The following is a 54,314-nucleotide window of genomic DNA, read 5'->3' as shown; positions in this document are numbered from 1 at the left end:
CCGCGCTGAAAGAAATCGCGAATAACGAGGATCTTCCGATGGAAGAGCGCTTCAAGGCTCGCCTGAAGCTGGCCAAGCTGCCGCGCAATTCCTCGGCCACCCGCCTGCACAACCGTTGCCAGGTCTCGGGCCGTCCGAAGGCTTACTATCGTAAGCTGAAGATGAGCCGGATCGCGCTCCGGGACCTTGCCTCCGAAGGCAAGATCCCCGGCATGGTCAAGTCGAGCTGGTAAGGAGGAGATGACATGAACGATCCTCTTGGTGATATGCTGACCCGCATCCGCAACGCCCAGTTGCGCGGCAAGTCCACCGTCCGCACGCCGGCCTCCAAGCTTCGCGCCTGGGTGCTCGACGTTCTGGCCGACGAGGGCTACATCCGCGGCTACGAAAGCGTGGCCGATGCCGAGCACCCCGAAATCGAGATCAGCCTCAAGTATTTCGACGGCACCCCGGTCATTCGCGAACTCAAGCGCGTTTCCAAGCCCGGCCGCCGCGTCTACATGAGCGTCAACGACATCCCCTCGGTCCGCCAGGGCCTGGGTGTCTCCATCGTCTCCACGTCCAAGGGCGTGATGTCGGATGCAGCGGCTCGCTCCAACAATGTTGGTGGCGAAGTTCTCTGCACCGTATTCTAGGGAGGTCTGACTATGTCTCGTATTGGTAAGCAACCGGTCGAGCTGCCGTCGGGCGTCTCCGCGTCCCTCTCCGGCCAGACCATCGAGGTGAAGGGGCCGAAAGGCACCCTGAGCTTCACCGCCACCGACGATGTGACCATCACCATCGACGGCAATACCATTGCGGTCGAGCCGCGCGGCAAGTCCAAGCGTGCGCGCCAGCAGTGGGGCATGTCCCGCACGATGGTCGCGAACCTCGTGACCGGCGTGACCACGGGCTTCAAGAAGGAGCTGGAGATCCAGGGCGTCGGCTACCGCGCCCAGATGGCCGGCAACGCTCTGAAGCTGAACCTCGGCCTCTCCCATGACGTCGAGTTCCCGATCCCGGACGGCATCACGGTGACCTGCCCCAAGCAGACCGAGATCGTCGTCGAGGGCATCGACCCGCAGCAGGTCGGCCAGGTGGCCTCCAACATCCGCGAATGGCGCGCGCCGGAGCCCTACAAGGGCAAGGGCATCCGTTACAAGGGTGAGTTCATCTTCCGCAAGGAAGGCAAGAAGAAGTAAGGACGAGAGAGATGGCAAACAGCAAACGGACCCTGTTCCTGAAGCGCCGCCTGCGCGTCCGGAACAAACTTCGCAGATCGAACCCGGGCAAGCTGCGCCTCAGCGTGCACCGCTCGGGCAAGAACATCAGCGCCCAGGTGATCGACGACGTGAAGGGCGCGACGCTCGCCGCGGCCTCCAGCCTCGAGAAGGATCTGGGCGTGGTCGGCAAGAACAACGTGGAAGCCGCCGCCAAGGTGGGCACCGCGCTGGCCGAGCGCGCCAAGAAGGCCGGCATCGAGGAATGCTACTTCGACCGTGGCGGCTTCCTGTTCCACGGCAAGGTGAAGGCGCTCGCCGACGCCGCCCGTGAAGGCGGCCTGAAGTTCTGAGAGTGTGGGCGGCCTCCGGGCCGCCCCGATGATCCGGGAACCCGCCGGGCTCACCGGGATCGAGTATGGCACGGGCGCCGCACGCCCATGAAAGAGGAATTGCCGCATGGCAGAACGTGACAACCGCCGGGGCAACCGCCGCGACCGCGACGAAACCCCGGAATTCGCCGATCGCCTCGTCGCGATCAACCGCGTCAGCAAGACCGTCAAGGGCGGCAAGCGCTTCGGCTTCGCCGCGCTCGTGGTCGTTGGCGACCAGAAGGGCCGTGTCGGCTTCGGCAAGGGCAAGGCCAAGGAGGTCCCCGAGGCGATCCGCAAGGCCACCGAGCAGGCCAAGCGCCAGATCGTCCGCGTGCCGCTGCGCGAGGGCCGGACGCTGCACCACGACGTCGAGGGCCGCCACGGCGCGGGCCGCGTCGTCATGCGCACTGCCCCGCAGGGCACCGGGATCATCGCCGGCGGCCCGATGCGCGCCGTGTTCGAGATGCTGGGCGTTCATGACGTCGTTGCCAAGTCGGTCGGCTCGCAGAACCCCTACAACATGATCCGCGCCACGCTCGACGGGCTTCAGAAGGAATCCTCCCCCCGGATGGTCGCGCAGCGCCGCGGCAAGAAGGTTGCGGACATCCTGCCGAAGCGGGACGAGAGCCCCGCCGAGAGCGTGCAGACGGTCGAAGAGGCCGCCCCGGCCGCAGCTGACGCGTAAGGAGACGGAAACATGGCCAAGACCATCGTCGTCAAGCAGATCGGCTCGCCGATCCGTCGCCCCGAGATCCAGCGCAAGACGCTGATCGGCCTCGGGCTCAACAAGATGCACAAGACCCGCGAGCTTGAGGACACGCCCTCGGTCCGCGGCATGATCAACAAGATCCCGCATCTGGTGGAGATCGTCGAAGAGCGCGGCTGAGCGCAGCGACCTCTTCGTGGAAATCAGAACGCCCCGGACCGATGGTCCGGGGCGTTTCTTTTGGGCGACGCAATTCGTGTGGGTCGAGCCTGCCTAAGAAACCGCCATTCGCTCTGGCGCTGCCCTTTCTTGATTTCAAAGGGCTGTGCGGGAAGAGTGTTCGCACGCCAACGAGAGAGGGGCCACTCCATGCGTGAATTCTGTATTGGTCTATGGTTGCTTGTGGCAACCAGTGTACCTGCGGCGGCGCAGGACGCGGTGTATCTGATCCGGCATTGCGAGAAAGAATTGTCGGAGGACGATCCTGCGTTGACACCGGAGGGGCGGCAACGCGCAGCGAATTGGGCCGAGATGCTCCAGCATGTTGGCCTCGATGCCGTCATCACGTCGAATGCCCTTCGGACCCGGGAAACGGGAGGAATAATCGCGGACGCTCTCGGTCTTGACGTCACCGCATTGCCCGGAGGTGACACTGCCGGTTTGCTGGACGTTCTCGAATTCGATCACGAAGAAGACAGTGTGCTGATCGTCGCGCATGCCGAGACCATCCCGGGAATTCTGGAGAGCCTTGGGGTGATGGAAGACGTCACCATCGATCAGAGCGAATTCGACAACCTGTTTGCCGTTCTGGGACCCTCGTCGGATGCCCCTGCCTACGTCCGTTTGCTGATGCCATAGCGTCATGGCCGATGCCTGCAATCGGCTCGGAGCGATCGCTCGACGCAGAATTCACCGGCGGCACATCCGGGCAGTTCAGTGTCGACCGATTTCGTGCTCCTCTAGCGAGGCGCGGCATCTGCCTGAACGTCCGGTGCGCGCAGGTTCCGAACGAGACGCTACAAGAGAGCGTGATCAGTCGCGTTGGTTTGTGCACTCGAAGCCGGGCGTGACGCTGACGTAGCTGACATCGAGCAATGCCAGAGAACCAGCCTGGATCAGAGTTCCGTCAGGCAGCATCGTGAAGGTCATCAGACTCAAGCCGTTCTCGCCGTATTGCTCCCGCCTGTGACACGCAGTTGAGCCGCCTTGCTGCCCGTTGCATGTCAGCGACCATGACCGCTCTATCCCGTGGTCATTCCAGGTGTAGTCACCGTGGTCACCGGCAACAGTGTAACTGTGGTTTGGGTCATCGGGACGTTCGCAGCGCATCACCGAAGCCGGTGCGTTGGTGCCGACCTGCGTCAGCAACACGGCCGCGATGATCCTTGGCGTCAGTCCCAGCATTCTGACAGTGTGCCCTGATGCCATAGCGCCTCGCAACCTGCACGAGGGAGGCCCACTCTTCGGCGCACGCCCAGCCGAGACTTCCTTTGTGCATCGACCTCTGCGCGATCCGCGGCTAGCGTGACCTTTGCAGGACAGAGGGGAGCCAGATGATCAACATGCCGATGCGCGCGGTCGCGGATGCCTTTCACGAGGCCTGGCGCCTGCGCTGGCCGTTCCTGGTCTCGCGGCTGGTGGTCGGGCTCGTGGTACTGGCGCTGCTGGCGCCGGTCATCTCGCTCGCGCTGCGCGCGGCGCTCGCGCTGTCCGGCAAGCCGGCCCTGTCGGATCTCGATATCGCGCTCTTCCTGCTGTCTCCTGTGGGGTTCGTCGCGGCGCTCCTCGTGGCGAGCCTCGTGCTGGTCGCGCAGGTGCTCAACATTGCCTTCATGATGGCGATCGCGCTGCATGCGCGGCGCAGCGGCGAACGGCGGTTCGAGGAGGGCGCGGCGCAAGTGCTGCCGCGGTTCGGGCGGCTTCTCGGCTTCGCCTGGCGGCTGCTGCTGCGCGTGTTCGGCATCGTCCTGCCCTTCCTGATCTTCGGGCTGCTGGTGGCGGCGCATTGGCTCGGGGATTACGACATCAACTACTACCTGTCCCAGCACCCGCCGGAGTTCCTGCGCACGGTGGCGATCGTCGGCATCGCCCTTGCCGTCATGGCCGTGGTGCTGATCCGGGCGCTGCTCGGCTGGGCGGTCGCGCTGCCGATGGTGCTTTTTGCCGGGGTGCACCCGTCCGAGAGTTTCGCTGCCAGCGCCCGGGCGATGCAGGGGCGCCGGCTCGACCTGTTGCTGGCGTTGCTTGGCTGGGCGGCGGTCTCGGTGCTTGCCATGTCCGTGGTTCTCGGCGTGGCCAGCGTCGCGGCGACCCTGATGGCGGAGAGCCTCTGGGCGGATCTCAGCAGGCTCGCCGCGGGCCTGGCGATCCTGCTCGGGCTCTGGTGGCTGGCGAACATGCTGGTCACCGCGACGACCAGCGGCGCGCTGGCCAATCTCCTGATGGAGCGCGCGGACTGGCCGGGCGTCGGCGGCGTCATGGACGTGACCCCGCGGAGCCGTCACCTCCTGAGGAACGGCCTGATCCTGTCGATCGCGGGGGCGGCGGTGCTGGCCCTGCTCGGCGGCGCGGATCTCCTGTCCCGCAGGATGCCGGACAAGGTGGAGGTGATCGCGCATCGCGGCGCGGCGGGGATCCGGCCGGAAAACACCATGGCGGCCTTCGCGCAGGCGATCGAAGACAAGGCGGACTGGGTCGAGCTCGATGTGCAGGAGAGCGCCGAGGGCGAGATCATCGTCGTGCATGACAGCGACTTCATGAAGCTCGCGGGCGTCGACCTGAAGGCCTGGGACGCGACGGCCGACAGGCTGGCCGAGATCGATATCGGCAGCTGGTTCGGGCCCGACTATGCCGGCGAGCGCACGCCGCTCCTGCGCGACGTGCTCGAGATGGCGAAGGGCACCGGCTCGGGCGTATTGATCGAGCTGAAATATTACGGCCATGACGAGGCGCTCGAGGAACGCGTCGCCGCGCTGGTCGAGGAAACCGGGATGGTCGACCAGGTCTCGTTGATGAGCCTGAAATACGAGGGGGTGCAGAAGATGAAGGCGCTGCGCCCGGACTGGACCGTGGGGCTGTTGGCGGCGACCTCGGTCGGGCGGCTCTGGGAACTGGAGGCAGATTTCCTCGCGGTGAATGCCGGCATGGCGAGCGCCACGCTGGTGCGCCGCAGCCGGGACGCGGGCAAGCCGCTCTATGTCTGGACGGTGGACGACCCGCTGGCGATGTCGCGCATGCTGAGCCTCGGCGTCGACGGGCTGATCACCGACGAGCCTGCGCTGGCGCGGGAGGTGATCGCGGAACGTGCGGAGCTGAGCATGCCCGAGCGGCTGATCCTCGCCCTCGGGAGCACCTTCGGGCTCGCGACGAGCGACAAGGTCTATCGCGATGACTCGCCCTGACCTGTGCCTTCCGGTTCTGCTGCTGCTGGCGGCTGCGCCGGCCACGGCGGAGGGCTGGGCCGACCAGCTTTCGCGCAGGGTGGAGCTGCCGGCGCACGGGCGGCTGGCCGAGATCCGGGCCGCACCGGGCACGGCGCTGGCGCCCTTCACGACCGATGGATGCAGCGGCGGCATGTCGAGCCTCTGGAGCTTCACCGCCGAGCGCTACCCGGGATTTGCCGAGGCGCATGGCGGCGTTCCGCCCTGGGAGGACTGCTGTGTCACCCATGACCGCGCCTATCACGCGGCCGGCCCGGACCCCGCCCCCGAGGCCAGCTACGACGCCCGCCTCGACGCGGACCGGGCGCTGCGCGCCTGCGTGCGCGCCACGACGGATGCGCGGGATGCGATCCTGGCGGCGGAGTATGGCCTGAGCCAGGAACAGATCCGCGGGATCTACTCCGCGATCGCGGAGGCGATGTTCCAGGCCGTCCGGCTCGGCGGCGGCCCCTGCACCGGCCTGCCCTGGCGGTGGGGATACGGCTTCCCGCAATGCTGGGAGCTGGTCGGCGACTAGGCCCGAGGGGGGCGCGGCCTCGGTTTCCGGTGGTAATCCTGTCGATGCTTTCAGGCAGTCTTGTTTCTGAAGAAAGAAACAGCTATATTGATTTCAGAAGAAGGAAGTTGCTATGGCGAGATCAGAGACGCTCCCGAGCCGAAGGGAAGTCGTGCTGACCAAGGCGGTCTGCAACGCGGCCGGGCGGCTCGGGCTCAGCCAGGCCGAGATGGCCGCCCTGCTCGGGGTCAGCGCGCCGACCGCGTCGCGGATGTTCCGTGGCGAGTATTTCCTGCACGAGGCGCGCAAGGAGTTCGAGTTCGGAACGCTGCTGCTGCGCCTCTTCCGCTCGCTCGACGCGATCACCGGCGGTGACAGCCGGGTGAACGCGGAGTGGATGCGAAACGCCAACTCGGCGCTCGGCGGCATTCCCGCGGAGCTGATCCGGACGACGATGGGGCTGGTGGATGTCGTCACCTACCTGGACAGCCGACGCGCTCCGCTCTGAGGCGGTGCCCTATTCCGGCACCGCGTGGCGGATGGTCGAGGCGCAGCACGTGGTTTCGACCATGAAGCTCGTCGACACGCTGGAGGAGCAGGAACTGCTCGAAGGGCTGATCGACGCCTCCAAGCCGCCGGTCCCGGAGGACTGCGCGCATCTCGACTACCTGCTCTACACGCCCTTTCGGTACCGGTTGCATGGTGCAGCAGGCTCGCGCTTCCGCCGCGCCGGGGCCGGGCCGGGGCTGCTCTATGCGGCCGAGCATGTCGAGACGGCGGCAGCCGAGATGGCGCATTACCGGATGCTCTTCTTCCGCGAATCCCCGGATACCCGCCCGCCGAGCGGCGCGGCGCAATACACCGCCTTCAGCATGGCAGTCACGACGCCGGTGGCGACCGACCTGACGGCGCCACCGCTCGACGCCGACCGCGCGGCCTGGACGGACCCGGTGGAATACGCGCCCTGCCAGGCGTTGGCCGAGACCGCGCGGACGGCCGGGATCGAGGTCCTCCTCTCGCACTCGGTGCGCGACGCAGAGGGGCGGCGGAACGTCACCGTCCTGGCCTGCGCCGCCTTTGCCAGCCCCGCGCCGCTCGAGCGCCAGTCCTGGTGGCTCCATGCCGACGCGCGCTCGGCGCGCGCGATCTGCGAGTTCCCGCGCCGGCAGCTCGAATTCTCTGCCTGAAACGGCTATTCGCCCCGAGAATGCTTGAACCGTGGCGCGGCAGGGTGTAGACGCGCCCGGTGGTCCTCCGGGGCCCGACTCAACCAACAAGAAATGCCGTGTTCGGCCGCTCCCGTCGCTGGGGGCCGCATCCGGCAAGGAGAAGCGACATGAAACTGCATGACCTCAGCCCCGCTGCGGGCTCCACCCCGTCCAAGAAACGCATCGCGCGCGGCCCCGGCTCCGGCAAGGGCAAGACCGCCGGTCGCGGTATCAAGGGTCAGAAATCCCGCTCGGGCGTGGCGATCAACGGCTATGAAGGCGGCCAGATGCCGCTCTACATGCGGCTGCCGAAGCGCGGCTTCAACAAGCCGAACCGCAAGTCCTGGGCGGTGGTGAACCTCGGCATCCTGCAGAAATTCATCGATGCCGGAAAGATCGACGCCAGCGCGCCGATCACCGAGGATGTCCTCGTGACCTCGGGCCTCGTGCGCCGCAAGCTGGACGGCGTCCGGGTGCTGGCCAAGGGCGACTTCTCGGCCAAGGTCGAGCTCCAGGTGTCCGGCGCGTCCAAGCCGGCCGTCGAGGCCGTCGAGAAGGCCGGCGGCTCGCTCACCGTCACGACAGCGGCAGCGGCCGAATAAGAGGTTGTGGGGGCCGGTCATGGCCCTTACTTATCCCTCACGTTTTCCAGCGCCGCCGACCGGAAGACGGTCCGGCGGCGCAGCCACATAGAGAGACCGCGAATGGCATCTGCAGCAGAGCAAATGGCGGCGAACATGAGCTGGGGTGCGCTTGGCAAAGCGACCGAGCTCCGTCAGCGCATCTTCTTCACCATCGGGCTCCTGATCGTCTACCGCCTCGGCACCTATATCCCGGTCCCCGGCATCGACGGTCAGGCGCTTCGTGACTTCATGGAGCAGGCATCGGCCGGTCTGGGCGGCATCCTGACCATGTTCACCGGCGGCGCGCTCGGCCGGATGGGGATCTTCGCCCTCGGCATCATGCCCTATATCTCGGCCTCGATCATCATCCAGCTTCTGGCCTCGATGGTGCCGCAGCTCGAGCAGCTCAAGAAAGAGGGCGAACAGGGCCGCAAGAAGATCAACCAGTATACGCGCTACGGCACGGTCTTCCTCGCGACCTTCCAGGCCTATGGCCTTGCTGTCAGCCTCGAGGCCGGCGGTCTGGCGCATGATCCCGGCTGGTTCTTCCGCGCGGCCGTGCTGATCACGCTGGTCGGCGGCACGATGTTCCTGATGTGGCTGGGCGAGCAGATCACCGCCCGCGGCATCGGCAACGGCATCTCGCTCATCATCTTCGTCGGCATCGTCGCCGAGATCCCCGCTGCTCTGGCGCGGTTCCTCGCCTCGGGCCGGTCGGGGGCGATCTCGCCGGTGCTCATCATCGGCATCCTGCTGCTGATGATCGGTCTGGTGACCTTCGTGGTCTTCATGGAGCGGGCGCTGCGCAAGATCCATATCCAGTATCCGCGCCGCCAGGTCGGCATGAAGGTCTATGACGGCGGTTCCTCGCACCTGCCGGTCAAGGTCAACCCGGCGGGCGTCATCCCGGCGATCTTCGCCTCCTCGCTGCTGCTGCTGCCGACGACGATCGCGACCTTCTCGGGTGGCAATACCGGCGCGGTGATGTCGACGATCCTCGCCTATTTCGGCCCCGGACAGCCGCTCTACCTGCTGTTCTTCGCCTCGATGATCATCTTCTTCACCTATTTCTACACGCTCAACGTGTCCTTCAAGGTGGATGACGTCGCCGACAACCTGAAGAACCAGAACGGCTTCGTGCCGGGTATCCGGCCGGGCAAGAAGACGTCGGAATACCTCGAATACGTGGTCAACCGAGTGCTGGTTCTGGGCTCTGCCTATCTCGCGATGGTGGCGCTGCTGCCGGAGATCATCCGCAACCAGCTCTCGATCCCGTTCTATTTCGGCGGCACCTCGGTGCTGATCGTGGTCTCGGTGACGATGGACACGATCCAGCAGGTCCAGTCGCACCTGCTCGCGCATCAATACGAGGGCCTGATCGAGAAATCGAACCTGCGCGGCAAGAAGCGCCAGCGCAAGGCGCCGTCGCGCCGCTAGATCGTCGCGCACACGACATACCGACCAGACGGGCGTCCTTCACGGGCGCCCGTTGTCGTTTTCCGGGCCGCCGGCCCCGCCCTGCCTGCCATTGCCAGACTCCCGGCCGGCCGCTACCGTCATCGGATACTGCGGCGTTTCCGAAACCGAGATATCCAGCGCGAGGATTCCCATGCGACCTGTTCTTCCCGGCCTCCTGTTCCTTGCCGCGGCCCTGCCTGCCGCGGCCGAAACGCTCTCCCTGCCGCAGAGCCTCATCGCGCTCAACAGCGCCGAGGGCGGGCAGATGCTGCTCTCCTCGGAGGCCAATGCGGATTATTTCGACCTTTCCATCCATTTCACCAACCAGGTCCACCCGGCCTTCTGCGGTCCGGCGACGATCGCCATGGTGCTGAATGCGCTGGAGCTGCCGCGGCCGGCCTCCGACATGACGCTGGGGCTGGGGATGTTCGACCAGGAGAACGTTTTTACCGACGCGACCGAGGCGGTGAAGCCGCGCGCCCGGATCGAGCGCGCCGGCCTGACGCTCGACGAGCTTGCCGGCATGTTCGGCGCGCATGAGGTCGCCGCCGAGGTGCATCATGCCGAGGACAGTTCGCTCGACGCCTTCCGGAAGGCCGCGATCGCGAGCCTGGAGGACGACCAGAGCTTCGTTCTGGTCAACTATCTGCGGGCCGGGATCGGCCAGGAACGGGGCGGGCACATATCGCCGCTCGGCGCCTATGACGCCGAGACCGACCGATTCCTGATTCTCGATGTCACGCGCTACAAGTATCCGCCGATCTGGGTCGAGGCGGCAGCGCTGTTCGATGCGATGAACACGCCGGATTCGGACAACGACAACCGGTCGCGCGGCTACCTGCTCGTGTCGCGCTGAGGCGCCCGGTCAGGCGGGGTGCTTTTGGCCCGTGGCCGCGGTTCGGACGGTGGCGCAGCGGGGCGTCACGGCGTAGAGGCCGTAGCGGTTCCGGTCCTGGATCACTTCCGACAGGCCCAGCAGGTCCAGCTCGACACTTTCCCCGGCGGCGACTTCACGGCTGAGAAAGCGCGCGTTCAACTCCCAATCGGCGAAATGGGTCACGCCCTGGGCCGCGATGTAGCCGCACATGCGGTTCGTTCGGGCCGCGGCGGCGGCGGGACCGTTGACGACGCCGTCGAGATTGACCACGCGGATCGTTTCGGGGGCGAAATAGGTGAGCGCGCCGCTCTGCTTCGCACCGAGCACCGTGCCGGCGGGCAGCCGGGGCAGAAGGTCCCTCGCCACGGCGGCATAGGCCATGGGCGGCGCGAAAGCGCGGGCGGAGGTGATGACCGGGCGCGCGGCGTGCAGGGCAAGCGCGGTGAAGTTCAGGCTGCAGAGGACGAGCGTCAGCATCGCCCACAGCCGGCGCGCCGGGCGCCGCGGCAGGCGCTCGAAGATCAGCGCGGCGGCGATGATCGGGACGAGCGTGTAGATCGGCGAGAAGTAGCGGTCGAAGAACCAGAAGGCGCGCAGCCAGAGCGCGTAGGCGGCCAGCAGCAGCAGGCAGGAGAGCGCAAGGGCCGTTACGGCCGTCATGCGGCGCTCGACGATCGCAATGGCGAGCGGCAGGGCGAGGATCGCGGCGACGGTGAGGGCGAAGGGAAGCGACGGCTCGAAGAGGCCGCTCGGGAAGATCGCGCCGAGGGCCAGCAGCCCCATCAATGCGGTCTGGATCGGGGTGAAGACATGCAGTGACGCGATGTGCCGCACGGCGCTGCCGCTTTCCGGGATCGGCGTGCCGCCGACCGCGAGACAGAACGCGACCCAGGGCGCCATCACGGCTGCCGCGGCGAGGCCGACCGGGAGCAGCGGACGCCAGCCGTGCCGCATCACACCGAACGCGGCGATCGGGATCAGGGCGAGGGCGCTGTCCACCCGGGCGAGGATGGCGAGCCCGCTCAGGACACCGATGGCGAGAAACCGGCCGAGGCCCGCTCCGGGCGGTGTCCGGAGGACGAGCAGGGCCACCGCGAGCAGGGTCGCCGCGGCGAGCGAGGTCTCAAGACCGTTCAGATGCGAGACAACGAAGACCGGGCCAGTCGCGATCAGCAGGCCGACGCCGGTGGCGGCCAGCCGCGACTGTGTCAGCACCAGCGCCAGCCAGGCGGCCAGCACGTTGGCGAGGACGCCGAACAGGGCGGTGATCGCGGCCAGCGCGACGGCGGCCATCTCGGGGTTGTCCATCAGCAGGAAGACCGGGACGAGAAAGGCCACGATCAGGGGCTGGAAGCCCGTGGTCAGCGTCACGCCGTCGATCGACGGACCCGCGCCCGCGGCGATGTTCCGGGCGATGGTCAGCAGGTAGTAGGTGTCGTCGGGAAAGAACAGACGGTCGAGCCGGTCGGGGCCGCCGGACAGGAAAGTGAGGCGGATCGTGATCGCGATCAGCCCGACGGCAAGCAGGACCGGCCAGGCCGGCGCGGCGGGGTTCCTGGGCAGGGGGGCTGTCGCGGTCATCGTCTCCTCATGTCGTGCAGCACCGTCGCCTCTTCCGATAGGACGCCTGTGGGGCGTCAATCGGGTGGCGGCGTGACAGCACCGAGGCAGAGGAGATGCGGCGCCGGTGTTCCGGCGGCCGCGGGGAGGGTCAGGCGGGCCGGCCGAGGATCCTGAGCCGGCTCACGCCGCCATCGGGGAAGATGTTGAAGCGCACATGGGTAACCGGACCGATATCGTGCAGTTCGGCGCGGAACTCGTGGATCGCGTCGGCGCCGAGCGACACTTCGGGGAGCACCGTCTTCCAGAACATCGAGTCGGTCACCAGCGCCTGGGTCAGTCCGTCACCGAAATTCTGCATGTCGGCGGCCAGGAGCGAGCAGCGATCGGGGAAGTTGCCCTTGAAATGCGCGGTGTCGACGCGAACGCCCTCGATCAGCCCGCGCGCGCCGAGCGCGATCACCATCCAGTCATGACCGGGCTCGCGACGGCGGCGAGTCTCCCAGCCGTCGCCCATGTTGGCACCGCGCCCCGGCGCGAGCAGGCGCGTGTAGTCGCCGTAATGCGCGTCCGACATCGCAAGGATGCGGCCGCCGTTGAGCGAGGCGGCGAGGTCAATCGCCTCGCCATCCGGCCTGGCGTCGAGCTCCGGCACGCCGAAGACACGCAGCCGCGCCACGCCGCCGTCGGGATAGATGTGGAGCCGCAGATGGGTCCAGCTCTCGTAGCTTTCGCAGCGGAAGTAATGCTGGGCGCTTGGCCCCAGCGGGCGGTGCGGCAGGATCTCGGCCCAGCGGGTTTCTTCGGTGATCTCGGTGGTGCTCGCCGCCTCAATTCGGCAGGCGGGCGCATAATTGCCGGTGAAATGCCGCGTGTCGACGTCGAAGCCGAGGATCCGCCCCGGGGCGGCGAGCTTGATCACCGCGTGGTCGTGGCCGCCGCCGCGCCGCCGCCGGGTCTCCCAGCCATCCATCCACTTGCCGTGGTCGTCGAACCTGTCGGGGTAGAAGACGGGCTCGGCGTCGGCGAGCATCCGCTCCAGCGGCGCGAAGAACTCGTCGCTGGCAGAGACGGCCCGCGCGCCGAGACCGGCGGAGGCGAGATTGATGCCGGTGCGGGCGAAGAGCGGGATGTCGGGATTGAGGGACTCGATCGTGGGCATGGTGCAACTATCTGCAAAGGGCGGCAAATCCACCGGTCCGGCGCGGCTGGCGGGCGGTCGGTTCGGAGATCTGCCGGGTTTCTGTCCGGGCCGGACACGGGCTTGCCCATTTCCTAGTCGATGCCTGCCGCGTCAGGCAAGCCCGCGTCGGCCTCTGCCTTTGCATTTGATTTCGAAAGAGCATTGCGGGAACGTCTGTCAGAGCCAACGGGAGACAGCGCGATGGACATGACGATTTTCTGGGCCTGGGCGGAATTCGCGGCGCGCTGGACGCATGTCATCACCGCGATCGCCTGGATCGGGTCCTCCTTCTATTTCATCGCTCTCGATCTCGGCCTGCGCAAGGCGCCGGACCTGGCGCCGGGCGTCTCTGGCGAGGAATGGCAGGTGCATGGCGGCGGCTTCTACCATGTCCAGAAGTATCTCGTGGCGCCGGACCGGCTGCCCGAGCATCTCGTCTGGTTCAAGTGGGAGAGCTATTCGACCTGGCTCAGCGGCGTCGTCATGCTGGTGCTGGTCTATTACATGGGGGCGGATCTCTTCCTGGTCGATCCGGCCGTTCTCGACATCCCGATCTGGCTCGCCATCGTCATTTCCTTCGCCTCGCTGTCGCTCGGCTGGCTGGCCTATGACGCGCTCTGCAAGTCGCGCTTCGGCGACGACAACACCAAGCTGATGGTGTTTCTCTACCTGGTGTTGGTGGTGCTGGCCTGGGGCTACACGCATGTCTTCTCCGGGCGCGCGGCTATGCTGCATCTGGGCGCGATCACCGCGACGGTGATGTCGGCGAACGTGTTCTTCGTCATCATCCCGAACCAGAAGATCGTCGTGGAGGATCTGAAGGCGGGGCGGGTGCCGGACGCGAAATATGGCAAGATCGCCAAGCAGCGCTCGACGCATAACAACTACCTGACCCTGCCGGTCCTGTTCCTGATGCTGTCGAACCACTACCCGCTGGCCTTCGCCAGCGAGTGGAACTGGGTGATCGCGAGCCTCGTCTTCCTGATGGGGGTGACGATCCGGCACTACTTCAACACGCTGCACGCCTCGCCCTGGCCGAAGAAGGGGCCGCTCTGGACCTGGGGGGCGACGGCGCTGCTGTTCATCGCCATCGTCGCGCTGTCAATGGCGCCGCTTTATGGCGAGGACGAGGGCTGGGACGAGGCGGTGCTGACGCCGCATCAGCAACGCTATGCCGACGCGGCGGGCTTCGAGGAGGCCTATGACGTGGTGATGACCAATTGCTCGATGTGCCACGCGCCGCAGCCCTCCTGGGAGGGGCTGGGCGTGCCGCCGAAGGGCGTCAAGCTGGTGACGATGAGCGATGTCGCCCGGCATGCGCGGGAGATCTACCTGCAGGCCGGCGTGACACACGCGATGCCGCCGGGCGTGGCGAATTACATGGAAGCCGAGGATCGTGCGACGCTGCGGCGCTGGTATCGCGGGGCGCTGGACGGGTAGGCGACGACCTCAGGAGAGACGCGCGGAGCCGCGCCATCGAAGGGCCGCGGCGCGGCGATCCGACGATGGGTCGGAGCGATTTATAGTGGGGATCCCGAACAAGCCCGAAGCGTTGCGCTGATCTCACCGTATCGCCGGGCCGTGGGTGCGGCCCGGCGATGGCGCGGCGGCCTTGCGGCCTTGCTCCGCGCCATGGTGCCGTGCTCGAACGGCAAACACTGTCAGATCTGATCGACCGACACGGCCCGATCAGACCCCATATGGCACCCAGATCGTCTTGACCTCGGTGGCGGCGGCGAGCGCCTCGCGGCTGGCGGGCGTGTCGCCGATCCCGGTGCACCATGTGCGCTTCAGGTTGCCCGCCGCGGCGCGCTCGATGGTGGCGTCGAGATCGCCGGTCGAGAGGTTCCAGACCGCGTCGACATTGAGATGCGTGGCGAGATCGGCCGCGAGCGCGTCCTGCGCGCCGGTGACGATATTGACCACGCCGGCCGGAACGTCGGAGGTCTCCAGCACCTGGTAGAAATCCGTGGCCGCGAGCGGGAATGCCTCGGAGGGAACCAGCACGACGCGGTTGCCCATGGCGACGGCCGGCGCCATCGCGGCGACGAGGCCGAGGAGCGGCCGGTCCGGCGGGCAGATCGCGCCGATGATGCCGACCGGCTCGTTGACCGCCACCGCGAGGCCCCGGAGCGGCACCGGCTTGACCGCGCCGTCATGCTTGTCGGCCCAGGCAGCATGGGTGAAGAGCAGGTCGATGGCAGCCTCGACCTCGCCGGCGCCGCCCGACCCGCCGGTCATCGCGTCGATCCGCGCGGCGAACTCGGCCGCCCGCGCCGAAAGGTTCTCGGCGATGTAAAAGAGGATCTGCGCCCTCAGATGCCCGGTCGTCCGCGACCAGCCGGCCGCCTTGTGCGCCGCCTCCACGGCGTTGCGGATGTCCTTGCGGTTGCCCGAGCCGACATGGCCGAGCAGCACGCCGGCGGGGGACCAGACCGCGCGGGAATAGCCCGAATCGGGCCGGGCCTGCTTGCCGCCGACATACATCTTCGCGGTGCGGTCGAGCGGGTCGTCGGGCGCCGGGGCCTCGGGCGCGGCGAAGGGGGCGAGGGGTCTGGCGCGGGCGGGCGCCTCCGCCGATCTGGTATAGGCGAGAAGCCCTTCCCAGCCGCCCTCGCGGCCGAAGCCGCTCTCGCGCACCCCGCCGAAACCGGCGGCGGCATCGAAGAGGTTCGTGGCGTTGACCCAGACGACGCCGGCGGCGAGCTTCGGGGCCACGTCGAGCGCGAGGTTGATATTCTCCGACCAGAGCGTTGCGGCGAGCCCGTAGCGCGTGTCGTTGGCGATCTGCACCGCTTCGGCGGGCGTGCGGAAGGTTGTGGAGACGAGGACCGGGCCGAAGATCTCCTCCTGCATCAGCCGGTCGGCGGGCGCGAGGCCGGTGATCAGCGTCGGCGGGTAGAAACACCCCTCGGGCAGGGCGACGTCCGGCTGGTAGATCTCGCCCGCGCCGGCGCCTTCGTCGACAAAACGCTTGACAGTGGCGAGCTGCACCGGGTCCACGAGCGCGCCGACGTCGATGCACTTGTCGAGCGGGTCGCCGAGGCGAAGCGCATCCATCCGGGCCCTGAGCTTGTCGTGGAACCGGTCCGCGATGCCCTCCTGCACCAGCAGGCGGGAGCCGGCGCAGCAGACTTGCCCCTGGTTGAACCAGATCGCGTCCACCAGCCCCTCGACGGCGGAATCGAGATCGGCATCCTCGAAGACGATATAGGGCGACTTGCCGCCGAGCTCGAGCGTGAGCGCCTTGCCGGAGCCGGCGGTCGCCTTGCGGATGGCGCGGCCGACGGCGGTGGAGCCGGTAAAGGCGATCTTGTCGACCGGCGCCGCGACGAGCCTCTCGCCCGCCGCGCCGTCGCCGGTAACGATGTTGACCACGCCCGCGGGCACCCCCGCCTCCTGGCAGATCTGGCCGAAGAGCAGCGCCGTCAGCGGCGTGTATTCGGCGGGCTTCAGGACCACGCTGTTGCCCATGGCGATCGCCGGGGCGATCTTCCAGGCCAGCATCAAGAGCGGGAAGTTCCAGGGGATAATCTGGCCGCAGACGCCCAAGGGCGCGCGGTCCGGCAGCTCCTCCTCCATGAGCTGCGCCATGCCGGCGTGGTAATAGAAATGCCGCGCGGCGAGAGGGATGTCGATGTCCCGGCTCTCGCGGATCGGCTTGCCGTTGTCGAGCGTCTCGAGCACGGCGAAGAGGCGGGAATGCTTCTGGAGCAGGCGGGCCAGCGCGTAGAGGACACGCGCCCGCCGGTGGCCGCCGAGCGCCGCCCAGCCCGGCTGGGCCGCCCGCGCGGCGGCGACCGCGGCATCGATATCCGCCTGGCTCGCCTGGCTCACCCGCGCCAGGAGCGCGCCATTGGCCGGGTTGCGGCTCTCGAAGCCCTCGCCGGGCGCGGTGAAGGTGCCGGCGATAAAATGACCGAAGGCGCGCGCCCGTCCGTCCAGCCAGGACTGGACCTCGGCGCCGCTCTCGGGGGCAGGTCCGTATTCCATGGATTCGAGGATATCTCTGATGGTCATTGGATAGGGCTCGCAGGTCTGGGAAAGATCTTCGGGAGATCGGTCATGGCGCTAACAGGATGATGAGGTCGATCGTGACGACGAACAGGGGAAAGCCAAAGGCGACCAGCCGGACGTCGAAGTCTCGGGCAAGGTCATCGGCCACCACGGGCATGGTTTGGCGCGCAAGCGCATAGCAGGCATTAATCCGCCGCTGAAGGTCGAGAAGCGCCAGCCAGATTGGAGCGGCCATAAGGGTGTAGAGAATTGCCCAAACGAGGCGCGGTGAGCTGAATGCGGGCATGGCTCGAAGGTCTTCGGATGCCACGACCCAGCCGCCGACGGCAACACTTGCGAGGACGAAGAACTGCACGAGTTTGGTGGCCACATCGGCGTGTTTCAAGGCGAGCTCGACCGTGTCCTTCCATGAAGCCACGGATGGCGCAGGCGGCCCCGTGGTGTGCTTATCGTCACCTAAGGGTTTCATGCCAGCGGGTGGCGGTAGGACGCCGAATAGGCGCCGGTGACATGGTGTTCGAGCTGGCGCTCGATATCGCCCAGCAGCGAGGAGGCGCCGAAGCGGAAAAGGTCGGGCTCGAGCCAGCGGCGGCCGAGTTCCTCCTTGAGCAGCATCAGGTAGGTGAGCGCATCCTTGGCGGTCGAGATGCCGCCGGCGGGCTTGTAGCCGATCTTGATGCCGGTCCTTGCCTCGAACTCGCGGATCGCCCGCATCATCACGAGCGACACCGGCAGGGTGGCGTTGACGCTCTCCTTGCCAGTCGAGGTCTTGATGAAATCGGCGCCGCCCATCATGCAGACCAGCGAGGCGCGGGCAACGTTGCGGAGTGACCCGAGCTCGCCGGTGGCCAGGATCGCCTTCACATGCGCGGCGCCACAGGCGGCACGGAACTCGCGCATCTCGTCATAGAGCGCCTGCCAGTTGCCGGTGAGCACATGGCGGCGGGAGATCACGATGTCGATCTCGGCCGCGCCCGCCTGTACCGACTGGCCGATCTCGGCGAGCCGCAGCGCGAAGGGCGAGAGGCCGGCCGGAAAGCCGGTGGAAACGGCGGCGACGGGCACGCCGGAGCCCTTGAGCGCTTCGACCGCGGTCGGCACCATCTCGTGATAGACACAGACCGCTCCGGTGGTCAGCCGGTCCAGCCCGAGTGCTGCCAGCAGGTCGGCGCGGACCGGCTGGCGCGCCTTGGCGCAGAGCCGGCGGACACGGCCGGGCGTGTCGTCGCCCGACAGTGTCGTCAGGTCGATGAGCGAGATCGCCTTCACCAGCCAGGCGGCCTGATACGCCTTCTTGACCGAGCGGCGGCCGGGCAGCGTGGCGGTGCGGCGCTCGATGGCAGAGGTATTGGCCTGGGCGCGCATCACCCAGTCCATGTCGAGCTCCATTCCTGGGTTGCGCGCCTCGCCGCGAATCTGCGGCAGATGCGCCTCCTTGCGGGCCAGCGCGGTGCCGGACTCGCTTTTCGTGGGCATGGGGACAGGTCCTCCCTTGGGCGTGTCGGGGTCAAGGTCGCATGGCCCGGCGGGGCGGGCAATAGCCAGCCGGCTCAGTCTTCGGGCAGAAGGCGGGCGAGCGTGGCGGCGGCATAGGGATCCGGTTCGGAGACATAGCGCGGCTCGAGCCGGTCGTAGCTCTTCCAGTTGGTGGTGATGGCCCGGCAATGCCAGTAGCCGAAGTCGCGGCTGCGGATCGACGAGAGCGGCGGGAACGATTCGGGGCGGTGGACGTCCCAGCCGAGGCGTTTGCGCCAGCCATCGGGGCGGATGCAGTATTTCGTCGGGCAGCGGCTGGTGCCGACTTCCGGATGCAGGTGATCGGCATGGCGGTAGGGTTCCCGCCGCTCCGGCCCCGGGTTCACCCATTCCCCGTCGAAAGCGACGATGCCGAGCGGGCTCTTCACGGCGGCGTCGAAGATCGAGCCGCGCCGGCTCCAGACCAGTTCGTCGATATCGGCGTTGAGCACTGCGCGGGCGCGCGAGAGGAAACGCATGCGCGCGAGGTTCAGCATCGCCGGTTGCAGGAACTTGGCGCCTCCGCCGCCGGTCCGGGAGCGCACCGGGCCGTAGGGTTGCGGCACCTTGAGCACGACGGCGCGCTTGAGCCCGGTGGCCGAGAGCGTCTCCAGGATGGCCTCGGGCGGATAGGCATCGGAGGCATTGTCCATCACCAGCATCGCCTCGAGCCCGTGCTCGGCGATGTGGAACCGCGCCCAGTCCGCGATCCAGTCGAGCCGGTTGTTGCGCGAGATATGCAGCGAGGCGTTGAGCCCCGCAAAGATCCCCGAGTCATCCGGGCTGAGGCCGCTCGAGGCGGTCCAGTCGCCGTCGCGGACGGTGAGCCGCTGCGCGCCGGCCGGCCGCTCCAGCGAGACGATGTCGTGCCGGCGGAAGCGGCGGATGCGGCAGATCCGGGCGCTGGCCCCGTCGATCTCCAGCGCGCCGGGCGACAGCAGCCGGCGCAGGTTCATCAGTTTCGGGCAGACGAGGCGGATCCGGTGGCCGTGGTCCACGGCGTCATACCAGAGCGTCGTGCGGTCATAGGCCTCCGCGAAACCCGGACCCTGCGCCGCCGGCGGCACGATGGAGTCGCGTTCCAGACCGCTGCCCGCGACGGAGAGCGACTGCATCGACGCAACGGAGAAATCGGCGTGATCCATGAAGCGGGTCTTAATCCGCGGCGCTGCCGTTTCCAACCGAAACAGCGCCTGTCCGGGGTCAGGTTTGGGGCGTTACGTCGCGCCCGTTCAGGGGCGCCGCCGGTCCACCGGGCTCCGGATCACTCGGCGGCCTGTGCCGGCTCCTCCCCGCCCGACAGGGCCATCCAGGCGTCGTATTGCGACAGGAAGACGCGGCCGTTCATCTCGTCGAGGAAGTGGCTGCGCTTTAGCCTGTCCATCACCGGCCCCTTCACTTCGGAGAGGTGCAGCTTGATGCCGAGATCCTTGAGCCGGAGCAGGATGGATTCGAGCGATTCGAGCGCCGAGAGATCGACCTCATTCACCGCGGGGAAGTTCAGCACGACATGCTTGAGCCGGGTGTCCTTCACGACGCGGTCATAGATGTAATCCTCGAGGAAGCGCGCATTGGCGAAATAGAGGCTCTCGTCGACGCGCAGCGTCACCACGGCGGGGTCAGTCATCACCCGGTGGCGGCAGATATTGCGGAAATGCTGCGTGCCGGGCACGAGGCCGATCTCGGCTACATGCGGGCGCGAGGTCTTGTAGAGATGCAGGAAGATCGACAGCACCACGCCTGCGGAGACACCGGCCTCCACGCCCATGCCGAGGGTCAGCAGGATCGTCGCCGAAACGGCGAAGAAATCCGCCCGAGAGAAAGTCCAGGCGCGTTTCAGGATCGAGAAATCGACGAGCGAGAGCACGGCGACGATGATCGTCGCGGCGAGCGTCGCCTTGGGCAGGAAGAAGAGCAGCGGCGTCAGCACGAGCGCCGCGAGCAGGATGCCGAGGGCAGTGAAGGCGCCGGCGGCGGGAGTCTCGGCGCCGGCATCGAAATTCACCACCGAGCGGGAGAAACCGCCGGTCACCGGGTAGCCACCGGAGATCGCGGCGGCGATGTTGGAGGTGCCGAGGCCGATCAGCTCCTGGTCCGGGTCGATCCGCTGGCGCCGCTTGGCGGCGAGCGTCTGGGCAACCGAAACCGATTCGACGAAGCCGATGATCGAGATGAGGATCGCCGAGCCGATCAGCGTCGACCACATGCCGAGATCGAAACTGGGCGCGGTGAGCGGCGGCAGCCCGCCGGGGATCTCGCCGACAATGGCGACGCCGCGCTGATCGAGCCCGAGGATCCAGACGAAGAGCGTGGTCACGACAACCGCCGCCACCGGGCCGGCCTTTGCGGCGATATCGGCCATGCGGGCCGAGACGCCCCGGGCGCGCAGCAGCGGCTTCAGCCCCTTGCGGACCCAGAACAGGAAGCCGGTGGCGGCGACGCCGATGGCGAGCGTCCAGAGATTGGTCTGGCCGAGATGGGCCAGCAGGCTCTCCAGCGTCTCGAGGAGGTTATGACCGGAGGCCGGGATCCCGAGGATGTGCTTGAGCTGGCTGGCGGCGATCAGGATGCCCGAGGCGGTGATGAAGCCGGCGATCACCGGGTGGGAGAGAAAATTCGCCACGAAGCCGAGGCGAAAGAGCCCCATCGCGGTGAGGAAGAGCCCCGAGAGGAAGGCCAGTGTGACCGCGGCGAGCGCGATGGCGCCCGGGTCGCTGAGGCCGAGATTGCCGACCGCGGCGGCGGTCATCAGCGAGACCACGGCGACCGGGCCGACGGCCAGCGCGCGGGACGTGCCGAAGACGGCATAGGCGACGAGCGGCAGGATCGAGGCGTAGAGCCCCATCTCCGCCGGCAGCCCCGCAAGCAGCGCATAGGCGAGCGATTGCGGGATCAGCATGATCGTGACGATCACAGCGGCGAGCGCGTCGCTCTCAAATGTTTGGCGGTCATACTGGCTGCCCCAGTCGAGAATGGGCAGGTAGCGGCGGAGAAACGCGGGCATCTTCAGAACCTTGAGGGGTGGGAGAGGCCGGCGCGTGCGGAGCCGCGCCGGCCGTTCGTGTCAGACCGTGGCACCGTCGCCGGTGACCTTCTCGGGCTTGGCCATCCATTCGCGGCCCTTGAGCATGGCGCGCCAATAGACCGGTGGCAGCAGCATCTCCTTGAGGATCCAGGCGGCGCGGGTAGGCTTCTTGCCGTTGATCAGCCAGGTCGGCAGGATCGGCATGATGGTGCCGCCATAGCCGAACTCGGCCAGCACGATCTTGCCCTTCTCGACGGTGAGCGGGCAGGAGCCGTAGCCGGTATAGGCGCCCTGGGGCGAGCCGCCGAGGATGTCGGCGGTGACGTTGGCGGCCACCACCGGCGCCTGCATCCGCGCCGCGGCGGCGGTCTTGGCATTGGGCGCGTTCATCACGTCGCCGAGCGACCAGATGTTCTCGTAGGTCTTGTGCTGGAGCGTGATCTGGTCGACGTCGACCCAGCCCGCTGCGTCCGCGAGCGGCGAGACGCGGATGAAATCGGGCGCAGTCTGGGGTGGGCAGACATGCATCATGTCGAACTCGACCTCGACCGTGGTGGGCTCCGTGTCCGGCGCCTTCACCTCGAACGTGGCCTTTTTCGCGGGGCCGTCGACGGCGACGAGGTTGTGGAAGAAATCGAGATGTGCGCCGTATTTCTCGACATATTCCATAAGGGCCGGCACGTAGTCCTTCACCCCGAAGAGCACGCCGCCGGCATTCATGAAATGGATGTCGATATCCTTCAGGCGTTCTTGGCGGTGCCAGTGGTCGGCCGAGAGATACATCGCCTTTTGCGGCGCGCCGGCGCATTTGATCGGCATCGGCGGCTGGGTGAAGAGCGCGCGGCCCTCCTTCATCTCCTGCACGAGCTGCCATGTGTAGGGCGCGAGGTCGTAGCGGTAGTTCGAGGTCACGCCGTTCTTGCCGAGCGTGTCGACAAGCCCCTCAACCGCGTGCCAGTCGAGCTTGAGGCCCGGGCAGACGATCAGCCGGTCGTATTTCACCACCCGGCAGCCGTCGAGGATCACCGCGTCGTTCTTGGGCTCGAAGGCGGCGACGGCGGCCTTGATCCAGTGGACGCCCTTGGGGATCAGGCTCGCCATGGTGCGCGCGGTGGTGGCCGGGTCAAAGATGCCGGCGCCGACCATGGTCCAGCCCGGCTGGTAGTAGTGGATGTCGGCCGGGTCGATCAGGGCGATGTTGAGGTCACGCATCCGTGCCTTCAGCGAGGCCGCAACCGAGATGCCGCCGGCGCCGCCGCCGACGATCACCACGTCGAATTTCGCGTCACCGGTATCGGTGGGCGTCTTGCCGCCATTGACGATGCGGCGGACCACGCCGCCCATGTCATAGCCCGCGGCCTTGGCGGTGGCGAGGATCCTGGTGGTTTCCATGTCCTTCGCGTGGGAAAGCGACCAGAGCGTCGTCGAGCGCATCCCGGAACGGCAATAGGCAAGCACCGGACCGGGCAACTCGGTCAGCGCCTGCCCGAATTCCACGGCCTGTTCGTCCTGCACCATTCCGGAGGTGACCGGCAGGTAGCGGCATTCCAGCCCGAGCCCCTGTGCCGTCATCTCGATTTCCTCGAAGGTCGGCTGGTCGTTGCCCTCGCCGTCGGGACGGTTGCAGATGATCGCGCGGAACCCGGCCTCCTTGATCTTCGGGAGGTCCTCCGCCGTGATCTGCCCCGCGACGGAGATGCTGTCTGTCAGTTTCTTGATGTCCATTCAGTGTCCTCCACTTGGCGGATGACCGGGATGCCGCGTTCGGGCGCCCCGGCTGGGGGTCTCTCCGTCCGGGTCGGGCTCGGCCTCAGAGGCCGTTGACCGGCACTTTCAGCATCGGGTTGCCCTGGTCGTCCTTCGGCACCTCGCCGGCGCGCATGTTGACCTGCAGCGAGGGGATGATCAGGTTCGGCATCTTGAGCGTGGCGTCGCGCTCGGTGCGGAACTTGATGAAGTCTTCGCGGCTCTTGCCCTCGCCGACATGGATGTTGTGCTTTCTCTCGTCACCGACCGTGGTTTCCCACTCGATGTCGCGGCCGTTGGGGCCGTAATCGTGGCACATGAAGAGGCGCATCTCGTCGGGCAGGGACAGCACCTTCATGATCGAATCATAGAGCACGCCCGCATCGCCGCCGGGGAAGTCGGCCCGGGCCGAACCGCCATCGGGCATGAAGAGCGTGTCGCCGACAAAAGCGGCGTCGCCCACGACATGGGTCATGCAGGCCGGCGTGTGGCCCGGCGTGTGGATCGCGAAGGCGGTCATGCCGCCGATCTGGTAGCTGTCGCCATCCTTGAACAGCGCGTCGAACTGCGAGCCGTCGCGCTGGAACTCGGTGCCCTCGTTGAAAACCTTGCCGAAGGTGTCCTGCACGACGGTGATGTTCTCGCCGATGCCGATCTTGCCGCCGAGCTTCGCCTGGATATAAGGCGCGGCCGAGAGGTGGTCGGCATGGACATGGGTCTCGATCAGCCATTCGAGCGTGAGGCCGTTCTCCTGCACATAGGCGATCAGTTCGTCGGCATGCTCATAGGTGATGCGGCCGGCGGCGTAGTCGATATCCATCACCGAGTCGATGATGGCGCAGGAGCTCGAGCCCGGATCCTTGACGATATAGGAGATCGTGTGGGTCTGGGGATCGAAGAAGCCCTTGACGTCGGGCTTCAGGGACAGGTCGACGGGATAGGTCATCGGGTCCTCCTTTGAATTCAGTCTTTGTAGCTCTCGCCGGGGGCCTCGGGAAGCGGCCCGCGCGGCGCGTGCGAGATCGGGCCGTGGGCGACCGGCTTGTGATGGTCCGGGCCCCAGGGCGTCTGGAAGCGCCTGGCGGCGTGGGTGTTGATGTAGCGGGCGACGCCCATGCCGGCGACGAGCGCGAGAGCGAAGATCAGCACCTCGCTCCGGCCGGTGCCGATGGCAGGCAGCGCGCCTCCGGGGCAGAAGCCGGAGAGGCCCCAGCCAACTCCGAAGATCGCGGAGCCGCCGAGCAGCTTGACGTCGATCTTCTGGTTCTGCGGCAGGTGGAAGACGTGGTCGAAGCTCGGCCCCGGCCGCTTCAGCACGAAGCGGTAGCCGAAGAAGGCGACGACGACGGCGCTGGCCATGACGAAGGCAAGAGAGGGATCCCAGGTGCCTGCGAAATCGAAGAAGTTCAGCACCTTCTCCGGGTTCGCCATGCCCGAGATCGAAATCCCCAGCCCGAAGATCAGGCCGATCAGGTAAACCGAAACAAGCCGCATCGCCTAGCCCCCCACCACGTGGCGCACGACATAGACGGTGATCGCCGTCGTCGCCATGAAGGTCAGCACTGCCGCCAGCGAGCGCGGCGACAGCCGGGCCAGTCCGCAGACGCCGTGACCGGACGTGCAGCCCGAGCCATAGGAGACGCCGATACCGACAAGGAAGCCGCCGACAACCAGCGACAGCGTCGACACCGGAACGGTGATCTCCGGCCAGCTTCCCGTCAGGGTCAGATAGGCCGCCGGACCGGAGATCATGCCGGCGAGCAGGAACCAGCGCCATGCGCGGTCGTCCTCGGCGAAGAAGGCGGCGGAGAGGATTCCCGTCGCGCCCATGATGCGGCCGATCGAGGCCATCAGGAGCGTTGTCGCAAGCCCGATCAACCCGCCGCCAAGAAGCGCCGGCAGGGGCGTAAAATCAACGATAGTCATGTATTAGGCGTCGTCCGCTTTGTTGGTCTTGATGCCGAGGATCGAGTAGGGCGGGCAGTAGCCGAGAGCCGAGGTGGCCAGCAACACAAGGCCGACCACGGCGGCAATCACGGTCCAGAGCGTGCTCCAGCCGCCGGTGAAGGCGAGAACGAGCAAGATGATACCCACTATGGCACGCACGATCCGATCGATGGATCCCATGTTCTTGGTCATTTCACTTTCCCTTTCAAAGGCCGGTCCGGCGGACCGGCAGGTAACATGAGCCTGACCCGATTCACGGGCAGATGGAAAGCGATCTAAACCCGCCGGTTCACAAATTCAAGTTGCCGAATGTGAACTTTCTGTGCGGCGCCCTGCGGCCGTCGCGGCCCGCCGGGGCGAAAACACGGGAATGTCGCAGCCAAATCGCCGCCGAGGCCCTTGACCTTCCCTCCGGCAACGGCGGAATACTTGAGGGCCGCGCGGCAAGGCCATTCCGGTCCCCAGGATCGTCAGAATCCCGGCCCGGCCACGCGGCAGGATCAAAAGGGCGGCGCGAGACCGCGCGGGATCCACGAAGGCCCGCCACTTGAGAAGCGGGCCGGGCCGCGCGCATGGTCGAGCCCGCCAAACCGGCACAGTTTGGAGGATCTGCCATGCGTTGTTTCACCGTCCTAGGCCCCGCGAGCGCGGGCAAGACGACACTCGTCGAGGCTCTGGGCAGCCTCGATTCCAAACCTGTCCGGTCCGAGCTCTCCGAGTTCTTCGCGGTGAGCGAGTTCACCTATCTGGACGAGCCTTGGGCGGCCTTCGACATCGCCGGCGGCGCCGAATATCTCGGCTATGCGGGCGAGGCGCTGGCCGCCAGTGACGCCGTGATCCTCTGCGTGCCGCCCGAGCCGGAGGCGGCCGTGCTCTGCGCGCCCTACCTGCGCCTGATCGAGGAGAGCGGGACGCCCTGCATCCTCTTCATCAACCGGATGGACACCACCGAGAACCGTGTGCGCGACATCGTGTCGAGCCTCCAGGCCTATGCCAACCACACGATCATCCTCCGCCAGGTGCCGATCCGCGAAAACGGCGAGGTCGTTGGCACGGTGGACCTGATCTCCGAACGCGCCTGGGAGTTCCAGGAGGGCCAGCCGTCGCAACTGATCGAGATCCCCGCGGACGTGCTGGACCGCGAACAGGAAGCCCGCGCCGAACTGCTCGAGCACCTCTCGGATTTCGACGATCACCTGCTCGAGGAGCTGATCGAGGACAAGGCGCCGCCGCGTGACGAGGTCTACGAAGTCGCCTCCGCGGTGCTGCGCGACAATGACGACATTCCCGCCTTCCTCGGCTCCGCAAGCGCCCATAACGGGATCACCCGGCTGATGAAGTCGCTGCGCCACGAAGCGCCCTCGGTAGAGAAGACGATCGAGCGGATCGGGACCGACGCGATCGCCGCGGGTGTCTTCGCCAGCTATCGCAAGCACATGGGCAAGGCCGTCGTGCTGCGGGCGCTGGCGTCGCCGGTGACCGCCGGCGCACAGCTCGGCGGGGCGAACGTGGGCAACCTGAGCGGCATCGAGGCCAAGCACCCGGTCGACCGGATCGAACCCGGCTTCATCGGCATGGCGGTGAAGTCCGACCACCTGAATGCCGGCCAGTATTTCTCAGCCGCCGGCAGCGATCCGATGCCGGACTGGGCGCGCGGCCATCCGCCGAGCTATGCCTCGCTGGTCACGCCGGTGCACGAGAAGGACGACGCGCGTCTTTCCTCAGCGCTGGCCAGGGTCGCGGAGATCGATCCGGGCCTGACCTACGAGCAGGACGAGGCGTCGGGCCACGCGATGCTGCGGCTTCAGGGCCCGATGCATCTGCGCCGCATACAGGCGCTCCTGGAGAGTGATTTCGGTGTCGAGGCCGAAACCGAGGAGGTCTCCGCGCGCTACCGCGAGACAATCTCGAAATCCGTCGAGCACCAGCACCGCCACCGCAAGCAGTCGGGCGGTGCGGGACAGTTCGCCGATGTGGTGATGAAGATCGGACCACAGGCCCGCGGCGAGGGTTTCTCCTTCGACGAGGTGGTGAAGGGCGGCGCGGTGCCGCGCAACTACATCCCCTCGGTGGAGGCCGGCGCCAAGGATGCGATCGTCCAGGGCCCGCTCGGCTTCCCGGTCATCGACATCGCGGTGACCCTGCTCGACGGCAAGTCGCATTCGGTCGACAGTTCCGATTTCGCCTTCCGCGCCGCCGGCAAGGCCTGTGTCCGGGAGGCGTTGAACGACGCCTCGCCGGTGCTCCTCCAGCCGATCGACAAGGTGGACATCCATGTGCCGTCGGTCTTCTCGGGCGCCATCGTCACGCTGGTCTCCTCGCTCAAGGGGCAGGTTCTGGGCTTCGATCCGAACCCGGACGCCAAGGGCTGGGACATCTTCCACGCCCTGCTGCCCGACAGCTCGCTTGGCGAGCTCTCCCGCGCGCTTGGCGGCGCAGCGCAGGGCACGGCCTGGTATGAGGCGGTCTTCGACCACTACGAGGAGTTGCATGGCAAGGAGGCCACGCGGATCAGTGAGGAGGCCAAGGAGGCCGCGGCCGGCTGAGGCCCCGACGAAACGGACAGACGCGTCGAGGTAGCAACGCCCCGGCGCGCCAAGGTCGGGCGCCGCGCGGCGTCCGCCTTATCATTCAACAGCATGAGGTTCCCTATGCCCGACGTCCCAAACCTGACGATGAATGACGGCCACCAGATCCCGCAGCTCGGCTTCGGCATCTGGCAGGTGCCGCCGGAGATCGCCGCGGAGGCGGTGGCAAGCGCGATCCGGACCGGCTACCGGTTGATCGACGGCGCCTATCTCTACATGAACGAGGCCGGGCTCGGCGAGGGGCTGCGCGCCTCCGGCGTGCCGCGCACGGACATCTTTGTTACCACCAAGGTCTGGAACAATGATCAGGGCCGCGCCCGGGCGCGGGCGTCGGTGGAGCGGAGCCTCAAGACGATCGGCGTCGACCAGCTCGACCTCGTGCTGATCCATTGGCCGGTGCCGAGCCGGGATCTCTATGTCGAGACCTGGGAGGCTTTTGTCGAGATGCGCGAAGAGGGGCTGATGCGCTCCATCGGCGTGTCGAATTTCAACGTCTCGCATCTCAAACGGCTGATCTCGGAGACCGGCGTCGTTCCGGCGGTCAATCAGATCGAACTCAACCCTGAGTTGCAGCAGCCGGAACTGCGTGCCTTCAATTCCGAGAACGGGATCATCTCCCAGGCCTGGACGCCGCTCGGCAACGCCCGCTCCTTCGAAAAGGAACCGATCACCGCCGCGGCGGCCCGCACCGGTAAGAGCCCGGCACAGGTGATCCTGCGCTGGCATGTCCAACTCGGACATGCGGTGATCCCGCGCTCGGTGCGACCGGAGCGGCAGGCGGAAAACCTCGATGTCTTTGATTTCGAGCTGACCGCGGATGAGATGGAGGCCATCGGCACGCTGGATGTCGGCCTGCGGACCGGGCCGGATCCCTCGGTCTTCAAGTTCCTGGAATAACGGAATGCTTCCGTCCCGGCGGCTGCGCGCCGCCGGGACGGAAAACGGTCACTCGGCCGCTGCCGTCTCGACGGACTCGGGGTCTTGCAGGAGAACCACCTCGTCGTCTTCGAGGTCGTCCTCATCGAGGTCGTCTTCCTCGAGACCGGCGTCTTCGACCTCGTCCTCTGCCGGCGAGGCGGAGTCGGTCTCCAGTGTGTCGCGATACTCCAGCGCGCTGCGATAGTCGTCGATAAGGCCGTCGGACTCGTCAACGCCAAGGCGGTCGGCCACCCAGGCCGCCATCTCGTCGGTCATGTCGTCCGCGGTGACCCCACGGGCGCCGGTGGTATTGAGCGAATCGGCCATCGCCTGACGCATCGCTTCCTCGGAACTCGCCGCCTCGGTCTCGATCACCTTGGCATCGGCCGCCTCGTAGGTGGCCAGGTCGGTCGCAAGCGCGTCCGCGAGGGCCTGGGCTTCGGCAAGGTCGGCGGATTTTTCATCCCAGGCCTGCTTGTCTTGCTGCCAGGTCGAGTAGGCCGAGTTGTATGCGGCCAAGGCGTCCTGGTAGTCCTGCGGGTCATTGTAACCCGCTTCGACGGGCGCCGTCGGCTCTTCCGGCACGGCGCCGGCGTGCAGTTCCGTCATCTTGGTCAAATCGGCCTGCGCCTCCTCGAATGACGTGGCCGTGATGCCGAGCGCTTCGGCCGCGTCACCGAATGCCGCTCCAGAGGCCGTCATGTCCGCGACCGCCGCTTCCAGCGCCTCCCGGGCCTCCTCGTTGGCGATGCTCGCCTCGATGAAATCGCGGAACGGATCCATCTTCGGGTCGCTGCTGTTCATCAGGCCGTTGATGTTCCGGTTGAGCGAGTGCAGGGATTTGAGCTGCGCGTCGACCGAGCCTGCGCCGACAGCAGCGCCGGCCAGTTTGGCCACTTTCTCCGCCTTCGCCGGCTTGACGCCCTGCGACTTGGTTGCGGTTTTCCGGACGGTGTTCTTGGCCTTGGTCGTCTTCTTCGCCTTCGGGTCGAAGGCGTTCCGGATCCCCTTGAAAAGTCCGCCGGACTTTCCGGGCTTCGACGCTTTCTCGGAGCCTTTCGAGGCGGATTTCGAGGCGTTGCCGTTCGAGCCCGACATTCCGCCACTCTTGCCGCCCCGGTCGCTCTTGCTTGAGGAGCCCTTGTCGCGGCCATTGTCGCTCTTCTCGGAACCCTTGCCACTATTGCCGTTCTTGGCGTAGGCGGCGCCGAAATCTCCAATATCTACAAAGCTTTGTCCGGAAAGAGCGGGGGGGAGACACAGCACCACTAAAGCAACAGTCAAATTTCTCAGGATCTGCATCGTTTTTCTCCGAAGATACGCGTCATCATCGGCCATCTTACTCACTTAAGACAGGCATTTCGAAGGCGATGGCGTCTTGCTTTTGCCACGAAAAGGCGGAGTTCCGCCGCAACGACAGACACCTGCGCGGAAATCCACGCACGGACCGGAGGCCGGTTCGGACGCAATGCGGTCCGACAGGCCAGCAGGGTCAGACCAGCCGGCTGTTCTCCACCGCGGCGCGGATGAAATCGCGGAAGAGCGGGTGCGGCTCGAAGGGCTTCGATTTCAGCTCCGGGTGGAACTGAACGCCGATAAACCAGGGATGGTCCGGCACCTCGACGATCTCCGGCAGCCGCCCGTCCGGCGACATTCCGGAGAATTTCAGCCCGGACTCCTCGAGACGGTCCTTGTAGCGGGTATCGACCTCGTAGCGGTGGCGGTGCCGCTCGTCGATATGCGTGCAGCCATAGATCTGGGCGACCCGGCTGCCCTCTTCCAGCACGGCGTCATAGGCGCCGAGTCGCATCGTGCCGCCCTTGTCGTCCTCGACCGAGCGTTCGACCTTGGCGTTGCCCTGCACCCATTCCTTGAGGTGGTAGACGACCGGGGTGAAGCGCTTCTTGCCGGCCTCGTGGTCGAATTCCTCCGAACCCGCGTCGTGCATGTCCGTGAGGTGCCGCGCCGCCTCGATGACCGCCATCTGCATGCCGAGGCAGATGCCGAGATAGGGCACGTTGCGGGTGCGGGCGAATTCCGCGGCCTTGATCTTCCCCTCGGTGCCGCGCTCGCCGAAGCCGCCGGGGACGATGATCGCGTGATAGGGTTCGAGATGCGGCACGCAGTCCTCGCGCTCGAAGAACTCCGCGTCGATCCATTCCGCCCGGACCTTGACCCGGTTGGCCATGCCGCCATGGGTCAGCGCCTCGGCGATGGATTTGTAGGCGTCCTCGAGCTGGGTGTATTTGCCGACGATGGCGACGCGGACCTCGCCGTCGGAATTGTGGATCCGGTCCGAGACATCTTCCCAGCGGTCGAGATTGGGCTTCGGCGCGGGGCTGATCTGGAAAGCGTCGAGCACCGCCTGGTCGAGGCCCTCGCGGTGATAGGCGAGCGGGGCGTCGTAGATCGACGCCAGATCCTGCGCCGCGATCACCGCGTCGGGACGGACGTTGCAGAACAGCGCCAGCTTGTCGCGCTCCTTTTGCGGGATCGGCATTTCGGAGCGGCAGACCAGCAGGTCCGGCGCCAGCCCGATCGAGCGCAGCTCCTTGACCGAGTGCTGGGTCGGTTTGGTCTTGAGCTCGCCCGAGGCCTTGATGAAGGGCAGCAGCGTCAGGTGCATGAAGATGCACTGACCGCGGCCCTTGTCCTGCGCGAATTGCCGGATCGCCTCGAAGAAGGGCAGACCCTCGATGTCGCCCACCGTGCCGCCGATCTCGCAGAGCATGAAATCGACCTCGTCCTCGCCGATGGCGATGAAGTCCTTGATCTCGTTGGTAACGTGCGGAATGACCTGGATGGTCTTGCCGAGATAGTCGCCGCGGCGTTCCTTCTCCAGCACGTTGGAATAGATCCGCCCCGACGAGACCGAGTCGGTCTTTCGTGCCGCCACGCCGGTGAAGCGTTCGTAATGGCCGAGGTCGAGATCGGTCTCGGCGCCGTCATCGGTCACGAAGACCTCGCCGTGTTCGAAGGGGCTCATGGTGCCCGGATCGACGTTCAGATAGGGGTCGAGCTTGCGCAGCCGGACGCTGAAACCGCGCGCTTGCAGCAGCGCGCCGAGAGCCGCCGAGGCAAGCCCTTTGCCGAGAGACGACACGACGCCGCCCGTAATGAAGATGAACCGTGCCATGTCTGGCCGACCCCCGTGATCTGAGGCGAAACCGGCTCGCGGCGACGCCCGTGTTAGCAGCTGTCAGGCGCTCGAAAAAACGCACCATCACGGGACTCAGAGTCTAGAGGATTCGCCGCGACGGAGCAACAGCACCTCTAGATGATGTTGTCGATTTGCGGGCTTGGCCAAAAGCTTGTGGCCGATCGGCCGCAGGTCATTCCGCGGCCGGCGGCACGAGGGGCGTGTCGGCGTTCTGCGGAACGAGCGGCGTGTTGCCAGCCGGCGCAGGCGGCAGAAGGTCCTGGCCGTCCGTCGCGGGGCTCACCGGCGCCGTTGCGGGGGCCGGTTCGGGCGCATCCGTGACCCGGTCGACCACCGAGGCGCCCTCGGTATTCGCTGCCGCAAGGATCGTCAGCGTGATCGAAGTGATGATGAAGCCGATCGCGAAGGCCCAGGTAAGCTTGCCGAGCGCCGTGGCCGCCGCCCGGCCGGACATGACGCCGCCGCCTCCGCCGCCCATGCCCAAGCCCCCGCCTTCGGAGCGCTGCAGCAGCACGATGCCGATCAGGCTGAGCGCCAGGATCAGGTGGACGATGAGTATGACGTTTTGCATGCAGGGGGCCTCGATATCGGATGGGCGGTATCTAATCGCAAGCCGGGATGCCCGCAACCCCCGTCCGGCCCGGTGCGCCGACGCACCGGCCCCGCGGCGGCCATGCGTCAGAAAGGTGGTTTCCGCAGCCACGCGTGACCGCTATACAGCCGCGGGTTTCCCAGCCAGCCGAGGAGATGGAAATGGCCAATGTTGTCGTGGTCGGCGCCCAGTGGGGCGACGAGGGAAAAGGCAAGATCGTTGACTGGCTGTCGGAACGCGCCGACGTGATCGCGCGGTTCCAGGGCGGCCACAATGCGGGCCACACGCTGGTGATCGACGGCGAGGTCTTCAAGCTGTCGCTGCTGCCCTCCGGCATCGTCCGAAAGGGCAAGATCTCGGTGATCGGCAACGGCGTCGTGCTGGACCCCTGGGCGCTGGTGGCCGAGATCGAGAAGCTCGCCGGCCAGGGCGTGGAGATCACGCCCGAGAACCTGATGATCGCCGAGAACACGCCGCTGATCCTGCCGCTGCATGGCGAGCTCGACCGCGGCCGTGAGGCGCAGAATTCGGTTGCCAAGATCGGCACCACCGGCCGCGGCATTGGTCCGGCCTATGAGGACAAGGTCGGCCGCCGGGTGATCCGCGTGGCCGATCTCGCCGACGAGGCGACGTTGCAGACACGCGTCGGTCGGCTGCTCGTCCACCACGACGCGCTGCGCAAGGGCCTCGGCCTGCCGCCGGTCGATGTGGAGGCGCTGCTGACAAGCCTGCGCGAGGTCGCGCCAAAGGTGCTTCCCTTCGCCCGCCCGGTCTGGCGGGAGATGAACATCGCCCGGAAGGCCGGCAAGCGGATCCTCTTCGAAGGTGCGCAGGGCTCGCTTCTCGATGTTGATTTCGGCACCTATCCCTTCGTGACCTCCTCGACCACGATCTCGGGCGCGGCCGCGTCCGGCACCGGCATGGGGCCGGGCTCGATCGATTTCGTGCTCGGCATCGTCAAGGCCTACACGACCCGCGTAGGCGAAGGGCCCTTCGCCTGCGAACTCTTCGACGAGGTCGGCGAGCACCTGGCACGGGTCGGCCACGAGAAGGGCACCGTGACCGGGCGGTCGCGGCGCTGCGGATGGTTCGACGCGGTGCTGGTGCGCCAGACCTGCGCGCTTTCCGGCGTCAACGGCATCGCGCTCACCAAGATGGACGTGCTCGACGGGCTCGAGGAGCTGAAGATCTGCATCGGCTACGAGCTCGACGGCGAACGGCTCGACTACCTGCCGACGGCAGCGGACCAGCAGGCGCGGGTGACACCGATCTACGAGACCATCGAGGGTTGGACCGAGAGCACCGCTGGCGCGCGGAGCTGGGCCGACCTTCCGGGCGCGGCGGTTAAATATGTCCGCCGGATCGAGGAACTCATCGAATGCCCGGTCGCGCTGCTGTCGACCTCTCCCGAGCGGGAGGACACGATCCTCGTCACCGACCCCTTCGCGGACTGACATGGCGCTGAGCTACAAGGCCCGGCGACGCTGGTCGCTCGTCATCCTTCTCGTCGGGATGCCCGTCTATGTCGTGGTGGCGGTCACCCTTCTGAACCTGCTCGGGCGGCCGCCTGTGCTGGTGGAACTCGCGGTCTACGTGATCCTCGGCATCCTCTGGGCGCTGCCGTTCCGCTTTCTCTTCCGCGGCATCGGCCAGGCAGATCCGGATGGGGAAGCGGGGACCGATGCGGCGACGCGACAGGCGGACCGACGCGATCGCGACGATGCGCCGCCTCCCGGAGGCGTCTGACTCGACATCCGGCCAATGTGAAAGGGCGAGGGACTTCCCGGTCCCCCGCCCACACTCACTACTACCGGTGCAGCAGCGCTTGCGTCAGAGCACGACGCTGCGCTTGTCGACCGTATAACGAGAGCTTTGCGAAAGTGTGAACTGGCCCCGGTCGAGCTTCTGGATCTTGCCCTGGCGGAGAAGCTGACCGAAGGTCCGCAGGCTGTCCTCACGGCGCAGCGCTTCCTGGCCCTCGACCTGGCGGACCACGTCCATGATCTCGGGATGCGAGAAATGCGGCCGGCCCTGCACATAGGATGTGTAGGCGGCGGCGCATTCCAGCAGCTGCTCCAGGCTTTCGGCTCCCATGCGCTCGGAGAACTCGTCGAAGGTCGTGCTCTCGGCATAGATCCCGGCGGCCTCGAGGTCATTCGTGACCATCTCGCGCGGTTGCTCCAGCGACGTGTCGTCGGAATCGACCGCGGTCATGCGTCCGGCGGTCACCCGGCGGGGACGAACCGGGAGCGTGCTCGCGGGGGCTTGCGGGGGCTCGGGCGCGTCGTCGTCGACCCGCTGCTCGGACACCAGCATGAGCGGCGCGACATTGGGCCGGTCGGCGCGTGACATCGGACGGGACTCGCGCATGCGGCTGTCCTGCAGGACCGGTCGGCGCGGGCGCACTGGTGCATTCGGGTCTTTCGGCTCCGGCGCGGCGGGCGGCTCGAAGGCAAGCGGCTCGACGGCAGGCGAGTCGGTCCCGGTTTCGAGCTCCTCGTCATCGTCATCGATCGGTAGCGACGGCTGCCCCACGGCCATCCGCAGGTCGATGCGATAGGGGTCGGCCTCCGCGTCGCCATCGCGTTTCGGGCGGCCCTCGGCCTTTGTCGCCGCGACGGCAGCCTTGAGGTGCTCGATCGCGGAGCGGCGGCGGCGGAGTTCGGGCCCGGCGAGCTTCGAGTCCGCCTCCTCCATCAGGCGCGAGATATTCGGGTCTTCATCCTGGTCGGACCCGAGTGCGCGCGCCCGGCGTTCGGCGGCTGCCTCGCTGCGGAGCTCTTCCTGGGTCTGCTGGGCGACGCGGGCAACCGCGTCGGTCAGCGCGTCGTCGTGGTCCGGCTCCTGCCCGGCCGTCGACCCGGTGTCTTCCGTTTTGGCGACCTCATGGGCATTCCACGCCGCGTCGGCCGCGTGCTCCGCCTGGAACGGGTCGCCCTCTTCGTCGTCGTCGTCGATGGTCCGGGCAGCGAACGTGCCCATCTCGTCCTTCGCCGTGGCGGCGGGTTCGGGTTCCGGCCGGAGATCTTCGTCTTCGCTCTCGAAGTCGCTTTCGCTCACCGGTTCCGAGAAGGTGCTGTGCGACGCAAAGGAAATCGTCGGGCGAACCTCCTCCGGCGCTGGTTTCTGTTCCTGCTCCCTGTGGGAAGCGGCCGACAGAGTCTCGAACGGATCCTGCAGGGTCTTTGGCGCAGGCGACACGCCGGCGTCGGGGGCCTCCTCGGCCAGTTCCCGCTCGACGGATTCGAGTTCGCGCAGCAGGTCGGCCTCGGCTTCTGCGGGCAGGCTGCTGTCCGCCGGTTCTGCCGGAGGATTCTCCATCGGCTCGGAAAGAACGCGTTCGTCCAAGGTCGACGACGTGGGACGCGCGGTCTCGCTCTCGCTGGCGCGTGCCGCGAGGTTCGGCAAATGGTCCGGCGCCGCCGCAACTTCGTGGTCGAGCGTGGTGTCGTCGGTGTCGTGGCGTCCGCCGTTCAGGGACAGCGCGGCCCGCAGCGACGCCATGAGCGACTGCTTGCGCACGCGAATGACGCGTCCACGCGGGGCGGTGTCTTCGGGCTCGGAGTCGCTCTCGTCCAGGGTCGTCTCCGCCTCGGAAGCCGTCTCGTCCGCCTGCGGTCCCGCCGCTTCGGACCGCGTGATTTCGGCCTCTTCCGAACCCTGCGTGTCTTCGGGGAGAGCCTCTGTCAGCACGAAGGGCTGCATGTCCTGCGGCAGTTCGGCGGCCGGCACGGCCTGCGCTACCTCGGGGGTGGCCTCGGACAGCTCCTCCGTCAGGTCGGCCGCTTCGAACGGCTCGGTGTCCTCGGGCTCCTGCGCCAGCATCTCTGCCGGGGCGTCCTCTTCCATGAGACGCTCATAGGCGCTTTCGGGCAGGTCGTCCGCGATTTCGGTCACCTGGAACGACTCGGCGTCGATATCCAACGGCGTTTCCATATAGGCCGCCGCCTGCTCGTCCTGTGCCGGCTCGTCGGTGGAGTCGGACAACTCGTCCGACAGTTCAGCCGCTTCGAAGGGCGCAGTGTCGGTGAGTTCCGGCGTCGGAATGTCGGAAGCGACCTGCTCTTCCCAAGTCGGTTCGATGCTGGCCTCGGCGAGATCGTCCGACAGCCCGGTCGTCTCCAGGGGGGGCGCTTCGTCGGTGACGTCCGGCGTCTCAATGGAAGCAGCCGTCTGTTCTTCCCAGGACGACTCGGGGCCGGCTTCGGTAATGTCGTCCGACAGGCCGGTTGTCTCGGTATCGGTGACGTCCAGTGTCGGCGTAAGGGCAGTCGTCTGCTCTTCCCAGCTCGGTTCTGTGCTGGCTTCGGAGAGATCGTCCGACAACTCGGCACTCTCGAAGAACTCTGTGACAGTGTCTTCCGGCGTCTCCATCGAGGCGTCCGTGAGGTCTTCCCGCGCAGATTCGATAGCAGCCTCGGACAGCTCGTCCGACCGTTCGGCCGCTTCGAACGGCGCGCTGTCGGTGACGTCCGGCGTCGGCATGAAGGCAGCCGTCGGCTCGTTCCAGGTCCATTCAGTGCGGGCTTCAGGCATGTCACCCGACATGTCCGCGGTCTCGTAGGTCGCGGCGTCGGTGACTTCCGGCGCTTCCGTGGAGATGGCCGCCTGCTCGTCCTGAGCCGTCTCGGAACTCTCCTCGGTATGATCTTCCGGCAGGTCTGTGCTTTCGAAGAGCGCAGTATCGGTGATTTCCGACATCGGCATGAAAGCATCCGTCTGCTCTTCCTGAGCCGTTTCGATGCTTTCCGCCGACAGGTCGGCAGTCTCGAAGGGCGCAATGGCGGTGTCTTCAGGCGGCGGCGTGAAGGCGGCCATCTGGTCTTCCCACGTCGGTTCGATGCTGGCCTCAGCCATGTCGTCCGACAGGTCAGCCGTCTCGAAAGGCGCGGTATCGGTGACGTCCGGCGTCTCCGTGGAGGCAGCCGTCTGCTCGCCCCAGGTCGGCTCAATGCTCGCTTCGGGCAGGTCGTCCGACTGTTCGGCAGTCTCGAAGGGCTCAGTTTCAGTGGCGTCCATCGCATCCGTGGAGGTGGCCGTCTCTTCGTCCTGAGCCGTCTCGTAGCTGCCCTCCGACAGGTCCTCCGATGGCTCTGCAGCCTCGAAGGGTGCGGCGGCGGCGATTTCCGGCGTCGGAATGAAGGCAACCGACTGATCTTCTGGCGGTATTTCGTCGGCGGTCTCGAGACCTTCGTCCGAAAGTCCGGGCGTCTCGAGGGGGGCGGCGTCGGTAACGTCCGGTGTCGGCGTGAAGGCAGCCGCCTGTCCTTCCCAGGTCGATTCGGTGCTTGCTTCGGACATGTCGTTCGGCAGTTCGGCCGCTGCGAACGGCGCGGTGTCTTCCGACGCATCCATGGAGGCGTCCGTCAACTCCTCCTGTGCTGTCTCGATGCCAGCGTCGGACATGTCGTCCGACAGTTCGGCCGTTTCGGAAAGAGTGGTGTCGGCGACTTCGGGCGTCGGCATCTCTGCTGCGACGTGCTCGTCCCACGTCGGCTCGATGCTGGCCTCGGACAGGTCTTCCGAAGGTTCGGCGGCCTCGAAGGACTCAGGCTCGGTGACGTCCGGCGCATCCATGTAGGCAGCGTCCTGCGCCGGCTCGTCGGCGGTCTCAGTGAGGTCGTCCGACAGCTCAGCCTCTTCGAAGGGCGCGACGTCGGAAACGTCCGGCGTCGGCATGAAGGCAGCCGTCCGGTCTTCCTGGGCCGACTCATCGCTGTCCTCGGACAGGGTTTCCGGCGTTTCGGCCGTCTCGACGGGCGCGGTGTCCGGCTCCTCCATCGGGAGAGTTTCGGCCGCGTCGTCCTGCGAGACGGTATCCTGTGCGGCATCCGTTGCTTCGGCAGCTTCCTCGGTCGGCATGTCCATGTCCGGGGCGGGCGCTTCTGCCTCTTCCCAGGCCGCGACGGGCTGGGGCACGAGCGTCGGTTCCGCGGCAGCCTCGGGCACCTGGTCGTCATCCGTCGTTTCGTCGGGCGTGACCTGGGATTGCGCCTTGCGGAGCCGCTCCTTTTCCTTCTCCTCGAGCGACTTCGAGACAACCGCACGGATCCGCGCGAGCTTGGCGGCGATGCTTTCGCTCGGCGCCTCGTCAGCACGGGTCGCGACGATGTCTTCGGCCGCAGCCTCAGGGACCGGCATCTCTGCTTCTGCCGGGGCCGCTTCCACTTCGCCGGGCTGGTCGGTCTGTGTTTCCTCGAGGTCCGGAGCCGCGGCCGCCATCTCGGGCGCGACGCGGTCGCCGGCTTTCAGGGTGATTCCCCGTTCGCTGACCCGCGCCTCGACGCGGCGCTGGATTTCCTTCTCCACGATCCGCTGGAGCATTTCGGCATCTGGCGTCGGCGGTTCGGCTCCGAAGTAGCGATCTTCGGCTGCGAGGTTGCGAAAATACTCCGCGATGGCCTTCATCGTGCCGAAGGAATCGTCGAAACCTTCCAGGGTGCACGAAAAGGTGCCATAGGACACGGTCAGAATCTTGTTGGAGCCTACCATCGCTTTGCTCGCTTTCTTCCTCTACCAGCCTCCCCGGTCTACCACGTATTGGTTCCGGAATGGGAACGACTACAGGAAATCAAGAGGATCATTTCCGGGCGAGAATATGGCCTTCGCGGGGAATTCGAGGCAAATCACGCATGGATGACCATATTTTCCGGGATTCTCGTGGGATTACCCTGCTTGGCGGGGGAGATGCCGCGACGGAGGACCTGAACGAGGCACTCGCACTCGCGCCCTGCCTCGTTGCGGTGGATGGCGGGGCCGAGACGGCGCTGGCCGCGGGCGTCACGCCGCGCGCGGTTATCGGGGACATGGATTCGCTTCCCGAAGGCGCGCGCACGGCGATCCCGGCGGATCGCCTGCACGAGATCCCGGAGCAGGACAGCACCGATTTCGACAAGGCGTTGCGCTCGGTCGCGGCACCACTGGTCCTTGGTGTCGGATTCCTCGGCCGGAGGATCGACCACCAGCTTGCCAATCTCAATGTGCTGGTGCGGCGGGCGGAGCGGCGTTGCATCCTGATCGGGACACATGACGTCGTCTTTGCCGCGCCGGCGCAGATCCGGCTCGACCTCGATCCGGGCAGCCGGGTGTCGCTGTTTCCGATGGCGCCGATTTCCGGGCGCTCACAGGGGCTGCACTGGCCGATCGAGGGGCTGGACATGGCGCCCGGCGCGGGGATCGGCACCTCGAACCGGGTGGAGGAAGCGCCGGCAGGGCCGGTCGCGCTCGAGTTTCCGGCGCCCGGCATGCTCGTTATTCTGCCGAGGGCGGCCCTTGCGGCAGCGGTTGCCGGGCTTGCGCGCGCAGAACCGTTCGTTCCCGCAGGATGACATAGAGCCCCGCGCCCATCACGATGGCGATGCCCGCGAGTGCCAGCCCGTCAGGGAACTGGGCGAAGATCAGCCAGCCGAAGAGCGCGGCGAAGGGGATCTCGAGATACTGCATCGGCGCCACGGTCGAGGCCGGAGCGAAGCGGAGCGACCACGTCATCAACATGTGCGAGGCGCTGCCGAGGAGGCCAAGCAGGCCAAGCAGCACTGTCTCGCGCAGGTCCGGGGTGACCGGGTCGAGCTCGGGCCAGCCGCGACCGTCAGCCAGAACGATCACCGGGAAGAGCATCAGCGTGCCGAGAATGCCGGTGGCCGCCTGCAGCGGAATCGGGTCGATCGCGCGGCTGATCCGGCGGGTGACCAGCATGTAGAGGGCGAAGTCGAGCGCCACGACAAGCGGCAGCGCCGCGACCCAGCCGACCTCCGCGAAGGAGGGCTTCATGACGAGGAGTGTGCCGCAAAAACCCACGATGCAGGCCGCGAGCCGCCGCCAACCGACCTCCTCGTCGAGGAAGACGCGCCCCAGGAGCAGCAGCAGGAAGGGCATGACATAGGCGATCGCGATTGCGTCCGCCAGCGGGAGGTAACGGAGGGACAACACCATGGTGCCGATGCCGCCGATGACCAATAGCGTGCGGAGGACCACCCAGCCCAGCAGGTGACCGCGGATCCGCAGCGTCTGGCCACTGCGGCGCAGGATGGGCCAGACGATCAGCGCCTGAACCGCAAATCGGACGAGGATCACCTGGCCGAGCGGAACTGCGTGGCCGATCAGCTTTGCCATGGCGTCGCCGAGCGGCGCCAGGATGCAGAAGCCCAGCATGAAGGCGATACCGAGGAGAGGCTTGTCGCGGTCCATCGCGGCGACGCTATGGGCGACGCGGCAAAATGGAAAGCAGTTTCAGCAGTTCGGCAAGTTGACCGCCAAGCCGCCGAGGGATGTTTCCTTGTATTTGTCAGACATGTCGCGGCCGGTCTGCCGCATCGCCTCGATACAGGCGTCGAGCGGCACGAGGTGGCGCCCGTCGCCGCGTAGGGAGAGCGAGGCTGCGCTCACCGCCTTGATCGCGCCGAGCCCGTTGCGCTCGATACAGGGCACCTGCACCAGGCCCTTCACCGGGTCGCAGGTCATGCCGAGATGGTGCTCGAGGGCAATCTCGGCGGCATTCTCGACCTGCTCGGGCGTTGCGCCCATCACCGCGGCAAGCCCCGCCGCAGCCATCGCCGATGCGCTGCCGACCTCGGCCTGGCATCCGGCTTCTGCGCCCGAAATCGAGGCATTGGCCTTGACCAGCCCGCCGATCGCCGCGGCGGTCAGGAAGAATTCCGGCAGGCGCGCGGCGGTGGCGCCCGGCACATGGTTCAGCCAGTAACGGATCACCGCCGGCACCACGCCCGCGGCGCCGTTGGTGGGCGCGGTGACCACCTGCCCGCCGGCGGCGTTCTCCTCGTTGACGGCCATTGCATAGGTGCTGATCCAGTCGTTCACCGAATGCGGCGGGGCGAGGTTCAGCCCGCGCTCGGCCTCGAGCCCGGCAAGGAGCACGGGCGCGCGGCGGCGGACCTCCAGCCCGCCGGGCAGGATGCCCGGGGTCGATAGCCCGCGGTCGATGCAGTCCGACATCACCTGCCAGAGCCGCAAGATGCCCTGGTCGAGCCCGCCGGCCCCATGATGGGCGATCTCGTTCGCGCGTTTCATCGCGGCGATGCTCTTGCCGGAGCGTTCGGCCATTTCCAGCATCTGCGCGGCGTTGCGGAACGGGAAGGGTACCTCGACCGCGTCCGCCGGCGCGACATCGCGGCCAAGCTCCTCCTCGGTGACCACGAACCCGCCGCCGATGGAATAGTATGTCTCTTGCAGCAGCACGTCGCCCTGCGCATCTGTCGCCATGAGCCTGAGCCCGTTGGCGTGGCCGGGCAGCGACGGGCCATAGTCGAAGATGAGGTCCGTCTCGGGATCGAAGGCCAGCGGGTCGAGGCCCTCAGGCGCGACCTGCCGGCGCTCCCGGATCCGGGCCAGCGCCTCCTCGGCTTTCGCGGCGTCGTATTCCGCGGCAGAGAAGCCCGCGAGGCCGAGGATCACCGCGCGGTCGGTCGCATGACCCACGCCTGTAAAGGCCAGCGAGCCGTGCAGCGAAGCGCGCAGGCCGCGGGCGTGGAAGGGCGAGGCGCGGAGTTGGTCGAGAAAACGGCCCGCCGCCACCATCGGCCCCATCGTGTGCGAAGAGGATGGTCCGATACCAACCTTGAAGATGTCGAAGACGCTGAGAAACATGTGGGTCCCTTGCTGCACCACCGAGATAGCGCGGCGCGGCCGCGCATCACAGCGCCGATTGCGACCCTTTCCTGTCGAAAGCCGGTTTTTCGCGGACACGGCGTCGAGCACGGCTCATTTTCCGCCCATCGCGGAGATTCAGGGCAAGGAGCGTGACATTGGCCGCACTGGCGGCGAGTTCCACCGCCTGAACGAGCGCGAAAGTGGCGTCGAACTGCGCCGCCGCCGACCAGCGCGCCAGCAGGATGGCAGCGGGGACGAGGATCAGCAGCCCGTTCAGTGCAGCGATCGCCATGCGCCGCCGCTTGGCCGTGACCAACCCGCCGGAACGGCCTCGGGCGAGGCGGTTGCCGGTGATCCCGGCGGTTGCGAGCGCGGGAATGAGCAGGGCGAAACCCCACAGGATCGCTGACTTGACGGTGGCGACGGCCGCGGCGGATCGGAAGAGCTCCGTCAGAACCGTGGAAGTCCAGAACGTGGCGATGGTCGCGAGGGCGAGGCCGCCGCTGACGAGGTGAAGGCGAAGGGTCGGGATCATTATGCACTCCATTGCTTAGCATGCTAACTAAAATAGATTTGCATTGCATGCTATGCAATGTGCAAGGTCCAACAATGACCGCACCATTCGCGCAGGACTCCGCGGGATTTCTCGCCAATCACATGGCCCGGCTCTTTGCCCGGGCCCTGCAGACGGAACTGAAGCCGCTCGGGCTCGCACCGGCGCAGTTCATGGTTCTGGTCGAACTCTGGGAGACGGATGGCCAGACCCAGGCGGCGCTGAGCCAGCGGCTCGCGGTCGAACAGGCAACCATGGCCAACACGTTGTCGCGGATGGAGCGCGACGGGTTGGTCGCGCGCAGGGCGCATGCCGAGGACGCCCGTGCGCGGCTGGTCTGGACCACCGATCGGGCACAGACGCTGCGCGCCCCGGCACTGGATGCGGCGCGGCGGATCAACCGGGAGGCGCTGGCGGGGCTCGCGCCGGAGGCACAGGCGGGGTTCCTGGCCGAGATGAGACAGGTCATCGCCGCGCTGACGCGGCGCAGCTGAGCGCGGCGAAAGCCCCTCGCGGCACCCGGGCCCATGCCCTATAAGGCGTCAAACATTCCGGAGTCCGCTGCCATGTCCCAAGATCTCTCGCCCATCGACCGCGCCAAGTTCGTCGCCGCCCGCCGCTCCTGCGATTTCGTGGAGAGTGGCATGCGTGTCGGCCTCGGCACCGGGTCGACAGCGGCCTGGATGGTGCGCGGGCTCGGCGAGCGGGTGCAGAACGAGGGGCTCGACATCGTCGGCGTGCCAACCTCGGCGCGGACGGCGGACCTGGCGCGCTCGCTCGGTATCCGCGTCGCCACGCTCGACGACGTGAAGTGGCTCGACATCACCATCGACGGCGCCGACGAGTTCGACGCGAACCTGAACCTCATCAAGGGAGGCGGTGGCGCCTCGCTGCAGGAGAAGATCGTCGCCACGGCGTCGGACCGGATGGTAGTGATCGCCGATGTCGCCAAGGAGGTGAAGACGCTCGGGGCCTTTCCGCTGCCGCTCGAAACCGTGCCCTTCGGCTGGCAGACCACCAAGGCGCTGGTCGAAGAGACACTGGTCAACATGGACGTGCTCGGCCGCGAGGCCACGCTTCGGATGAATGACGATGCGCCCTACGTCACCGACGAGGGCAATTACATCCTCGACCTGCACCTGCACCGGATCGGCAACCCGCGCCAGCTCAGCCTCGTGCTGAACCAGATCCCGGGCATCGTCGAGAACGGGCTCTTCATCGACATCTGCGACGTGGTGGTGATCGGCCATGGCGATGGCACGGTTGAGGTGCGCGACATCAATGCGGGGTCGGTCTCGGCCAGCCAGATCGACATTCTCGAGAGCGACAACATCTTCGCCGACGACACCTGAGGCGCGTTGCCAAGCCGCACCGAGGTCCCGGGACGAGACACATGCCGATGCCCCGAATCGCGCGAGGGAGACCGGATATCCCTTCCGGCCGTTACCGCATCGTCGTGAGGGCGGGTTCCCCGCGATCTCCGGGCTGGCCCTGCCCGGCAAGGCGCGGTAGGACGTCTCAGCGGCAATCGAGAGCAGGCTCATGGACTTCGACTTCGACCTCTTCGTGATCGGCGGCGGCTCGGGCGGCGTGCGCGCGGCGCGGGTGGCGGCGGGCGAGACCGGTGCGAGGGTCGGCCTCGGCGAGGAGAGCCGGATGGGGGGCACCTGCGTCATCCGGGGCTGCGTGCCGAAGAAGCTCATGGTGTTCGCCTCCGAATATGCCGAGGGCATGCACGAGGCGATCGATTACGGCTGGGACGTGACGATCGGCGGCTTCGACTGGACGCGGTTCCGCACCAAGCTCGAGGGCGAGCTCGACCGGCTGGAGGGCGTCTACAACAAGTTGCTCCTGGGCTCGGGCGTGGAGGTCTTCCCCCAACGGGCGACGCTGGTCGACGCGCATACCGTGCGCCTCGCCGACGGCATCGAGAAAACCGCCAAGCATATCCTCATCGCCACCGGTGGATGGCCATTGATGCCCGGTCTGGAAAACGAGGAGCTTGGGATCACCTCAAACGAGGTCTTCCACCTTGAGGCACTTCCTGAGCGCCTGCTGGTCGTCGGCGGCGGCTATATCGCCTGCGAAATGGCCTGTATCTTCAACGGGCTGGGGACAAAGGTCACGCAGTTCTATCGCGGCGCGCAGATCCTGCGCGGCTTCGACGGAGAGGCGCGCGGCCATATCGCCGAGCATATGGAACGCCACGGCATCGCGATCCATTGCGGCACCAATATCCTGCGGATGCACAAGGGCGCGAAGGGTATCGAGGTGACGGCGACCACCGGCGAGACCCATGTCTATGACCAGGTTCTGTTCGCCACCGGCCGGACGCCAAACAGCCGCGGGCTGGGGCTCGAGGAACTGGGTGTCGAGATCGGCCGGCGCGGCGAGATCGTGGTGGACGAGTACAGCCAGACCGCGGTGCCCTCGATCTACGCCATTGGCGACGTGACGAACCGGGTGCAACTGACGCCGGTTGCGATCCGCGAGGGCATGGCCTTCGTCGAGACGGTGTTCAAGGGCAACCCGACGCCGGTCGACCACGAGCTGATCCCGTCGGCCGTCTTCACCCAGCCGGAATACGGCGCCGTCGGGCTATCGGAGGAGGAGGCACGGGAAAAAGGGCCGATCGAGGTCTATTCCACCGCCTTCCGGCCCATGCACAAGAGCTTCATCGCGCGCGAGGACCGGGTGCTGATGAAGCTGATCGTCTGCGCGGAGACCCGCAAGGTGCTCGGCGTCCATATCGTGGCCGACCACGCGGGCGAGATGATCCAACTCGCCGGAGTCGCGGTCAAGATGGGCGCCACCAAGGAAGATTTCGACCGAACCGTTGCCGTTCACCCGACCATGTCGGAGGAACTGGTGACCCTGAAGACGCCGGTGCGCCGGGCCTGACCGGGCGTTTCGGACGGTTGAAATACCGCCCGGGACAACCATTTGGCAGAGAAGCCTAGCGGCAGAGACGAAAGGGAAGAGAGTTTCATGGCAGGACATAGTGGCGGACCCTGGGGCGGCGGCTCCGGCGGTGGTGGCCAGAACGGCGGCGGCAATCGCGGCAATGGCGGCGACGGACGCCGCCCGGGCGACGATCCGCAGATCCCCGATATCGACAAGATCGTGAAGAAGGGCCAGGAGCAGCTCCGGGTGCTGATGGGCGGGCGCGGCGGCCCGCGCGACCCGCAGAGCGGCGGCGGTGAAGGCGGCGGAGGCCCGAGTTTCTCGCGCGGCACGATCCTGCTCGGCGGCGCGGCGCTGGTCGTGCTCTGGGGCCTAGCCTCCTTCTACACGGTCAAACCGGAAGAGCAGTCGGTCGAGTTGTTCCTGGGTGAGTTCTCCTCCATCGGTCAGCCGGGCCTGAACTTCGCTCCCTGGCCGCTGGTTACCGCCGAGGTGGTCAACGTGACCTCGGAGCGGACCGAAGATATCGGCACCGATTTCAACTCGCGCTCCGATTCGGGCCTGATGCTGACCACCGACGCCAACATCGTCGACATCGACTTCCAGGTGGTCTGGAATATCATCGATCCGGCGAAGTTCCTGTTCAACCTGCGCGACGGGCGCGACACGGTCGTCGCAGTATCGGAATCGGCTATGCGCGAGATCATCGCTGCCTCCGAACTTGCGCCGATCCTCAACCGGGACCGGGGCCTGATCGCCGAGACCGCCAAAACCTCGATCCAGGGCACGCTCGACACCTACGATTCGGGCATCAACATCGTCCGTGTGAACCTCGACAAGGCAGACCCGCCGCGCGAGGTGATCGACGCGTTCCGCGAAGTCCAGGCGGCCGAACAGGAGCGCGACCGGCTCGAACGGCAGGCCGACGCCTATGCCAACCGGGTGCTCGCCGGCGCCCGCGGTGAGGCCGCGCAGGTGCTCGAGGAGGCCGAAGGTTACCGGGCGCGCGTCGTCAACGAAGCCGAGGGTGAGGCCAGCCGCTTCTCAGCGGTACTCACGGAATACAAGAAGGCGCCGGAAGTGACCCGCAAACGCCTCTACCTCGAAACGATGGAAAACGTCCTCGGGGACGTGAACAAGGTGATCCTTGGTGAGACCGGCGGCGAGGGGTCCGGCCAGGGCGTCGTGCCCTATCTGCCGCTGAACGAACTGCGCAGGCCGACCGAGGGGGGAAACTGACATGAAGCGTCTGACCTATCTTCTGCCCATTGGCATCGTCGTGGTCGCGGCGATCATGGCCTCGATCTTCATCGTCGACGAGCGCGAGAAGGCGCTGGTCCTGCAATTCGGCCAGATCAAGCGGGTCAAGGAAGACCCCGGGATCGCCGTCAAGATCCCGCTGATCCAGGAGGTCGTCTATTACGACGACCGGATCCTCGCGCTCGACACCGACACGATCGAGGTCACGCCGTCGGATGACCGCCGTCTCGTCGTGGACGCCTTCGCGCGCTACCGGATCGACGACGTGGTCCGCTTCCGGCAGGCCGTTGGCGTCGGCGGGCTGCCTGCCGCCGAGACCCGGCTCTCCTCGATTCTCAACGCGCAGATCCGCGAGGTGCTCGGCGCCGACCAGGTGACCTCCGACACGATCCTGTCGGAAGACCGCCGGGTGCTGATGAACCGGATCCGAGACCAGGCGCAGAACGAGGCGCGTGCGCTCGGGCTCGACGTGGTCGATGTGCGGCTCAAGCAGACCAACCTGCCCGAGCAGAACCTCAACGCCACCTTCGAGCGGATGCGCGCCGAGCGCGAACGCGAGGCGGCCGACGAGATCGCCCGCGGCAACGAGGCCGCGCAGCGGGTGCGTGCCCAGGCCGACCGGACCGTGGTGGAACTGGTCTCCGAGGCGCGGAAGGAATCGGAGATCGCGCGCGGTGAAGCCGATGCCGAGCGCAACGCGATCTTCGCCGGTGCTTATGGTGCCGACCCCGAGTTCTTCGAGTTCTATCGTTCGCTCTCGGCCTACCAGGCGGCGCTCAGAGGTGAGAACTCCTCGCTGGTCATCTCGCCAGACAGCGAATTCTTCGACTATTTCACGGGTTCAAAGCGAACGGCCGAGTAGATGTCTCACCTGTTGCTGGGACTGGGACTTGTCTTCATTTTGGAGGGGCTGGTGCTTGCACTGGCCCCTTCGCGTATCGACGAGATCCTGAAGGCGATTGCCGAGATGCCGGTCGAGATCCGCCGCCTGCTCGGGCTTCTGGCGATCACATCCGGCGGTATCTTGCTGTGGCTGGCAAACTGGCTGGGCGGGTAACGGGTGAGAGGAGGTCTCGGAGAGGCGCGCCCGTCGCGCTGCCCGGTCCGAATGCTTACGGCTTGCGCGCCGGCTTGCGGACTGAGACACTTGCCCCGTGGGCCGACAGGCGCGCCGCCTTTGCCTGCGCCGCAAGCGTCACGCCCTCGTGACGCTGCGCGACGGGTGTTTGAATTGCGTCTTTCGGCGGCATGAAAAATATTTGCGCGCAATGGCTGTGCATCCAAGCGCCGCCAAGCTTCGCCCGCCCACCCCTCTGGCGGGTTCCAGGAAACAGAAGGAACATCGAGTGACTTATCAGGCTCTTCCCCTTCCGCGTCAGGCGGTCAACCCGCGGCTGATTCCGGCCTTCCTGGTCGGGCTGGCCCTGCTGCTCGCGCAGACGCTGAGCGCGCATGCCCGCGGCGCGCCCGAATCCTTCGCCGAGCTCGCCGAAAAGGTCAGCCCGGCGGTGGTGAACATTACCACCTCGACCACCGTGGCGACCGCCTCCGGCCCGCATGGCGAGGGGCCGATCGTTCCGGAGGGATCGCCCTTCGAGGATTTCTTCCGTGACTTCATGGAGCGCAACGGCCCGGACGGCGTGCCGCAGCGCCCGCGCCGCTCCTCGGCGCTCGGATCGGGCTTCGTGATCTCCGAGGACGGCTATATCGTCACCAACAACCACGTCATCGCCGAAGCCGACGAGATCAGCATCGAGTTCTTCTCGGGCGTGGAGCTGGATGCGACAGTGGTCGGGATCGACCCAAAGACCGACCTTGCGCTGCTCAAGGTCGATACAGAGGAACCGCTGCCCTTCGTGCCCTGGGGAAATTCCGATGAGGCGCGCGTCGGCGACTGGGTGATGGCCATGGGCAACCCGCTCGGCCAGGGCTTCTCGGTTTCCGCCGGCATCGTCTCGGCGCGTGGCCGCGCGCTTTCGGGCAGCTATGACGATTTCATTCAGACCGACGCCGCGATCAACCGGGGCAATTCCGGCGGACCGCTGTTCAACATGGACGGGGAGGTGATCGGCATCAACACGGCAATCCTGTCGCCCAATGGCGGTTCGATCGGCATCGGTTTCGCCATGTCCTCGCGCGTTGCGACCAATGTCATCAGCCAGCTCAAGGAGTTCGGCGAGACCCGCCGCGGCTGGCTTGGCGTGCGCATTCAGGACGTTACCGAGGACGTGGCCGACGCGATCGGGCTCGAGGAGGCGAAAGGTGCGCTGGTCACCGACGTGCCCGAGGGACCCGCGATGGAGGCCGGCGTTGTCGCGGGCGACGTGATCCTGAGCTTTGACGGCAAGGATGTCGAGGACACCCGCGGGCTGGTCCAGCAGGTCGGCGAATCCGAGATCGGCAAATCCGTCCGCATGAAAGTCTTCCGCGAGGGCAAGACGGAGACGCTGATGGTCACGCTGGGTCGCCGCGAGACCGCCGAAGAAGCCGTGCCCGCCGCCGCCACGCCGAATGCCGAGGCGCCGAGCGACGCCGAGATCCTCGGCCTGACCGTCACCCCGGTGACGCCGCAGATCGCCGAGGAGATGAATCTCGGCTCGGATGCCACCGGCCTCGTGGTCAAGGAGGTCGACGAGATGAGCGAGGCCTTCGAGAAGGGCCTGCGCGCCGGTGACGTCATTACCCAGGCAGGCCAGGTCGAGGTCACCTCGATCGACGAACTCGAGGCCCGGATCGAGGACTCGAAGGACGCCGGCCGCAAGTCGATCCTGCTGCTGATCCGCCGCGCCGGCGAACCCCGTTTCGTCGCGCTGACCCTCCAGTAAACCTCGCCCAGGTGGCGGCAGGACAGGGCGCCGGGTATCCCGGCACCCTTCGTCTATCCCGGATTTCGGCTTGTTCACCAGCCGAGGCAGGCCATTCCGCCGGGATGTCCCGGAGGATCCTCGCCTTGTGGGACCTTGCAGGCGACCGCCCGGGGACAGCCCGTCAAGTGACGACCACGTTCCCGCGCTTGTGCCCCGTTTCCATGTACCGGTGCGCTTCGATCAGATCAGCCAAGGGGTAGACCCGGTCGAGCAGCGGGGCCAGCGTTCCTGCCTCTACCATCACCAACAGGCTCTCCAGGTGGCGGCGCAGGGTCTCGGGCGGTTGCAGGCCGGCAGCGGCGAAGAGTGCCCTGCGGCGGCCGACAACCCGGCTTATCAGCATGGCGCCAAGCAGCCCGAGCGTCAGCACGGGGCAGATATAGCGCCCGTCCTCGGTGAGCCGCGCCCGAGCCACCGCATAGGAGCTGATGCCGATCGTGTCGAAGATCACATCATACTGGTTCGGGAGTGCGATAACGTCCTCGCGTGTGTAGTCGACGACCCGATCCGCCCCGAGATCCGCGACGAGACCGGCGTTTCGCGCGCTGCACGTAGCAGTAACATGAAGACCTGCGGCGGAGGCGATCTGCACGGCCGCGCTGCCGAGGCTGCCGGACCCGCCGAGGACCAGGATGCTCTGCCCCGGCCTCACCCGCGCGATCTCGTGCAGGAAATGATAGGAGGTCAGCGGACCGTCGCACATCCCGGCTGCGTCCTCGTGGGACAGCGCATCCGGCTTCTTCATCAGCACGCCGCTTTCATCGAGACAGATATGGCTGGCATTTGCGCCGAACCGGAGCCCCGCCTCGCCAAAGACGGCATCGCCGAGGGCGAACCGGGTGACCTTGTCCCCCACGGCGATCACCTCGCCCGAAAGCCCGGTTCCCAAGAGGTTCCGGCGCGGGCGGCGCAGGCCAAGGAAGGGGCGGGCAAAGAGCGGGCGCCCGGACCGCATCATCCCGTCGGCGCGCGTGATGGCCGAGGCGCGGATGCGGATCAGGATCTCGGTGGGCTCGGGCACCGGCATGGGAGGCGTCACGCGGGTCAGAACCTCGGGTGCGCCGTAGCGTTCGATGCTCCAGGCGGTGAGCGTGGTGGTCATGGCAGGCCTCCTTTCGGCTTGATCGCGCTGACTCTATCGGAGCAAGAACGATCCGAGCATTGCCAGATTCGCACCGGTATGGTTCATATTCGTTCCACATGGTGGACTGGAAATCTCTCCCGGCCTTTCTGGCAGTTGCGCGAACGGGCTCGCTGCGTGGCGCTGCGGAGCAGACCGGCGGCACCCACGCGACCGTGCGCCGGCAGATCGAAGGGCTCGAGGCGCAACTGGGCGTCATGCTGTTCCGCCGCCGCGCCGGAGGTCTGGACCTGTCGGCCGCGGGGCGCAGGCTGCTGCCGCAGGCGATCGAGGCCGAGGCGGCCCTTCGGCAAGGTTTCAACGCCGTCCGCGGGCTCGACAGCGAGGCGGCGGGACGTATCCGGCTCTCCGCCGACCCGATGACCGCGCACTTCCTGCTGGCGCCGGTTCTGGGCGAGTTCCTGTCGCTCTATCCCGACATCCACATCGACATGAACCTCGCCTATGCCATCGACTCGATCGAGAAGCTCGAAACCGATGTCTCGATCCGCCATGTACGCGAGGTGACCGGCGATGCCGTGGGGCGCAAGCTCTTCCCGCTGTCGCTCGGTGTCTTGGCCTCGCGCAGCTACCTCGACAGGCATCTGCACGCCGCCGGCCCGCGCGGCGAGGGGCTGACCTGGATCGGCTATGGAGAGGTGCCGGAACTGCAGGCAATGATCGCCGCCTCACCCTTTCCGCGCGCGACGGTGCGGCACGCGATTGCCGATCCGGCGATGCACCTGCACATGGCCCGGGCGGGCGCTGGAATGACCTTTCTGGCGACCTGGGTGCAAAGCGTGTTTCCCGAGTTGCAGCGCGTGCCCGGAACCGATCTCGACCAGAGCCGCTCCACCTGGGTGCTGATGCATGGCGACCTGCGCCGGGTGAAGCGGGTCCGGATCTTCGTCGATTTCCTCTACGAGAGCCTGCTCGAGCGGCGCGCGGACTTCATCGGCTGACGGAAGCTCCAGTAATGATCCGTGTATGACCGGCGGCGCGGCTCCATTCGTGAAGGGGCGACGTGCTGCCCGGTCCTGGTATCGGAACGGGAAATCTAACGGCAAGTTGCTTTCGCGTTGCCGGGGCCACCGCGTTCTTGTCCACAGCGACTGGAATCAGGTCGTCCAGGAAGAATCCCGATTTCTTGAAGTTGATTAGAAAATCCTCGCCCTCGCCGTCTATGAAAGATAGCGAACGGCGGATGTGACTAAAAAACGAGCCGCGCCCGAAATAAAAGAATTCCTGCTTGCCCTCGACCGCTGCAGGGTGACTCTCGCCCACCATCAATATCCGCACCGTTTCCGGTCGGAAGCGTTGGCGGGAGCAGGGGAATCGCGTTTGGCTTTGACGGGGTGAGCCGCAGCCCTTGCAGCGGTGGTCGGGATGGATTCTGGATGGAGGATTCATCCTCCGGAGCCCGTTGTCAGCATGGACATCTTCCTCACCGCCTTCGATGACATCCCCGATCCCCGCGCCGACAATGCGCGCCATGACCTCGGCGAGCTTCTCGTCATCGCGCTCGTGGCGGTTCTCTGTGGGGCGACATCCTGCGCCGGGATGGCCATGTTCGGCCGGGCGAAGGAGTGCCTTTTCAGGGACTTCCTGAAGCTGAAGCATGCGATCCCGTCGCATGACACCTTCTCCACGGTGTTCCGGATGATCGATCCCAAAGCCCTCGATGCGGCATTCGGGCAGGTGTTGGCCGAGGTCGCGGCGCTGCTGCGCGAGGGGGACGTGATCGCCATCGACGGCAAGGCATTGCGCGGCGCACGGGGCAAGGGCGAGAGCGCGCGGACGCGGATGATGGTGTCGGCCTATGCCGCGCGGCTACGCCTGACGCTGGCCAGCCGGGCAGCCGACAACGGCGCGGAGCTGGACGCCGCGCTCGAGGTCCTCGGGCTTCTCGCGCTCAAGGGCAAGGTCGTGACGGCCGACGCGCTTCATTGCAATCGCCGGACGGTTGCGGCGATCAACGCGCGGGGCGGCGACTGGTGCCTGGCGCTGAGGGCGAACCAGGACTCGTTGCTGTCCGATGCCCGGGCTTGCTTTGGCGCGGTGAAGGAGACCCATCCGGTTGCCCGGCAGGAGGAGGCCGGTCACGGCCGGCAGGAGACTCGGACGGCCATGGTCGTATCTGCCAAGGGTCTGGCAGAACATCATGAATTCCCTTGGCTCAAGGGGTTCGGGCGGATCGAAGCGAGCCGTGAGGCCGACGGCAGAACCACCTCCGAGACGCGCTTCTTCGCCCTGTCCTGGCTGCCAACGCCGGCGGTCTTCATGGCCAGGGTCCGCGCTCACTGGGCCATCGAGAATGCGCTGCACTGGCAACTCGATGTCTCGTTTCGCGAGGACGCGGCGCGCAACCGCAAGGATAACGGCCCAGCCAACATCGCCGTCCTGCGTCGCCGGGCGCTGGACGTCGCCCGCAGCGACACGTCGAAGGCCTCGCTCTCCATGAAGCTCCAGCGCGCAGGCTGGGACGACGCCTTCCTACGCAGCATTCTCAATGGGCTGGCAGCCGCCTGAGCCAAACGCGATTGCCCTGTTGGCGGGAGGTCTCGATGTCCATCGTCTCGATCTCCTTCTTGGTGCCTTAGGGCTTCAGCTCCATTTCCTCAAGAAATCGCGTATTGGAATTAGCATTCGCGCCAAGTGCGAGAAGTAGTGGATTTCGGTTCAGGTTTGAGGCAAGCCACCGCAGGGTCACGCATATAGGTCGAATTGCTGCTCGCGCCAGAGCTCTGGGATGGGGTTTCCGCCTTTAATGGCATAGCCCAGCCCTCCGTCGCTCAAGCCGCGGTTCATCGCCCACTCCCCGACATTGTACCAGATGTGAGGCCCTGGACAGTTGCTACGCCGATTGCCAGGCACGGTCTGCCGATGGGCGAAGACATGGGTGATCCCCACGGCATTCTGGAGATAATTTACCAAGCACCGTCCTGAGTGGATCTGAGCCCAGGTAGGCATGTCATGGCTAGAATTTCCCTTCCACCAACGCCCGCTATCCATTGGAAAGTTACCGACAAACTCGACACCGACCGTGTAAGAGTTGAAGCCTCCCGAGCAGGGACGATTCTCAGTTTCGTCGAACTTGGTAACTGTCGTTCCATTCGGAAGGATGACAAAATGTGCATTGATCTTATCGTAAGCACCCGTGTCATTGCCGCGGTTGAACGACGTTTGGTGGAGCACGAGCCCCGTCACATCGGTGATTTGTCGCAGTCTGCCCACAACGGTGTTTACCCCGTTGTTGATGCGGTCGTGCCAGCTGAACAGGTAGATGGAACGCTGCGCGTGTGAAGTCATGTCTGCCCCTTCAATGTCAAAACAAGATTCATTCAGTGAGGCAATGTAGCAGGTCCCGAGCCA

Annotated in this window: 53 protein-coding genes (1 of these 53 running past the window's edge); 29 read left to right on the top strand and 24 right to left on the bottom strand. The window is 66.5% G+C overall.

Going from position 1 to position 54,314, the window contains the following annotated elements:
- From rpsN to EU800_RS11675, 7 genes are all read left to right on the top strand, one after another.
- On the top strand, positions 1–233 hold the 3' portion of the coding sequence (gene rpsN / locus EU800_RS11705) for a 30S ribosomal protein S14 (protein ID WP_129632290.1). It extends 73 nt beyond the left edge of the window; the window shows 233 of its 306 coding nt (coding positions 74–306); the start codon falls outside the window, past its left edge; its stop codon occupies positions 231–233.
- A 12-nt stretch (positions 234–245) separates the two neighbouring features.
- Entirely contained in the window at positions 246–635 is a 390-nt protein-coding gene (gene rpsH, locus EU800_RS11700; protein ID WP_129632287.1) for a 30S ribosomal protein S8, read from the top strand.
- A gap of 12 nt (positions 636–647) precedes the next feature.
- Entirely contained in the window at positions 648–1,181 is a 534-nt protein-coding gene (rplF, locus tag EU800_RS11695; RefSeq protein WP_129632284.1) for a 50S ribosomal protein L6, read from the top strand.
- A gap of 11 nt (positions 1,182–1,192) precedes the next feature.
- Positions 1,193–1,552 carry a 50S ribosomal protein L18 gene (gene rplR / locus EU800_RS11690; protein WP_129632280.1) on the top strand — a complete coding sequence of 120 codons (360 nt, stop codon included), beginning with the start codon at positions 1,193–1,195 and terminating at the stop codon, positions 1,550–1,552.
- Between the two features lie 106 nt (positions 1,553–1,658).
- Positions 1,659–2,258 (top strand): 30S ribosomal protein S5, encoded by a 600-nt coding sequence (gene rpsE / locus EU800_RS11685; RefSeq protein ID WP_129632277.1) that lies wholly within the window; start codon positions 1,659–1,661, stop codon positions 2,256–2,258.
- Positions 2,259–2,270: 12 nt separating this feature from the next.
- A complete protein-coding gene (rpmD, locus tag EU800_RS11680) occupies positions 2,271–2,459 on the top strand; it encodes a 50S ribosomal protein L30 (protein WP_025311786.1) in 189 nt (62 codons plus the stop codon).
- A gap of 189 nt (positions 2,460–2,648) precedes the next feature.
- Complete coding sequence (locus EU800_RS11675; protein ID WP_129632274.1) at positions 2,649–3,137, top strand: histidine phosphatase family protein; 489 nt, start codon at positions 2,649–2,651, stop codon at positions 3,135–3,137.
- 174 nt (positions 3,138–3,311) lie between these two features.
- Here the strand turns inward: EU800_RS11675 and EU800_RS11670 are convergent, their stop codons facing one another.
- Positions 3,312–3,683 (bottom strand): hypothetical protein, encoded by a 372-nt coding sequence (locus EU800_RS11670; RefSeq protein WP_129632271.1) that lies wholly within the window; start codon positions 3,681–3,683, stop codon positions 3,312–3,314.
- Positions 3,684–3,832: 149 nt separating this feature from the next.
- Here EU800_RS11670 and EU800_RS11665 point away from each other — a divergent pair, with 149 nt between their 5' ends.
- The 6 genes from EU800_RS11665 (at position 3,833) to secY (ending at position 9,483) form a co-directional block, all read left to right on the top strand.
- Positions 3,833–5,680, top strand: a complete 1,848-nt coding sequence (locus EU800_RS11665; protein ID WP_242500526.1) for a glycerophosphodiester phosphodiesterase family protein — start codon at positions 3,833–3,835, stop codon at positions 5,678–5,680.
- A complete protein-coding gene (locus EU800_RS11660; RefSeq protein ID WP_129632268.1) occupies positions 5,667–6,236 on the top strand; it encodes a hypothetical protein in 570 nt (189 codons plus the stop codon). Before EU800_RS11665 ends, EU800_RS11660 begins: the two co-directional genes overlap by 14 nt.
- A 112-nt stretch (positions 6,237–6,348) precedes the next feature.
- Positions 6,349–6,723 carry an XRE family transcriptional regulator gene (locus EU800_RS11655; RefSeq protein ID WP_129632265.1) on the top strand — a complete coding sequence of 125 codons (375 nt, stop codon included), beginning with the start codon at positions 6,349–6,351 and terminating at the stop codon, positions 6,721–6,723.
- Positions 6,683–7,402, top strand: coding sequence for an RES family NAD+ phosphorylase (locus EU800_RS11650; RefSeq protein WP_129632262.1), 720 nt, complete (start codon positions 6,683–6,685; stop codon positions 7,400–7,402). The genes EU800_RS11655 and EU800_RS11650 overlap by 41 nt, the downstream gene beginning before the upstream one ends.
- A 149-nt stretch (positions 7,403–7,551) precedes the next feature.
- On the top strand, positions 7,552–8,025 hold the full coding sequence (gene rplO / locus EU800_RS11645; RefSeq protein ID WP_129632259.1) for a 50S ribosomal protein L15: 474 nt from the start codon (positions 7,552–7,554) through the stop codon (positions 8,023–8,025).
- Positions 8,026–8,127: 102 nt separating this feature from the next.
- Complete coding sequence (gene secY, locus EU800_RS11640; protein WP_129632256.1) at positions 8,128–9,483, top strand: preprotein translocase subunit SecY; 1,356 nt, start codon at positions 8,128–8,130, stop codon at positions 9,481–9,483.
- A gap of 39 nt (positions 9,484–9,522) precedes the next feature.
- Here secY and EU800_RS27925 read toward each other — a convergent pair whose 3' ends face one another.
- Positions 9,523–9,657: a hypothetical protein gene (locus EU800_RS27925; protein WP_256369765.1), complete on the bottom strand. Its 135-nt coding sequence runs from the start codon at positions 9,655–9,657 to the stop codon at positions 9,523–9,525.
- Between EU800_RS27925 and EU800_RS11635 the strand changes: the two genes are divergently transcribed.
- The gene (locus EU800_RS11635) at positions 9,656–10,360 is read left to right on the top strand and encodes a phytochelatin synthase family protein (protein ID WP_129632253.1); all 705 of its coding nucleotides are present in this window, start codon (positions 9,656–9,658) and stop codon (positions 10,358–10,360) included. The genes EU800_RS27925 and EU800_RS11635 overlap by 2 nt on opposite strands.
- A gap of 9 nt (positions 10,361–10,369) precedes the next feature.
- Here the strand turns inward: EU800_RS11635 and EU800_RS11630 are convergent, their stop codons facing one another.
- Positions 10,370–11,962: a hypothetical protein gene (locus EU800_RS11630; RefSeq protein WP_129632250.1), complete on the bottom strand. Its 1,593-nt coding sequence runs from the start codon at positions 11,960–11,962 to the stop codon at positions 10,370–10,372.
- A gap of 130 nt (positions 11,963–12,092) precedes the next feature.
- Positions 12,093–13,103: an allantoicase gene (gene alc / locus EU800_RS11625; protein ID WP_129632247.1), complete on the bottom strand. Its 1,011-nt coding sequence runs from the start codon at positions 13,101–13,103 to the stop codon at positions 12,093–12,095.
- A 222-nt stretch (positions 13,104–13,325) separates the two neighbouring features.
- Here alc and EU800_RS11620 point away from each other — a divergent pair, with 222 nt between their 5' ends.
- Positions 13,326–14,564 carry a urate hydroxylase PuuD gene (locus tag EU800_RS11620; protein WP_129632244.1) on the top strand — a complete coding sequence of 413 codons (1,239 nt, stop codon included), beginning with the start codon at positions 13,326–13,328 and terminating at the stop codon, positions 14,562–14,564.
- A gap of 249 nt (positions 14,565–14,813) precedes the next feature.
- Here the strand turns inward: EU800_RS11620 and EU800_RS11615 are convergent, their stop codons facing one another.
- The 10 genes from EU800_RS11615 to EU800_RS11570 all read right to left on the bottom strand — a co-directional run bounded on the left by EU800_RS11615 (position 14,814) and on the right by EU800_RS11570 (position 25,566).
- On the bottom strand, positions 14,814–17,144 hold the full coding sequence (locus tag EU800_RS11615; RefSeq protein ID WP_129632241.1) for an aldehyde dehydrogenase family protein: 2,331 nt from the start codon (positions 17,142–17,144) through the stop codon (positions 14,814–14,816).
- A 43-nt stretch (positions 17,145–17,187) separates the two neighbouring features.
- The gene (locus EU800_RS11610) at positions 17,188–17,526 is read right to left on the bottom strand and encodes a hypothetical protein (RefSeq protein ID WP_129632238.1); all 339 of its coding nucleotides are present in this window, start codon (positions 17,524–17,526) and stop codon (positions 17,188–17,190) included.
- An 80-nt stretch (positions 17,527–17,606) separates the two neighbouring features.
- Positions 17,607–18,617: a deoxyribose-phosphate aldolase gene (gene deoC / locus EU800_RS11605; protein WP_129632235.1), complete on the bottom strand. Its 1,011-nt coding sequence runs from the start codon at positions 18,615–18,617 to the stop codon at positions 17,607–17,609.
- A gap of 74 nt (positions 18,618–18,691) precedes the next feature.
- On the bottom strand, positions 18,692–19,801 hold the full coding sequence (locus tag EU800_RS11600) for a hypothetical protein (protein WP_129632232.1): 1,110 nt from the start codon (positions 19,799–19,801) through the stop codon (positions 18,692–18,694).
- Between the two features lie 119 nt (positions 19,802–19,920).
- Positions 19,921–21,660: a SulP family inorganic anion transporter gene (locus tag EU800_RS11595; RefSeq protein WP_129632229.1), complete on the bottom strand. Its 1,740-nt coding sequence runs from the start codon at positions 21,658–21,660 to the stop codon at positions 19,921–19,923.
- A gap of 60 nt (positions 21,661–21,720) precedes the next feature.
- Positions 21,721–23,406 (bottom strand): bifunctional protein tyrosine phosphatase family protein/NAD(P)/FAD-dependent oxidoreductase, encoded by a 1,686-nt coding sequence (locus tag EU800_RS11590; protein WP_129632226.1) that lies wholly within the window; start codon positions 23,404–23,406, stop codon positions 21,721–21,723.
- 85 nt (positions 23,407–23,491) lie between these two features.
- Positions 23,492–24,373 (bottom strand): MBL fold metallo-hydrolase, encoded by an 882-nt coding sequence (locus tag EU800_RS11585; protein ID WP_129632223.1) that lies wholly within the window; start codon positions 24,371–24,373, stop codon positions 23,492–23,494.
- A 17-nt stretch (positions 24,374–24,390) separates the two neighbouring features.
- Positions 24,391–24,921, bottom strand: a complete 531-nt coding sequence (locus tag EU800_RS11580) for a YeeE/YedE family protein (RefSeq protein WP_129632220.1) — start codon at positions 24,919–24,921, stop codon at positions 24,391–24,393.
- Between the two features lie 3 nt (positions 24,922–24,924).
- Positions 24,925–25,353: a YeeE/YedE family protein gene (locus tag EU800_RS11575; protein ID WP_129632217.1), complete on the bottom strand. Its 429-nt coding sequence runs from the start codon at positions 25,351–25,353 to the stop codon at positions 24,925–24,927.
- Positions 25,354–25,356: 3 nt separating this feature from the next.
- On the bottom strand, positions 25,357–25,566 hold the full coding sequence (locus EU800_RS11570; protein WP_129632214.1) for a DUF2892 domain-containing protein: 210 nt from the start codon (positions 25,564–25,566) through the stop codon (positions 25,357–25,359).
- A gap of 422 nt (positions 25,567–25,988) precedes the next feature.
- Between EU800_RS11570 and EU800_RS11565 the strand changes: the two genes are divergently transcribed.
- Both EU800_RS11565 and EU800_RS11560 read left to right on the top strand, forming a co-directional pair.
- The gene (locus tag EU800_RS11565) at positions 25,989–27,920 is read left to right on the top strand and encodes an elongation factor G (protein WP_129632211.1); all 1,932 of its coding nucleotides are present in this window, start codon (positions 25,989–25,991) and stop codon (positions 27,918–27,920) included.
- 105 nt (positions 27,921–28,025) lie between these two features.
- Positions 28,026–28,859 carry an aldo/keto reductase gene (locus EU800_RS11560; protein WP_129632208.1) on the top strand — a complete coding sequence of 278 codons (834 nt, stop codon included), beginning with the start codon at positions 28,026–28,028 and terminating at the stop codon, positions 28,857–28,859.
- Between the two features lie 48 nt (positions 28,860–28,907).
- On the opposite strand, the gene EU800_RS11555 is transcribed toward EU800_RS11560, so the two are convergent.
- The 3 genes from EU800_RS11555 to secG form a co-directional block, all read right to left on the bottom strand.
- Positions 28,908–30,182 (bottom strand): hypothetical protein, encoded by a 1,275-nt coding sequence (locus EU800_RS11555; RefSeq protein WP_129632205.1) that lies wholly within the window; start codon positions 30,180–30,182, stop codon positions 28,908–28,910.
- 190 nt (positions 30,183–30,372) lie between these two features.
- Positions 30,373–32,016 (bottom strand): CTP synthase, encoded by a 1,644-nt coding sequence (locus EU800_RS11550; RefSeq protein WP_129632203.1) that lies wholly within the window; start codon positions 32,014–32,016, stop codon positions 30,373–30,375.
- Between the two features lie 196 nt (positions 32,017–32,212).
- On the bottom strand, positions 32,213–32,611 hold the full coding sequence (gene secG / locus EU800_RS11545; RefSeq protein WP_129632200.1) for a preprotein translocase subunit SecG: 399 nt from the start codon (positions 32,609–32,611) through the stop codon (positions 32,213–32,215).
- Between the two features lie 182 nt (positions 32,612–32,793).
- On the opposite strand from secG, the gene EU800_RS11540 reads away from it, so the two are divergent.
- Together EU800_RS11540 and EU800_RS11535 are read left to right on the top strand one after the other, a co-directional pair.
- Positions 32,794–34,086, top strand: coding sequence for an adenylosuccinate synthase (locus tag EU800_RS11540; protein WP_129632197.1), 1,293 nt, complete (start codon positions 32,794–32,796; stop codon positions 34,084–34,086).
- Position 34,087: 1 nt separating this feature from the next.
- Complete coding sequence (locus EU800_RS11535; RefSeq protein WP_129632194.1) at positions 34,088–34,378, top strand: DUF2842 domain-containing protein; 291 nt, start codon at positions 34,088–34,090, stop codon at positions 34,376–34,378.
- Between the two features lie 84 nt (positions 34,379–34,462).
- Here EU800_RS11535 and EU800_RS11530 read toward each other — a convergent pair whose 3' ends face one another.
- Entirely contained in the window at positions 34,463–39,124 is a 4,662-nt protein-coding gene (locus EU800_RS11530) for a hypothetical protein (protein WP_129632190.1), read from the bottom strand.
- 140 nt (positions 39,125–39,264) lie between these two features.
- Here EU800_RS11530 and EU800_RS11525 point away from each other — a divergent pair, with 140 nt between their 5' ends.
- Positions 39,265–39,960, top strand: a complete 696-nt coding sequence (locus EU800_RS11525; protein WP_129632187.1) for a thiamine diphosphokinase — start codon at positions 39,265–39,267, stop codon at positions 39,958–39,960.
- Here EU800_RS11525 and EU800_RS11520 read toward each other — a convergent pair.
- From EU800_RS11520 to EU800_RS11510, 3 genes are read right to left on the bottom strand one after another with little or no spacing between them, the layout of a single operon-like run.
- Positions 39,884–40,819 carry a DMT family transporter gene (locus EU800_RS11520; protein ID WP_129632184.1) on the bottom strand — a complete coding sequence of 312 codons (936 nt, stop codon included), beginning with the start codon at positions 40,817–40,819 and terminating at the stop codon, positions 39,884–39,886. The genes EU800_RS11525 and EU800_RS11520 overlap by 77 nt on opposite strands.
- A 42-nt stretch (positions 40,820–40,861) precedes the next feature.
- The gene (locus EU800_RS11515) at positions 40,862–42,235 is read right to left on the bottom strand and encodes an L-serine ammonia-lyase (protein ID WP_129632181.1); all 1,374 of its coding nucleotides are present in this window, start codon (positions 42,233–42,235) and stop codon (positions 40,862–40,864) included.
- Between the two features lie 46 nt (positions 42,236–42,281).
- A complete protein-coding gene (locus EU800_RS11510) occupies positions 42,282–42,773 on the bottom strand; it encodes a hypothetical protein (RefSeq protein ID WP_129632178.1) in 492 nt (163 codons plus the stop codon).
- Between the two features lie 74 nt (positions 42,774–42,847).
- Here EU800_RS11510 and EU800_RS11505 point away from each other — a divergent pair, with 74 nt between their 5' ends.
- The 7 genes from EU800_RS11505 (at position 42,848) to EU800_RS11475 (ending at position 49,780) form a co-directional block, all read left to right on the top strand.
- The gene (locus EU800_RS11505; protein WP_129632175.1) at positions 42,848–43,285 is read left to right on the top strand and encodes a MarR family winged helix-turn-helix transcriptional regulator; all 438 of its coding nucleotides are present in this window, start codon (positions 42,848–42,850) and stop codon (positions 43,283–43,285) included.
- 72 nt (positions 43,286–43,357) lie between these two features.
- Positions 43,358–44,143: a ribose-5-phosphate isomerase RpiA gene (rpiA, locus tag EU800_RS11500; RefSeq protein WP_129632172.1), complete on the top strand. Its 786-nt coding sequence runs from the start codon at positions 43,358–43,360 to the stop codon at positions 44,141–44,143.
- Positions 44,144–44,333: 190 nt separating this feature from the next.
- Complete coding sequence (gene gorA, locus EU800_RS11495; protein ID WP_129632169.1) at positions 44,334–45,692, top strand: glutathione-disulfide reductase; 1,359 nt, start codon at positions 44,334–44,336, stop codon at positions 45,690–45,692.
- Between the two features lie 87 nt (positions 45,693–45,779).
- The gene (gene hflK / locus EU800_RS11490) at positions 45,780–46,934 is read left to right on the top strand and encodes an FtsH protease activity modulator HflK (RefSeq protein ID WP_129632166.1); all 1,155 of its coding nucleotides are present in this window, start codon (positions 45,780–45,782) and stop codon (positions 46,932–46,934) included.
- Between the two features lies 1 nt (position 46,935).
- Positions 46,936–47,817, top strand: a complete 882-nt coding sequence (gene hflC, locus EU800_RS11485; RefSeq protein ID WP_129632163.1) for a protease modulator HflC — start codon at positions 46,936–46,938, stop codon at positions 47,815–47,817.
- Positions 47,818–48,012: a DUF2065 domain-containing protein gene (locus tag EU800_RS11480; protein WP_129632160.1), complete on the top strand. Its 195-nt coding sequence runs from the start codon at positions 47,818–47,820 to the stop codon at positions 48,010–48,012.
- A 211-nt stretch (positions 48,013–48,223) separates the two neighbouring features.
- A complete protein-coding gene (locus tag EU800_RS11475; protein ID WP_129632157.1) occupies positions 48,224–49,780 on the top strand; it encodes a DegQ family serine endoprotease in 1,557 nt (518 codons plus the stop codon).
- Between the two features lie 163 nt (positions 49,781–49,943).
- On the opposite strand, the gene EU800_RS11470 is transcribed toward EU800_RS11475, so the two are convergent.
- Entirely contained in the window at positions 49,944–50,924 is a 981-nt protein-coding gene (locus tag EU800_RS11470; RefSeq protein ID WP_129632154.1) for an NAD(P)-dependent alcohol dehydrogenase, read from the bottom strand.
- Positions 50,925–51,022: 98 nt separating this feature from the next.
- Between EU800_RS11470 and EU800_RS11465 the strand changes: the two genes are divergently transcribed.
- Entirely contained in the window at positions 51,023–51,904 is an 882-nt protein-coding gene (locus tag EU800_RS11465; RefSeq protein ID WP_129632151.1) for a LysR family transcriptional regulator, read from the top strand.
- Here EU800_RS11465 and EU800_RS11460 read toward each other — a convergent pair.
- Positions 51,894–52,226, bottom strand: coding sequence for a hypothetical protein (locus EU800_RS11460; RefSeq protein ID WP_129632148.1), 333 nt, complete (start codon positions 52,224–52,226; stop codon positions 51,894–51,896). The genes EU800_RS11465 and EU800_RS11460 overlap by 11 nt on opposite strands.
- A gap of 147 nt (positions 52,227–52,373) precedes the next feature.
- Between EU800_RS11460 and EU800_RS11455 the strand changes: the two genes are divergently transcribed.
- Entirely contained in the window at positions 52,374–53,471 is a 1,098-nt protein-coding gene (locus tag EU800_RS11455) for an ISAs1 family transposase (protein WP_165354641.1), read from the top strand.
- 177 nt (positions 53,472–53,648) lie between these two features.
- Here EU800_RS11455 and EU800_RS11450 read toward each other — a convergent pair.
- On the bottom strand, positions 53,649–54,314 hold a 666-nt coding region (locus EU800_RS11450; protein ID WP_207209890.1), incomplete at its 5' end, for an N-acetylmuramoyl-L-alanine amidase.

It is taken from the genome of Tropicimonas sp. IMCC6043 (assembly GCF_004146235.1).
GTDB lineage: Bacteria > Pseudomonadota > Alphaproteobacteria > Rhodobacterales > Rhodobacteraceae > Tropicimonas.
The sequence above is the reverse complement of the archived record's forward strand: the minus strand, read 5'-3'. Positions and strand labels throughout refer to the sequence as shown.

Excerpts from the sequence above, each read along its gene's own strand:
- rpsH (WP_129632287.1), top strand. The coding sequence starts at position 246 with ATGAACGATCCTCTTGGTGATATGCTGACCCGCATCCGCAACGCCCAG.
- rplF (WP_129632284.1), top strand. The coding sequence starts at position 648 with ATGTCTCGTATTGGTAAGCAACCGGTCGAGCTGCCGTCGGGCGTCTCC.
- rplR (WP_129632280.1), top strand. The coding sequence starts at position 1,193 with ATGGCAAACAGCAAACGGACCCTGTTCCTGAAGCGCCGCCTGCGCGTC.
- rpsE (WP_129632277.1), top strand. The coding sequence starts at position 1,659 with ATGGCAGAACGTGACAACCGCCGGGGCAACCGCCGCGACCGCGACGAA.
- rpmD (WP_025311786.1), top strand. The coding sequence starts at position 2,271 with ATGGCCAAGACCATCGTCGTCAAGCAGATCGGCTCGCCGATCCGTCGC.
- EU800_RS11675 (WP_129632274.1), top strand. The coding sequence starts at position 2,649 with ATGCGTGAATTCTGTATTGGTCTATGGTTGCTTGTGGCAACCAGTGTA.
- EU800_RS11670 (WP_129632271.1), bottom strand. The coding sequence starts at position 3,683 with ATGCTGGGACTGACGCCAAGGATCATCGCGGCCGTGTTGCTGACGCAG.
- EU800_RS11665 (WP_242500526.1), top strand. The coding sequence starts at position 3,833 with ATGATCAACATGCCGATGCGCGCGGTCGCGGATGCCTTTCACGAGGCC.
- EU800_RS11660 (WP_129632268.1), top strand. The coding sequence starts at position 5,667 with ATGACTCGCCCTGACCTGTGCCTTCCGGTTCTGCTGCTGCTGGCGGCT.
- EU800_RS11655 (WP_129632265.1), top strand. The coding sequence starts at position 6,349 with ATGGCGAGATCAGAGACGCTCCCGAGCCGAAGGGAAGTCGTGCTGACC.
- EU800_RS11650 (WP_129632262.1), top strand. The coding sequence starts at position 6,683 with ATGTCGTCACCTACCTGGACAGCCGACGCGCTCCGCTCTGAGGCGGTG.
- rplO (WP_129632259.1), top strand. The coding sequence starts at position 7,552 with ATGAAACTGCATGACCTCAGCCCCGCTGCGGGCTCCACCCCGTCCAAG.
- secY (WP_129632256.1), top strand. The coding sequence starts at position 8,128 with ATGGCATCTGCAGCAGAGCAAATGGCGGCGAACATGAGCTGGGGTGCG.
- EU800_RS11635 (WP_129632253.1), top strand. The coding sequence starts at position 9,656 with ATGCGACCTGTTCTTCCCGGCCTCCTGTTCCTTGCCGCGGCCCTGCCT.
- EU800_RS27925 (WP_256369765.1), bottom strand. The coding sequence starts at position 9,657 with ATGGGAATCCTCGCGCTGGATATCTCGGTTTCGGAAACGCCGCAGTAT.
- EU800_RS11630 (WP_129632250.1), bottom strand. The coding sequence starts at position 11,962 with ATGACCGCGACAGCCCCCCTGCCCAGGAACCCCGCCGCGCCGGCCTGG.
- alc (WP_129632247.1), bottom strand. The coding sequence starts at position 13,103 with ATGCCCACGATCGAGTCCCTCAATCCCGACATCCCGCTCTTCGCCCGC.
- EU800_RS11620 (WP_129632244.1), top strand. The coding sequence starts at position 13,326 with ATGGACATGACGATTTTCTGGGCCTGGGCGGAATTCGCGGCGCGCTGG.
- EU800_RS11615 (WP_129632241.1), bottom strand. The coding sequence starts at position 17,144 with ATGACCATCAGAGATATCCTCGAATCCATGGAATACGGACCTGCCCCC.
- deoC (WP_129632235.1), bottom strand. The coding sequence starts at position 18,617 with ATGCCCACGAAAAGCGAGTCCGGCACCGCGCTGGCCCGCAAGGAGGCG.
- EU800_RS11600 (WP_129632232.1), bottom strand. The coding sequence starts at position 19,801 with ATGGATCACGCCGATTTCTCCGTTGCGTCGATGCAGTCGCTCTCCGTC.
- EU800_RS11595 (WP_129632229.1), bottom strand. The coding sequence starts at position 21,660 with ATGCCCGCGTTTCTCCGCCGCTACCTGCCCATTCTCGACTGGGGCAGC.
- EU800_RS11590 (WP_129632226.1), bottom strand. The coding sequence starts at position 23,406 with ATGGACATCAAGAAACTGACAGACAGCATCTCCGTCGCGGGGCAGATC.
- EU800_RS11585 (WP_129632223.1), bottom strand. The coding sequence starts at position 24,373 with ATGACCTATCCCGTCGACCTGTCCCTGAAGCCCGACGTCAAGGGCTTC.
- EU800_RS11580 (WP_129632220.1), bottom strand. The coding sequence starts at position 24,921 with ATGCGGCTTGTTTCGGTTTACCTGATCGGCCTGATCTTCGGGCTGGGG.
- EU800_RS11575 (WP_129632217.1), bottom strand. The coding sequence starts at position 25,353 with ATGACTATCGTTGATTTTACGCCCCTGCCGGCGCTTCTTGGCGGCGGG.
- EU800_RS11570 (WP_129632214.1), bottom strand. The coding sequence starts at position 25,566 with ATGACCAAGAACATGGGATCCATCGATCGGATCGTGCGTGCCATAGTG.
- EU800_RS11565 (WP_129632211.1), top strand. The coding sequence starts at position 25,989 with ATGCGTTGTTTCACCGTCCTAGGCCCCGCGAGCGCGGGCAAGACGACA.
- EU800_RS11560 (WP_129632208.1), top strand. The coding sequence starts at position 28,026 with ATGCCCGACGTCCCAAACCTGACGATGAATGACGGCCACCAGATCCCG.
- EU800_RS11555 (WP_129632205.1), bottom strand. The coding sequence starts at position 30,182 with ATGCAGATCCTGAGAAATTTGACTGTTGCTTTAGTGGTGCTGTGTCTC.
- EU800_RS11550 (WP_129632203.1), bottom strand. The coding sequence starts at position 32,016 with ATGGCACGGTTCATCTTCATTACGGGCGGCGTCGTGTCGTCTCTCGGC.
- secG (WP_129632200.1), bottom strand. The coding sequence starts at position 32,611 with ATGCAAAACGTCATACTCATCGTCCACCTGATCCTGGCGCTCAGCCTG.
- EU800_RS11540 (WP_129632197.1), top strand. The coding sequence starts at position 32,794 with ATGGCCAATGTTGTCGTGGTCGGCGCCCAGTGGGGCGACGAGGGAAAA.
- EU800_RS11535 (WP_129632194.1), top strand. The coding sequence starts at position 34,088 with ATGGCGCTGAGCTACAAGGCCCGGCGACGCTGGTCGCTCGTCATCCTT.
- EU800_RS11530 (WP_129632190.1), bottom strand. The coding sequence starts at position 39,124 with ATGGTAGGCTCCAACAAGATTCTGACCGTGTCCTATGGCACCTTTTCG.
- EU800_RS11525 (WP_129632187.1), top strand. The coding sequence starts at position 39,265 with ATGGATGACCATATTTTCCGGGATTCTCGTGGGATTACCCTGCTTGGC.
- EU800_RS11520 (WP_129632184.1), bottom strand. The coding sequence starts at position 40,819 with ATGGACCGCGACAAGCCTCTCCTCGGTATCGCCTTCATGCTGGGCTTC.
- EU800_RS11515 (WP_129632181.1), bottom strand. The coding sequence starts at position 42,235 with ATGTTTCTCAGCGTCTTCGACATCTTCAAGGTTGGTATCGGACCATCC.
- EU800_RS11510 (WP_129632178.1), bottom strand. The coding sequence starts at position 42,773 with ATGATCCCGACCCTTCGCCTTCACCTCGTCAGCGGCGGCCTCGCCCTC.
- EU800_RS11505 (WP_129632175.1), top strand. The coding sequence starts at position 42,848 with ATGACCGCACCATTCGCGCAGGACTCCGCGGGATTTCTCGCCAATCAC.
- rpiA (WP_129632172.1), top strand. The coding sequence starts at position 43,358 with ATGTCCCAAGATCTCTCGCCCATCGACCGCGCCAAGTTCGTCGCCGCC.
- gorA (WP_129632169.1), top strand. The coding sequence starts at position 44,334 with ATGGACTTCGACTTCGACCTCTTCGTGATCGGCGGCGGCTCGGGCGGC.
- hflK (WP_129632166.1), top strand. The coding sequence starts at position 45,780 with ATGGCAGGACATAGTGGCGGACCCTGGGGCGGCGGCTCCGGCGGTGGT.
- hflC (WP_129632163.1), top strand. The coding sequence starts at position 46,936 with ATGAAGCGTCTGACCTATCTTCTGCCCATTGGCATCGTCGTGGTCGCG.
- EU800_RS11480 (WP_129632160.1), top strand. The coding sequence starts at position 47,818 with ATGTCTCACCTGTTGCTGGGACTGGGACTTGTCTTCATTTTGGAGGGG.
- EU800_RS11475 (WP_129632157.1), top strand. The coding sequence starts at position 48,224 with ATGGCTGTGCATCCAAGCGCCGCCAAGCTTCGCCCGCCCACCCCTCTG.
- EU800_RS11470 (WP_129632154.1), bottom strand. The coding sequence starts at position 50,924 with ATGACCACCACGCTCACCGCCTGGAGCATCGAACGCTACGGCGCACCC.
- EU800_RS11465 (WP_129632151.1), top strand. The coding sequence starts at position 51,023 with ATGGTGGACTGGAAATCTCTCCCGGCCTTTCTGGCAGTTGCGCGAACG.
- EU800_RS11455 (WP_165354641.1), top strand. The coding sequence starts at position 52,374 with ATGGACATCTTCCTCACCGCCTTCGATGACATCCCCGATCCCCGCGCC.